The sequence below is a fragment of the Ectopseudomonas chengduensis genome (assembly GCF_900102635.1).
Lineage (GTDB): Bacteria > Pseudomonadota > Gammaproteobacteria > Pseudomonadales > Pseudomonadaceae > Aquipseudomonas > Aquipseudomonas chengduensis.
This window is the reverse complement of sequence record NZ_FMZQ01000001.1, coordinates 911554-969224: the sequence shown is the minus strand read 5'-3', so window position 1 is coordinate 969224 and position 57671 is coordinate 911554. Positions and strand designations below refer to the sequence as shown.

Below are 57671 nucleotides of genomic sequence, written 5' to 3'. Positions count from 1 at the left end.
TGAACAGCAGGAGCGTGATGTACATGCCCACCAGCCAGAAGCGAGCGAGCCCACCCTTCTCCACCAGACCGTGCACCAGGGCGATCCCGGCGAACAGCAGCGGCACACTGCACAGCGGCGTGAGCATGGCCAACTGCGGCCCCAGATTGGGACCTAGCATCATGCCCGCCAGCAGCAACAGCGCCTGCGGCAGCGACAGTCTCAGCGCGCGAAACTCGCGACCAAAACCGCCAGGGTTGTACAACACGGCCTGCCAGTAACGCCCAAGGATCAGGCTCAGCAAGCTCAGAATCTGCAGCAAGGCTGCCAGCAGTCCGGTCAGCACCGGTGCGATCAGTGCCTCGAGACGCTCGCGTTCACCCACCGACAATTGCTGGTGAGCCCCATCGAACATGGTTGGCAGCAGCTTCTGCAGCTCACCAGCCATGGCCGCGATGGGTTCGCGGAACACTGCCCCAAGGACAAATCCATACACCAGACCCAGTGCCACACTGCTCAGCAGTATGCGGTTCCAGGTCCAGTTGGCGCGCAACAACAACGCCAACCCCAGCGCGCCGACCAGCACCAGCAAGGTGCGCGGTTCGCCGAAATACCACCAGGCAATCGCCGGTAGCATGGCCCAGGCCAGGATGCCGATGGCATCACTGGCTCCACGCCGCAACAGCACCAGGCTGCCAGCGGCGGCACTCAACCAGAACAACAGCGGCATCGCTGCCGATCCCACCACCACGAGGGTGGCCTGCATACGGCCGCGCATGATGTATTCAGCCAGGGCGCGCATGCGATCTATTCCTTAACTCTTGTCGACTGTCCGGTCTCAGCGGCCGTGGCTGTCGGTGTAGGGCAGCAGGGCCAGGAAGCGGGCGCGCTTGATAGCGGTGGCCAGCTGACGCTGATAACGAGCCTTGGTACCGGTGATACGGCTAGGAACGATCTTGCCGGTTTCCGAGATGTAGGCTTTCAGGGTGTTGAGATCTTTGAAATCGATCTCTTTCACGTCTTCAGCGGTGAAGCGGCAGAATTTACGACGACGGAAGAAACGTGCCATGTGATTGGCTCCTCAATAGATCCGTGGATTACTCGTCAGCGTTGTCGCTGTCGTTGCTGTCGCTGTCATCGCCGTCGTTGGATTCGGCGTTTTCAGGACGTTCACGACGCTCGCGGCGCTCACTGCGGTTTTCTTCGGCCTTCAGCATCTCGGACTGGCCAGTGACGGCCTCGTCGCGACGGATGACCAGGTTACGGATCACGGCGTCGTTGTAGCGGAAGTTGTCTTCCAGCTCGGCCAGGGCCTTGCCGGTGCACTCTACGTTGAGCATCACGTAGTGGGCTTTGTGGACGTTGTTGATGGCGTAAGCCAGCTGACGACGGCCCCAGTCTTCCAGGCGGTGAATCTTGCCACCGTCTTCTTCGATCAGCTTGGTGTAACGCTCGACCATGCCGCCGACTTGCTCGCTCTGGTCCGGGTGAACCAGAAAGATGATTTCGTAATGACGCATAAATGCTCCTTACGGGTTGTAGCCTGCCAACTAAGGTGGTCAGGCAAGGAGTGGGTTTTCTCGTGATGAGCTTGCCAGGCGGTAGGCGCGAAAAGGCCTGCCGTCACGGCAAGGGGCGCCATTCTAGAGAAGCCCCCTGCCGCACGCAAGACGAATTGGCGATTATTTGAGCAGTCAGCCCTTGCGCTGGGCCTGACGCTGGCGCACCGCCTCGAACAGGCAGACACCGGTAGCAACCGAGACGTTGAGACTGCTGACACTGCCGCCCATGGGCAGCTTGACCAGGTAATCGCAATGCTCGCGGGTCAACCGGCGCATGCCCTTGCCCTCGGCCCCCATGACCAGCACCGTTGGCCCGGTCATGTCCTGCTGATAGACCTCCAGCTCGGCCTCACCGGCCGTACCAACCACCCACAGGCCACGCTGCTGCAACTTCTCCAGACTGCGCGCCAGGTTGGTCACCGCCACCAGCGGAATCACCTCGGCAGCACCGCAGGCCACCTTGCGTACCGTGGCGTTGAGGGTGGCCGATTTGTCCTTGGGCACGATCACCGCCAACGCGCCGGCGGCATCTGCCGTGCGCAGACAAGCCCCCAGGTTGTGCGGGTCGGTCACGCCATCGAGCACCAGCAGCAAAGGCGGGCCTTCGCAGCGATCGAGCAACTCTTCGAGCATCGCCTCGCCCCAGACCTGACTGGGACTGACATCGGCAACCACACCCTGGTGCACACCCTCGACCCAGGCATCCATCTCACGGCGCTCGCACTGACCCACTTTCACGCGAGACTGCGCAGCCAGCTCCAGCAAGGGCTGCACCCGAGGATCACTGCGACCATCGGCCAGCCAGACCTGCTTCACCCGTTTGGGGTGATGACGCAGCATGGCCTCTACGGCATGTACGCCGTAGATCTTTTCCAGATCACTCATGACTTGGCCTTACGCTTGCGCGGTTTACCGGCAGCTGGCGGGGCACTTTCACCACGCCCGGAACCTTTGCGCGCACCGCCGGCCGGCTTGCTCGCCGACTTGCCGGCAGCACCTTTGCCACTCGCACCCTTGCCAGCCTTGGCGCCAGCCAACAGCGCCTTCTTCACGTCCCGGCTTTTCTGCACGTCGGTATTGCCCATGCCGCTCGGTTTGCCGCCGCGACGCGCATCATCACCCTTGCCGGCCTTGTCCTGGCTCAGCTCGAAGTCGATCTTGCGCTCATCCAGATCGACGCGCATCACCTTGACCTCGACGCTATCGCCAAGACGGAAGCTGCGGCCGCTGCGCTCGCCGGAGAGGCGATGGTGAACCGGGTCGAAGTGGTAGTAGTCGGCCGGCAGCGCGGTCACATGCACCAGACCCTCGACGTAGATGTCGCGCAGCTCGACGAAAATGCCGAAACCGGTCACGGCAGTGATCACACCGGCGAACGTCTCACCGACACGATCCTGCATGAACTCGCACTTGAGCCAGTTGACCACGTCGCGCGTCGCTTCGTCGGCGCGGCGCTCGGTCATCGAGCACTGCTCGCCGAGCTTTTCCAGAGTCGCTTCGTCGTACGGATAGATACGCGCCTTGGGCATGACCGCCGCACCAGCACGCTCCACGTGCTTGGTGTCGCGCTTGGAGCGGACCACGCTGCGAATGGCACGGTGCACCAGCAGGTCGGGGTAACGACGGATCGGCGAGGTGAAGTGGGTATACGCCTCATAATTGAGGCCGAAGTGCCCTTCGTTCTGCGCGCTGTACACCGCCTGACTCAGCGAACGCAGCATCACGGTCTGGATCAGGTGATAGTCCGGACGCTCACGGATGCTTTCCAGCAGGCGCTGATAGTCCTTGGGTGACGGACCATCCTTCGACTTGCCACGCTGCAGCGACAGCCCCAGCTCACCGAGGAAGGCCTTGAGCTTCTCCAGGCGCTCCGGCGGCGGGCCATCGTGCACGCGATACAGCGACGGGATCTCGTGATCCTGCATGAAGCGCGCGGTGGCCACGTTGGCGGCCAGCATGCACTCCTCGATCAGCTTGTGCGCATCGTTGCGCTGGGTCGGACGGATCTCGTCGATCTTGCGATCGGTGCCGAAGATGATTCGCGTCTCCTGCGTCTCGAAGTCGATGGCGCCACGCTCGTGACGAGCGGCCACCAGTACCTGATACAGCGCGTAGAGCTGATTGAGGTGCGGCAGGACTTCCTTGTACTCGCTGCGCAGGGACTTGCCCTCGCTGCTCTTGGGATCTTCCAGCATCAGGCTGACCTTGTTGTAGGTCAGGCGCGCATGGGAATGGATCACTGCCTCGTAGAACTTGTAGTCGACCATCTGGCCGCTCTTGGACATGGTCATTTCGCAGACCATGGCCAGGCGATCGACATGCGGGTTGAGCGAGCACAGGCCGTTGGATAGCTCCTCCGGCAGCATCGGCACGACGCGCTCGGGGAAATACACCGAGTTGCCGCGCTCGACCGCCTCGGCATCCAGGGCGGAGCCGACCTTGACGTAGTGCGAGACGTCGGCGATGGCCACGTAGAGCTTCCAGCCACCGGAGAACAACTTCCAGCGACTGCTGTTCTTCTCGCAGTAGACCGCATCGTCGAAGTCGCGGGCGTCTTCACCATCGATGGTGACGAAAGGCAGATGGCGCAGGTCGATGCGCTTCTCCTTGTCCTTCTCCTCCACCTCAGGCTTGAGCTTGCGCGCTTCCTTGACTACCGCCTCGGGCCAAACGTGCGGGATGTCGTAGCTGCGCAGCGCCACGTCGATCTCCATGCCCGGCGCCATGTAGTTGCCGATCACCTCGACGATGTCGCCCTGCGGCTGGAAGCGCTGCGTAGGCCAGTGGGTGATCTTGATCTCGACGAACTGGCCGATGCGCGCACCGGCAGTGCGGCCCGGGGTGACCAGTACTTCCTGCTGGATCTTGGGATTGTCGGCGACGACGAAGCCGATGCCGTTCTCTTCGTAGTAGCGGCCGACGATGCTCTCGTGCGCGCGCTCGATCACCTCGACGATGCCGCCTTCACGACGGCCACGGCGATCGAAACCTGCCACCCGCACCAACGCCCGATCACGATCGAACACCAGGCGCATCTGCGCCGGGCTGAGGAACAGGTCGTCACTGCCGTCATCCGGCACGAGGAAGCCGAAGCCATCACGATGGCCACTGATGCGACCGCAGATCAGGTCGAGCTTGTCCACCGGGGCATAGGTGCCACGACGGGTATAGATGAGCTGACCGTCGCGCTCCATGGCGCGCAGTCGGCGTCGCAGTGCCTCGAGCTGATCGTCGGTATGCAAACCGAACTCTTCGACCAGTTGTTCACGACTGGCAGGCGCGCCGCGCTCGGCCAGATGCGAAAGGATCAGCTCACGGCTGGGGATGGGGTTGTCGTATTTTTCCGCCTCGCGGGCGGCCTCGGGATCGAGGGATTGCCAATCGGCCATGTAAGGAGGATTACCTGTGCTTATCTATAAAGGTGTATGCCATCTGCCTATTGAAGCGCGAAAACGTCATTCAAGGCAGCTTTTCCGGCGACAATAATTTTTTTGGGGTCAGGGGTTTACAAGGTAAATGCCCGCCCGTATAGTTCGCGCCCACAGCGTCGAGCAGACGTTGTAACACGAAGCAGATGATGATTCATCGGTTTCTGTGCCCAGGTGGCGGAATTGGTAGACGCGCTGGTTTCAGGTATCAGTGACTTAACGGTCGTGGAAGTTCGAGTCTTCTCCTGGGCACCAAATTTCGTGAAGTGGTTTGATAGCCCACTTTGCAAATAAACGGATGCAACGCTCCGTGTCGGCAACGACGAACATTGCTGTAGTGCCCAGGTGGCGGAATTGGTAGACGCGCTGGTTTCAGGTATCAGTGACTTAACGGTCGTGGAAGTTCGAGTCTTCTCCTGGGCACCAAATTTCAAAAAACCGAGCCAATGGCTCGGTTTTTTATTGCCCACGAAAAAGCGCGCCACCTCGCAGGGTGCGCCGCTGCGCGCACCCGCCAAGACCTTAGAGCAGCGAGGTGCGCACAGCCCTCTACACCTTGAACTGCCCCAGACTGGCCTTGAGCTGCGCTGCCAACTCATCCAGCGCTCGCGCGTTGCCGGCAATTGCCGCCACCGCCTCGGCCGCACGCTGCGCTTCGGCATGGATGGTTTCGACACGCCCGCGTACCGCTCCAGCTCCGTCCGCCTGATGTGCCGCCGCCTGAGTCGCTGCATTGATGGCGCCATGCACTTCATCCACCGACTGCTGCACCGACTGCTGTAGACGCGCACTGTCACGCAGCACCTGCAGACCTTCACTACCTTGCGCGCCCGCCTGGGCGATGGCGGCAACCGCCTCCTGCGCACCCCGCTGCAGAGCAGCGATATGGGTCTGGATATCGCCGGTTGACTGCTGAGTCTTGCTCGCCAGCGCACGCACCTCGTCAGCCACCACGGCAAACCCACGCCCACTCTCGCCAGCGCGCGCGGCCTCGATGGCGGCATTGAGCGCCAGCAGGTTGGTCTGCTCGGCGATGGACTGAATCACCGTCAGCACCACCTCGATCTGCTCGCTCTGCTTGGCCAGCCGCTCGATCACCGCCGAACCATCGGCCACCCGTGCCACCAAGCCCTCGATCAGCGTGGACAGACGCTGAGCGATAGCCGCGTTCTCGTGCGCCGCCTGGCGGATGGTGTCGACGCGCTGCAACGCGTCCTGCATGGCCTGGCTTTCCGCCTGCGCCTCGTCGGCCATCTGCTCCAACGCCTGCAGACTGCCCGCCACCTCATCGCGCTGCCGGCCGGCCGCGGCCTCGGCCGCCACGCCGCGCTGAGTCAGGCTGCGAATCTGCTCACCAGTGCGCAACGCCACCTCACCCGACTCACGCACGATGGGTTGCAGCTTGGCGATGAAGCGATTGACTGCATCGGCCATCTCGCCGACCTCGTCCTGACTGTCGATGCTCACGCGCCGCGTCAGATCGCCCTCGCCCGCCGCCAGATCATTAAGCGCCGCACTAAGCAGGCGCAAGCGACTCAGCACTCGCCAGCCCAACACAAGGGCGACCACTAGCATTGCCAGCGCCCCGACGATCAATAGGCCGAGGGCGATGTTCCAACGCAGTGAATCCGCCGCCACGCGTACCGACTCACCACCGTTGCGCGCCATTTCCTGGGTGTAGCGCTCGGCCGACTGCAGGCGCTCACGTAGCGCACCGGTCGCCTCTTCGGAAGCACCTGCCAGGCTGCTATCGACCAACTCACCGGCACCATTGACCAACGACGCAAAGCGGCCGTCGAGCGCGGCCAGCTCCTTTTCCACCACATCCAGTGACAGGCCCATCTGCACCTTGCCGATACGCGAGCCCATTGGATTGATATCAGCCTCGACCACATAAACACGCGGATCGCGCGAAGCCGCATCCACCAGTTTCTCCAGCGGCGAGTCACCCTGCCCGGCAGCGACGAGTTCACGCACCTGCGCGTTACTGCGATTGAAGTTGCGCGTCAGGCGCTGACCATCGGCGTCATAGATGATGGCGAACAGCACCGCCGGATCCTGCTGGGCGATTCGGGTAAGTGCAGTGAGCGCAGGAATATCCAGATCCCAGATCGACTTTGGCGCCACCCCGGCCAGCAATTGCGCCAGCGCCTGGCCGGACTGCTTGAGATTGCCCTCAAGCACCACACGCAGTTGCGCCTGCTCACTCTTCAACTGGCCAGAAAGCCCTTCGCCCAGGCGAGTGCGGGTACTGCTCGCCAACGCCGCAAGGCCCTGGCTCATCTCGCGCTCAGCCATGTTCAGTTCTTCGCCAAGACGGCGACTCTCACCACCCAGGCGCTGCGCCAGATCCTCGACCATGCCATCGACCGAGGCGCGCATCAGCCAAACAGCCAAACCGACCTGCACCAACATGGCCAGGCCAAGCGCGACGAACACCGGGCGCAACAAACGGCTACGCAACATGGAAACGATGGCGAACACTGGGGACACTCCTCAACAACCGTAATAGCTATAACGGCGACTTCCGGGATTTATTGAATATAAGCAAAGCGCATGCCCAGCTCCCCTGCAGGAGCACCCCTAAGGACGGGCACAAAAAAGCCGCCCGAAGGCGGCTCCTGTGCGACTCGAGAGCATCTCGATCAGGCAAACGGATGACGCAGTACGATGGTCTCGTTGCGATCCGGCCCGGTAGAGATGATATCGATCGGCGCACCAACCAGCTCTTCCACACGCTTGATGTAGGCACGCGCAGCGGCCGGCAGGTCTTCCAGGGTCTTGGCGCCCAAGGTGGATTCGCTCCAGCCGGGCATTTCCTCGTAGACCGGCTGCAGGCCGATGTAGCTGTCGGCGTCAGTCGGTGCATCGATCAGCACCTGACCGTTGGCGTCCTTGTAGCCGGTACAGATACGGATGGTTTCCAGACCGTCGAGTACGTCCAGCTTGGTCAGGCACAGGCCGGAGATGCTGTTGATCTCGATGGCGCGACGCAGGATCACCGCATCGAACCAGCCGCAACGACGCGCACGACCAGTGGTGGCGCCGAACTCGTGACCACGCTTGGCGAGGAAGGCACCGACATCATCGAACAGCTCGGTCGGGAACGGGCCGGAACCGACACGGGTAGTGTAGGCCTTGGTGATACCGAGGATGTAGTCCAGGTACAGCGGACCGAAACCGGAGCCGGTAGCAATACCGCCAGCAGTGGTGTTGGAGCTGGTCACGTAGGGGTAAGTACCGTGGTCGATATCCAGCAGCGAACCCTGGGCACCTTCGAACATGATGTCCTTGCCCTCACGACGCAGGTCATGCAGCACGGCAGTGACGTCAGCCATCATCGGCTTGAGCAGCTCGGCGTATTCCATGCATTCATCCAGGGTTTTCTGGAAGTCGATGGCCGGCTCTTTGTAGAAATTGACCAGCTGGAAATTATGGTAATCCAGCAGCTCGCCCAGCTTGGCGGCGAAACGCTCGCGGTGGAACAGGTCACCGACGCGCAGACCGCGACGCGCGACCTTGTCTTCGTAGGCCGGGCCGATACCGCGACCGGTGGTGCCGATCTTGGCATCGCCACGGGCCTTCTCGCGCGCCTGATCCAGCGCCACGTGATAGGACAGGATCAGCGGGCAGGCCGGGCTGATACGCAGGCGCTCACGCACCGGTACACCCTTCTCTTCCAGCTTGGTGATTTCGCGCATCAGAGCATCGGGAGCGACGACCACACCGTTGCCGATCAGGCACTCGACGCCAGCACGCAGGATACCGGACGGAATCAGGTGCAGGACGGTCTTCTCACCGTTGATCACCAGGGTGTGGCCAGCGTTGTGACCGCCCTGATAACGCACGACTGCAGCGGCCTGCTCGGTGAGCAGGTCGACGATCTTGCCCTTGCCCTCATCACCCCATTGGGTGCCCAGGACGACGACATTCTTACCCATAAACTTGTCCTCTTCGCGCAAGCTTCGATGCCGGCCGCGGGCCGGCGAAAATGAATTCAGGACGCCAGGGGCGCCACCTGCCAACGTCCATCGCGCAGCGTCAGCAGGCGATCACAGCCTGCTTCGCGCGCATCCGCCTCGCTCTGCCCGGGCAGCGCCTGTACCACGCGCTCGCCCTCACCACGCAGACGACGAACGGCCTGCCACAGATAGAGGTCATGATTGTCCGGCGCCCAGACACCGCTGACCGCCTCATCCACACGCATGTCACCCAGGGTTACCAGGGTCTTCAGGTCGGTGGAGAAGCCAGTAGCCGGGCGCGCACGACCGAATACCGCGCCGGTATCGTCATAACGACCACCCTGAGCGATGGCACCGCCCTCACCCGGCACAAAGGCCGCGAACACCGCACCGGTGTGATAGTTGTAGCCGCGCAACTCGCCCAGGTCGAAGTACAGCGGCAGCTCCGGATAACGCAGCTCCAGCGCATCGGCGATGGCCACCAGCTCATCGAGCGCAGCGTGCACCGCATCCGGCGCCTCGACCAGAACGGCCTGGGCCAAATCCAGCACTTCCCGGCCGCCACACAGCTCGGCGAGCGAACGCAGCATGCTGCCCAGGCCCGCCGGCAACGCGGCGGTCAGGCTCTCGATCTCATCCATGGCCTTGCGCTGCAGCGCATCGAACAGTTGCTGCTCGGCCTCACCGGACAGACCGGCGGCACGCACCAGACCACGGTAGATGCCGACATGACCGAGATCCATGTGCACGTCCGGCACCGCAGCCAGCTCGAGGGTCTCGACCAGCAGGCTGATCACCTCGATATCGCTGGCCGGACTGGCGTCGCCATAGAGCTCGGCACCCAGCTGGATCGGGCTACGCGAGGTAGTCAGTGCACGCGGCTGCGCATGCAACACGCTGCCGGCATAGCACAGACGGCTCGGCCCCTCACGGCGCATGGTGTGCGCATCGATGCGCGCCACCTGCGGGGTGATGTCGGCACGAAAGCCCATCTGCCGACCGGACAGCGGATCGGTGACCTTGAAGGTACGCAGGTCGAGATCCTGGCCGGCGCCAGTCAGCAGGGATTCCAGGTACTCGATATGAGGGGTGACGACGAACTCGTAACCCCAACGTTGGAACAGATCCAGCACCTGACGGCGTGCCGCCTCGATGCGTGCCGCTTCCGGCGGCAGTACTTCTTCGATGCCATCTGGCAGCAGCCAGCGGTCTACCGTTGCCATTTCGCCATTCCCCTCTCGATCCGGGCGGCACAAGCCTTCAGTGAAGCAGATATAGAAGGGCCGTACCCAGCAGCATGCTGGCCAGCCCCATAAGGCGCAGTCGGCGGTCGGGCAGACGAGCTGCCTGCATGACCGCTCCGCGCCAATGGCGCGGATAGAGGAAGGGCAGGATGCCTTCCAGCACCAATACCAGACACAGTGCGATGCCGAGTTCCTGCCACATGATTCCCACAGACGCAAAAAAGCCGGGATTTTCCCGGCTGCCGCATGATACCACGTTTTACCTTGCGGTCACCCTGGCGACGCATCGCGCCGCCAGGGTTGCCGATCAAGGCCTGGATTTTTCCAGGTAGCGGAAGAAATCGCTGCCCGGGTCCAGCACCAGCACATCACGCTTGTCAGCGAAGCTTTCGCGGTAAGCCTGCAGACTACGGTAGAAGGAGTAGAACTCCTGATCCTGACCGAAGGCGTTGGCGTAGATGGACGCAGCCTGGGCATCACCGTCACCGCGCAGCTCTTCAGCTTCACGATAGGCTTCAGCCAGCAGTACGCGGCGCTGACGATCGGCGTCGGCGCGAATACCTTCGGCCAGCTCACGACCCTTGGCGCGGTGCTCGCGCGCTTCACGCTCACGCTCGGTGCTCATCCGCTCGAACACGCTGCGGTTCACTTCGCGCGGCAGGTCGATGGCCTTGACCCGCACGTCGACCACTTCGATACCCAACTCACGCTCGGCGGCGCGGTTGAGGGTCGCAGTCACGTCGGCCATCAGCGCATCACGCTCACCGGATACCGATTCGTGCAGGGTGCGCTTACCGAACTGGTCACGCAGCGATGCTTCCAGACGACGCGCCAGACGCTCATCAGCGACCTGCTTCATGCCCGAGGTGGACTGATAGAAGCGCTCGGCATCCTTCACTCGCCACTTGGCATAGGCATCGACCATCAGCGCCTTCTTCTCCAGGGTCAGGAAGCGCGAGGACGTCGAATCCAGCGTCAACAGACGACCATCGAAGATACGCACCTGGTTGACGTAGGGGATCTTCACATGCAGGCCGGGCTGCACATCAGGCTGAACCACTCGCCCGAACTGCAACAGCACCGCACGCTCGGTCTGCGCCACGATATAGAAGCTGTTCCACGCCACCAGGGCCACAACCACGGCCACGATCAGGCCGATCAGGGACTTGTTGTTCATCAACGGCCCTCCCGGGTACGCAGGTTACGCTGCGACATATCGCTGCTCAGCGGCACGGCCGGATCACGCGCTGTCGAATTGCTGCTGTTGGCAGAGCTGGAGGAAGAAGCACCACCACGGCTGTCGATCATCTTGTCCAGCGGCAGATAGAGCAGGTTGTTCTGCCCCTTGTCACCGGTGACCAGAACCTTGCTGGTGTTGCTCATCACTTCCTGCATGGTGTCGATGTACAGACGCTCGCGAGTGATCTCGGGCGCCTTGCGGTACTCGGCGACCAGCTTGGTGAAACGATCAGCCTCACCCTGGGCGCGAGCGATGACTTCATCACGGTAACCGTTGGCCTCTTCCAGCAGACGCTGGGCCTGACCACGCGCTTCCGGAATCACGCCGTTGGCGTAGGACTCGGCCTGGTTCTTCTCGCGCTGCTCGTCTTCACGGGCACGGATCACGTCGTCGAAGGCTTCCTGAACCTCACGCGGCGCCGCAGCGCTCTGGATGTTCACCTGAGTGATGGTGATACCGGTGCGGTAGTTGTCGAGGAAACGCTGCAGGCGCTCACGCACCTCGCTGGCCATCAGTTCACGACCTTCGGTCAGCACCTGATCCATCTCGGTGGAACCCACCACATGGCGCACGGCACTGTCGGTAGCGTGCTGCAGGCTGACTTCCGGCTGCTCGACGTTGAGCACGAAGTCCTGCAGGTTGCTCACCCGATACTGCACGGTCAGCGGCACTTCGATGATGTTCTCGTCTTCGGTCAGCATGGCGCCCTGCTTGCTGTAGGCGCGCTCACGAGTGACGTTTTCCTGGAACTTGCGATCAATTGGCGGGAAATAGATATTCAGGCCCGGACCAACGGTCTCGTGGTACTTACCGAAGCGCAGCACCACGGCCTGCTCCTGTTCGTCCACCACGTAGATCGCGCTGTACAGCCATACCACCGCCAACAGGCCGAGGCCGACGAACAGCAGGCCGAAGCCACCGCCGCCACTGCGACCAGAGTCGTCGTCACCACGTTTCTTGCCACCGCCAAACAGCCCGTTGAGGCTTTCTTGCAGCTTGCGGAACGCTTCGTCGAGATCCGGCGGCCCCTGCCGGCCACCGCCTTTGCGGCCGCCCCAAGGGTCTTGATTGTTCGAGTTGCCACCCGGCTCATTCCAAGCCATAGCGTTCTCCGTACTAATAAAGCGAAGGCGCGCCCACGGCGCGCCGGCCAATGCTACCCAAAGCCCTATGGTGACAGCAAAGCCACCGTCCCAGGCTTTATTGCAAAGTATGTTGCTCGATGAAGGTTTGAGGCTCCAAACCTTCGCGACTCACCAGGCGATTGAGCTCGACTCGCGGCAAACGTACCGCCAGTAAGCTGCGCCCCAACTCGTCATGTTCTTCGCTCTGCACCGCCCCCAACGCGAAGAACTGCGCACGCAGTCGCCCCAAGCGTTGCGGCAGCTGCAGCGTGGCGACGAACAAATCTTCGCCCAACAACTCCGCCACTGCTTGACGCAACAGCTCAAGACCACGCCCCTCACGGGCCGACAGCCAGACACGCAGCGGCTTGCCATCAGCATCGCGCTGGATCTGCGGCTCGACACCATCCAACAAATCCAGCTTGTTGTATACCTCGAGCATCGGCAACTCGTGTGCGCCGATCTCCTTGAGCACGTTCTGTACCTGCTCGATCTGCGCCATACGCTCGGGCTCATGGGCATCGATCACGTGCAACAGCAGATCGGAGTTGCTCGACTCTTCCAACGTGGCGCGGAAGGCCTCGACCAGCTTGTGCGGCAGGTGGCGAATGAAACCCACGGTGTCGGCCAGCACGATCGGACCCAGGTCGTCGAGCTGCAGACGCCGCAAGGTCGGGTCGAGCGTGGCGAACAGCTGGTCAGCCGCATAGACCTCGGAGGTGGTGAGCGCATTGAACAGCGTGGACTTGCCGGCGTTGGTGTAACCCACCAGGGAAACCGAAGGGATATCCGCGCGCCTACGCCCACGGCGCGCCTGCTCGCGCTGACTGCGCACCTTCTCGAGCTTCTGCTTGATCTGGCGAATACGCACGCGCAACAAGCGGCGGTCGGTTTCCAGCTGGGTTTCACCCGGCCCACGCAGGCCGATGCCCCCCTTCTGCCGCTCGAGGTGGGTCCAGCCACGCACCAGGCGCGTACTCATGTGATCGAGCTGAGCCAACTCGACCTGCAGCTTGCCTTCATGAGTGCGCGCACGCTGGGCGAAGATATCGAGGATCAACCCGGTACGATCGAGCACACGACACTCGAAGGCGCGCTCGAGGTTGCGCTCCTGGCTCGGTGTCAGGGTGTGATTGAAGATGACCAGATCGGCCTCGACGGCCTTGACCTGGTCGCGCAGCTCCTCGACCTTGCCGCTGCCGATAAGGAACTTGGCAGTCAGACGACTGCTGGGCACGCTAAAGAAAGCGACCATGTCGGCGCCTGCCGACATGGCCAATTCCTGGAACTCCTGGGGGTCTTCGCTCGCCTCGGAGTCTTGGCCTTCCAGATGAACCAGGATGGCCCGCTCACCGCCCTCATGACGCTCGAAGAACAATGCAGCCCCCTATCAGGCGTTACCTGGCTCACCATCGGCCTGCTCTGCATCGCCAGCACTCGGCAGGCGCACCGGACGGCTGGGTACGACGGTGGAAATGGCGTGTTTGTAGACCATCTGGCTGACAGTGTTCTTCAGCAGGATGACGAACTGGTCGAAGGATTCGATCTGGCCCTGCAGCTTGATGCCGTTGACCAGATAGATGGAAACAGGGACGCGTTCCTTACGCAGGGTATTCAGGTAAGGGTCTTGTAGCGAATGCCCTTTTGACATGTGCCGCACTCCTTTCGAGGATCAATTTCAATAATTTTAGTAGGTAAACAATGGCTTCAGGCCGCCCCACCCCCAAGGATAGACGACCAGCGGCAAGGTCTCATTTCAATATGGAGACGCTTTCCAGGTATTTCAAGGCGCGAGACAGATTGTCGCAGGCCAGGCTATCGAGCCAATGCAAGTTCTCCCAACCGCGTAGCCAGGTGAACTGACGCTTGGCCAATTGCCGAGTGGCGATGATGCCCCGCTCGACCATATCGTCCCGGGACAGCTCGCCATCGAGGTATTCCCATACCTGGCGATAACCCACCGCCCGTATAGACGGCAATCCCGCGTGCAAGTCACTTCGTCTACGCAGGGCTTCGACCTCTTCCACGAAACCCTGTTCCAACATCACCCGAAATCGTTGAGCGATGCGGTCATGCAAAACCTGACGCTGCGCTGGTGCGATAGCAAGCTGAGCAACAGTATAGGGTAATTGCCCAGTGCCTGATGTGCCCGCATCGGGATTTCCTGCAGCCTGGCGCAGGCGATGCTCGGTCATGCTCAGGCCGCTCACGCGATAGACCTCAAGCGCCCGGGTCAGACGCTGCGGATCGTTGGGATGGATGCGCGCGGCGGACTCTGGATCGACCTCAGCCAGCTCCCGATGCAGCGCCTCCCAACCTTCGGCTGCAGCCCTTGCTTCCAGCTCGGCGCGGATGGCCGGGTCGGCGCTGGGCATATCGGCCAAGCCCTCCAACAGCGCCTTGTAATAGAGCATGGTGCCGCCCACCAGCAGCGGAATACGCCCACGTGCGGCGCTCTCGGCCATGGCAGCCAGGGCATCGGCGCGAAATTCCGCCGCCGAATAACTCTCGACCGGATCGCGAATATCGATCAACGCATGGGGAAATTCGTCCAGAACGACTCGCTCGGGCTTGGCCGTGCCGATGTCCATGCCGCGATAGACCAGCGCCGAATCGACGCTGATCAGGTCACACGGCAATACGCGCGCCAGCTCCAGGGCCAGATCGGTCTTGCCGGCGGCAGTCGGGCCCATCAGGAAGATTGCAGGAGGAAGCGAAGACATCAATATGGCTCGAAACACGAAGACGGGCGCCCCTGACTCAGGGCTTCATTCAATTACTGACCACGCATGAACAACTTGTCTAGCTGATCCATGCTCAACTGCGTCCAGGTCGGACGCCCGTGGTTGCACTGGCCGCTGCGCTCGGTCTGTTCCATATCACGCAGCAGGGCGTTCATCTCGGGAATGGTCAGGCGCCGGTTGGCGCGCACCGCACCATGGCAGGCCATGGTCGCCAGCAGCTCGTTGAGATGTGCCTGGATGCGGTCGCTGGTGCCGTACTCGAGCAAATCGGCCAGCACGTCACGCACCAACTGGGTGGCCTCAGCCTGTTTGAGCAACGCCGGAATCTGGCGAATCGCCACGGTTTCCTCACCCAGGCGCTGCAGCTCGAAGCCCAGGCGCTGGAACCACTCGCCATGCTCCTCGGCGCAATCGGCTTCGCGCTGGCTGAGGGCGATGGACTCCGGCACCAGCAAGGGCTGACCACGCAAGCCTTCACTGGCCATGGCGTGCTTGAGCCGCTCGTAAGTGATGCGCTCGTGCGCGGCGTGCATGTCCACCACCACCAGGCCCTGAGCGTTTTCGGCGAGAATGTAAACGCCTTTGAGCTGCGCCACTGCGTAACCGAGTGGCGGAATATCGCCCTGCTCCTGCGGCATCGACTGAGCCTGAGCGCTCGGCAGCGGCGAGAAGTACTCGCGATACGCTGCCTGGGCTTCGCCAGCGGATACGCCGGGATTAACTGCAGGCTGCTGGTACCCGGCACCACTGCCGCGCCAGGCCGGCTGCAGGCTGGGAGCCGGGGTTTCAAGAATGCTGGCAGCCAGACCCATTTCGCCCTGCGGGCCAAATTCTCCGGCAGCCAGGCCGCTCGGGCGCGCCATGGGTGAGATGGCTGCCGGAGCCGCCACCTGATCTTCCGGGCGCACATCGGCCAGGGCGCGATGCAGGGTGCCGTAGAGGAAGTCATGGACCATGCGGCTGTCACGAAAACGCACTTCATGCTTGGTTGGGTGAACGTTGACGTCCACCGTCGACGGATCGATTTCCAGAAACAGCACGAAGGTCGGGTGCCGGCCATTGAACAGCACGTCGCGATAGGCCTGGCGCACCGCATGGGCCACCAGCTTGTCGCGCACCATGCGGCCGTTGACGTAGAAATACTGCAGATCCGCCTGGCTGCGGGAGAAGGTCGGCAAGCCGACCCAACCCCACAAACGCAGGCCACCACGCTCGATCTCGATGGGCAGCGCCTGCTCCAGAAAAGCCGGTCCGCAGACAGAAGCGACGCGGCGCGCACGGCTGATTTCGTCGCCAGCCTCGTGCAGGGCGAACACGGTCTTGCCGTTGTGACGCAGATGGAAAGCCACATCGAACCGCGCCAGCGCCAGGCGCTTGATCACCTCCTGCAGGTGATCGAACTCGGTCTTCTCGGCACGCAGGAACTTGCGCCGCGCCGGGGTATTGAAAAACAGGTCACGCACTTCCACCGAGGTACCCACCGGGTGCGCAGCAGGCTGCACGCGTGGCTCCATGTCGCGGCCTTCGGTTTCCACCTGCCAGGCTTGGTCGGCGTCGGCGATACGCGAGGTCAGGGTCAGGCGCGATACCGAGCTGATCGACGCCAGCGCCTCGCCACGAAAGCCCATGCTGAGCACGGCCTCGAGATCTTCCAGCTCACGAATCTTGCTGGTGGCATGGCGCGCCAACGCCAGCGGCAGGTCGTCCGGGGCGATACCGCCACCATCGTCGCGCACCTTGAGCAGTTTGACACCGCCCTGCTCGACTTCGACATCGATACGCCGCGCACCGGAGTCCAGGCTGTTTTCCAGCAGTTCCTTGGCGACCGAAGCCGGACGCTCGACCACCTCGCCCGCAGCGATCTGGTTGGCCAGGCGCGGGCTAAGCAAATGAATACGGGACATGACACTCACTACTGGGCTGCCAGCGCTGTGGCGGGTATCTGCAATGTCTGGCCGACCTTGATCACGTCACCATTGAGCTTGTTGGCACTACGCAGGGACGCCAGGCTGATCTGGTAGCGCTGGGCGATCAGCGCCAGGCTCTCGCCGCGTGCCACCACATGCTCACGCGGACCCGCAGCGATCTTGCCTTCATCACGCAGCCAGGCAACGTAGGTGCCAGGCGGCGGGTTCTCATGGAAGAACTGCTTGACCCCGGTGGTGATCGAACGCGCCAGCGCCTGCTGATGGCTGGCGGTATGCAGTTTCTTGGCTTCGTTGGGGTTGGAGATGAAACCGGTCTCAACCAGAATCGAAGGAATATCCGGCGATTTCAGCACCATGAAGCCTGCCTGCTCGACGCGCCGTTTGTGCAGCGGGGTGATGCCGCCCATGTTCGACAGCACCTTCTGCCCGACATTGAGACTGGAGGACAGCGAAGCGGTCATCGACAGATCCAGCAACACGCCGGCGAGCATCTTGTCCTTGTCGTCGAGACTGACATTGCCGGCGCCACCGATCAGGTCGGACTGGTTCTCGGCGTCGGCCAGCCAGCGCGCCGTCTCGGACGTGGCACCCCGCTCGGACAGGGCATAGACCGAAGCGCCGAACGCCGAAGCCCGCGGCGCCGCGTCGGCATGAATGGACACGAACAGGTCTGCGCCTTTCTTGCGCGCGATCTCGGTGCGTTTACGCAGCGGAATGAAATAGTCACCGGTGCGCACCAGTTCGGCACGGAAGCCCTTTTCGGCATTGATCTGCCGCTGCAACTCTCTGGAGATGGCCAGGGTCACGTTCTTTTCGTACTGCCCCTTGACCGGCGACAGCGCACCCGGGTCCTCGCCACCATGGCCGGCATCAATGGCGACGACGATATCGCGCTTGCCATTAGGCACAGGCGTCAACTTCGGTGGTGGCTGGGTTGGCGTGACCGGCACAGGAGGTGCGCTGGCGGCAATGCTGGGCGTCTGCGTGGCGGGGGGCGCACTGCCCTGATCGAACAAATCGACCACCAGGCGATGGCCATATTGCTGATTAGGCGCGAGGGTAAAGCTCTTTGGCGACACCGGTGCCGACAAATCGATGACCACTCGCAGGTCATCGGCGCTGCGCTGGGCCGAGCGCACACCGGTGATCGGGGTATTGGCCAGCGAAAGTTGCTCGAGACTGGTAGCCAATTTGGCGCCACTGACGTCGATAACGATGCGATCAGGTGCGGCAAGGGTGAACACGCTGTGCTGTACCGGGCCAGACAGATCGAAGACCAGACGGGTATTGTCCGGGGCACGCCACAGACGCACGCTCCGTATATCGGAGGCAGCCAGGGCCTCGGCAGCCAGGGCCGCCAACAACACCCCCACAGCTGTAACCAGCGCGCCTATGCGCATAACCAACCCCATCGTTTCTTATTCATTCCTTGCTGCTCAGGGCATTGCACCAGGCCTCCCCTCGAGCCCCATGCCCCTGCAGCAACAGCGAACGGCCGCTCGCTTGAGGGCTAATGGTAATGTCCAGGTCGGGCTTTGGCAAAACGCCCGCGCCACGCTGCGGCCATTCGATCAGGCACAAGGCATCCCCCTCGAAGTAATCGCGGATGCCGAGAAACTCCAATTCCTCAGGATCGACCAGACGATAAAGATCGAAATGAAAGGCGCGCATGTCGCCAATTTCGTAGGGTTCGACCAGGGTAAAGGTCGGACTCTTGACCGCACCAGCATGGCCCAGGCCGCGCAGAATGCCGCGTGAAAGGGTGGTTTTGCCGGCGCCCAGATCACCATGCAGATAGATGATGCCCTGCCCCCCACTGATCTCGGCGATCCGCGCCCCCAGAGTCAGCATTGCGGCTTCGTCGGCCGCTTCGAGTTTCACTTCACACAAGGACACAACTCCTCCAATAACTGACGAATGGTGCAGGGCAGATCACCGGCAGCCAGCCCGCGCCCCTGCGCAGCCAGCACCTCACCGGCCCGCGCATGCAGCCATACCGCCAGGCAGGCCGCATCATACGCTGCCATGCCCTGCGCCAGCAGCGCACCGATCAATCCTGCCAGAACATCACCCAAGCCGGCTCCCGCCATCGCCGGATGGCCGCGATCACACAGCGCCAGACGCCCATCCGGTGCTGCGACCAGGCTGCCTGCGCCCTTGAGCACCACCACCAGACCAAAACGTTGCGCCAGGGCCCGCACGGCAACCGGCCGATCAGCCTGCACGCTTGCGGTATCGATACCCAGCAAACGCGCCGCTTCGCCCGGATGCGGCGTGAGCACGCCCTGATCAGGCGCGGCGACCTGGCCGGCAGCCAGCAGATTGAGCGCATCGGCATCCCAGACCTGAGGCATATCGAGACCACAGACGCCAGACAGCAAACTGCGCGACCAGGCCCCCTGACCCAGGCCAGGCCCCACCACGCAGACATCGGCGCGCTCGGTGAGTGCCAACAGCTGATTGGCCGACGCCACCGCCGCACACATGATTTCAGGCCGTCGCACCAAAGCGGCCGCGACATGCTCGCCTCGTGTCGCCAGTGACACCAGGCCAGCGCCGACACGCAGGGCACTGTCGGCACAGAGCAGCGCAGCGCCGCCCATTCCCAGATCGCCACCGATCACCAGCAGGTGACCGAAGTGGCCCTTGTGCGCCACCGGCGACCGAGCCGCAAGGCGCGGCAGATTGGCCGGATCGAGACGCTGCGCCACGCTGGGCGCCTGGGCCAATAGCCGGGCATCGCCTTGCAGATCGTCGAACTGCAGCTCGCCGCACAGCTCCGGGCCAACGCCCGTCAGCAGGCCGAGCTTGAGGGCGATGAAGGTCACGGTCAGATCGGCGCGCACGGCCACACCAAGACGCGCGCCGCTATCGGCGTGCAAACCAGAAGGAATATCCACCGCCAGCACCGGCAAGCCACTCTGGTTGAGCATGCGCATCGCCTGGGCATAAGGCTCACGCACCGCACCAGCCAGCCCCGTGCCGAGCAACGCATCGACCACGATGCCAGCCAGTGGTGCGCATTCGCTCCAGGGCAGCACATCGACGCCCGCCCTTCGCGCCTCGGCGCAGGCCTGCTCAGCATCGCCACTCAGAGCAGCGGGCTCACCCACCGCCAGCACGCGCACGCGCCAACCGGCACGCTGAGCCAGAGCGGCAATCAGGTAGCCGTCACCGGCATTGTTACCACGCCCGGCCAGCACGGTGATTTCGCCAGCATCCGGCCAGCGTCTGCGCAAGGCGCGCCAGGCTGCGTGGGCGGCGCGCTGCATCAACTCGAAACCGGGCGTGCCGGCGGCGATCAACTGCGCATCCAGCGCACGCACCTGTTCGGCACTGTGCAGGCTCAACGGTAAAGAGGCTGGTAGTAGATGCATGGCTCGCTCACCACGGATGTCTGGCAGAATTATACCTACGTCCATCGCCTGCGCCCGCCCATGTCCGATCAAACCCTCGACCTCAACGCTCTGGCCCTGTCCATCAAGGACTGGGGACGTGAGCTGGGCTTTCAGCAGGTCGGCATCACCGATGTCGAGCTGGGCGAACACGAGGCGCACCTGCAACGCTGGCTGGCAGCCGGCTATCAGGGCGAGATGGAGTACATGGCCGCCCACGGCAGCAAGCGCTCACACCCGGACGAACTGGTACCTGGCACCCTGCGCGTGGTGTCGCTGCGCATGGACTATCTGCCCGGCGACACGCAGATGGCCCAGCGCCTCAAAGAGTCGGAGCAGGCCTACGTATCGCGCTACGCTCTGGGCCGCGACTACCACAAACTGATCCGCAAGCGCCTGCAACAGCTGGCCGAACGCATCCAGCAGCAGATCGGTCCGTTCGGCTACCGTGCCTTCGTCGACAGCGCCCCGGTGCTGGAAAAGGCCATCGCCGAAAAAGCCGGTCTCGGCTGGATCGGCAAGAACACTCTGGTGCTCAACCGCAAGGCCGGCAGCTATTTCTTTCTCGGCGAACTGTTCGTCGACCTACCGCTGCCGGTGGACGCCCCACACGCCAGCGAGCATTGCGGACGCTGCACCGCGTGCATGGATATCTGCCCTACTGCGGCCTTCGCCGGGCCCTACGTGCTGGATGCCCGGCGCTGCATCTCCTACCTGACCATCGAGCTGAAAGGCTCGATCCCCGAAGAGCTGCGTGCGCCCATCGGCAACCGCGTGTTCGGCTGCGACGACTGCCAGATCGTCTGCCCCTGGAATCGCTTCGCTCGCCCCACCGAGCAGGGCGACTTCCAGCCGCGCCACGGCCTGGACAACAGCGGCCTGGCCGAGCTGTTCATGTGGACGGAAGAGGAGTTTCTCAGTCGCACCGAGGGTTCGCCGCTACGCCGCGCCGGCTACGAGCGCTGGCTGCGTAACCTGGCGGTCGGCCTGGGCAACGCGCCCTCCACCATCCCGGTACTACAGGCTCTGCAGGCGCGCCGCGAACACCCGTCGGAGCTAGTGCGCGAGCATGTCGAGTGGGCACTGGCGCGACACGGTGCTCTGTAGCCCGGATGAAATCCGGGAATGGCGCCGCCCGCTTCCCCGGATTGCATCCGCGCTACGCTACTCGCACGGCACGCGGGACGCGCCGGAGTGGCTCATTTACACCTTGAGGAAATGCTCACGGTAGTGGCGCAGCTCGGCAATGGACTCGCGAATGTCATCCAGCGCCTGGTGGGTGGCGGTTTTCTGAAAGCTGTCCTTGACCGCTGGCGCCCACATGCCAGCGAGGATCTTCAGCGTCGACACGTCCAGGTAGCGGTAGTGGAAGTAGGCTTCCAGGGCCGGCATGTACTTGTAGAGAAAGCGGCGATCCTGGCCGATGCTGTTGCCGCAGATGGGTGACTTGCCCTTGGGCACCCACTGTTCGAGGAAGGCGATGGTCTGTGCTTCGGCCGCCGCCGTGTCGATCTTGCTTTCGCGTACGCGCTGGGTCAGGCCGCTCTGGCCATGGGTGCGGGTGTTCCATTCGTCCATGCCGGCCAGAGCTTCGTCGCTCTGGTGGACGGCGATCACCGGGCCCTCGGCCAACACGTTCAGCTCGCTGTCGGTGACGATGGTGGCCATCTCGATGATCACATCGCGTTCCGGCTCCAGCCCGGTCATTTCCAGGTCGATCCAGATCAGGTTGTTGGGGTTTTGCATGGTTAGGCTCCTTGGCTCAGGCGCCAAGTCTAGCTGATCTCGGCACCCTTCATGTGCCAGAGAAACAGGGACGTTTGCCGCCCCTCGTTGATCTCGAGCTCGCGATCAGCCGGCACGCCCGGAATCTCGAAGGTGTTGCTGATCAGCCAGCTATGGGCGTGCATCTCGACTTGCGCCTTGGCCCACAGACGCGGCATCGGCACGGGCGAGAGAAAGCAGTAGACGACATCGAAGTCGCCGAGCTCGACCTGCCACAGACTCCGATAACGAATGCTGCAGTTCTCCTGCAGCAGGCAGCGTAGCCAGGCGAAAACGAAGAGCAGCGGCGCCGTCTCGACACCGACGAACTGCCCGCGCGGAAACCGTCTGGCCAGCTGTAGCACCGTGCCAGCAGTACCACAGCCCAGGTCGACGAAGCGCAGCGGCGGCTCGCGTTCGCTCAAGCACTGCTGCAGACGCTGCTGCGCCTTGCGCCCACTCAGGTAGAGCGGCACCTGTTCGCGCAGACTGTTCCAGTTGACCAGTAGCAGCAGGACGAAACCCAGCAGGAACAACCAGGCCGGTAAATCGGCGCGCTGCATCACCAGCAGCGCGGGCAGAAACGCCAGATTGATCCACAACCACCAGCGTGACAGACCCAGGCGCCAGCCGATCCCGGCGGCCACAACACCTTGCAGCAGCGCCACCGAAAACAACGACATGCGCCAGGGCAGCAACGCCAGCAGATAGACCAGCACCACCACCAGCGCCAAGGCCAGACCTTGCGCCAAAAGAGCGCGCAATAACGGTAGCCGCAGCACCGTTCGTTCCTCGCCTGCCGTCATTCCCGACCTCTGTTCCTGACAGCCGAATGGCCGCCGAGCGCTCATGCTAAACTCGCCGCGATCAACACTCCACTATCCGGATGCTCCATGGCCAAACGCCAACTCAACCGCCGCCAGAACTGGCGGATCGAAAAGATTCAAGGCGAGCGCGCCGCCCGCGCCGCCAAGCGTGAATCACGGGCAATGGAAGCACTGGAAGGCGGTGACCTCGGCCCGGAACAGACCGGACTGGTAATCGCCCATTTCGGCGTACAGGTGGAAATCGAAGGTTTGCAGGGCGAGATGGCCGGCCAGGTGTTTCGCTGCCACCTGCGCGCCAACCTGCCGGCACTGGTCACTGGTGACCAGGTAGTCTGGCGCCCCGGCAATCAGGGTGACGGCGTCATCGTCGCGCAACTGCCGAGAAACAGCGAACTGTGCCGCCCCGACATCCGCGGCCAACTCAAGCCGGTGGCGGCCAACGTCGACCAGATCGTCATCGTCTTCGCGCCGCTGCCCGAGCCGCACGCCAACCTGATCGACCGTTATCTGGTTGCCGCCGAGCACGCGGGCATTCGCCCGCTGTTGCTGCTGAACAAGGCCGATCTGATCGATGAGCAGAACCAGGTAGCGCTGGACGCGCTGCTCAAGGTCTATCGTGAGCTCGAGTACCCGCTGCTGGAAGTCTCGGCCCATCAGGGCGATGGCATGGAGCAGCTGAAACATCGCCTGAACGGAAACGTCAGCGTATTCGTCGGCCAATCTGGCGTAGGCAAATCATCCTTGGTCAACAGCCTGCTGCCCGGTGTAGATACGCGTGTCGGCGCGCTGTCGGAGTTGACCGGCAAGGGGACGCACACCACCACCACCGCACGGCTTTTCCACTTTCCCGGTGGCGGTCAACTGATCGACTCCCCAGGCATTCGCGAATTCGGCCTCGGCCATGTCAGCCGCGATGACGTGGAAGCGGGCTTCATCGAATTCCACGACCTGCTCGGGCGCTGCCGCTTCCGTGACTGCAAGCATGATCGCGAACCCGGGTGTGCGCTTTTGCAGGCCCTGGAAGACGGCCGCGTGCAGCCGCAGCGCATGGCCAGCTACCGGCACATCATCGCCAGCCTGCCGGAAGACGATTACTGATTATTAAGTTGATCGAACTGCAAGGCGCCTTCTTCGAAGATATTCAGGCGCTGCTGCAGTTGCTCTGGCGCTAGCGGTTCACTCGCCGCATCCGCCGGAGCCTCGCCTGGCGCGGGCGCAGTGCCTTCCTCGACGCCTTGTTCGCCCTCGATGGCGCGCTGCGCCTTCTTGGTCAGCACGACGATATCGATGCGCCGATTGACCGGGTTGAACGGATCCTCACGATCGAACAGCGCCGACGAGGCATAGCCGACCACCCGCGCCACCTGCTCGTCCGGGTACCCGCCCGCCACCAATGTGCGCCTCGCGGCGTTGGCACGGTTGGATGACAGCTCCCAGTTGCCGAAATCGCCGCGCCCTACGAACGGTTTGGCATCAGTGTGACCGCTGATGCTGATCTTGTTCGGCACCGCGCGAATGGTGTCGGCCATGGCCAGCAGGATGTCTTCGAAATAGGGCTGAAGGTTGGCACTGCCGAGGGCGAACATCGGTCGATTCTCGGCGTCCATGATCTGGATGCGCAGGCCATCCTGGGTGATTTCGAACAGTATCTGGTCCTTGAAACGCTGCAGCTCGGGATTCTCTTCGACCTTGTTCTGCAGCTCCTGCAACAGCAGTTCCAGACGCTCCTGCTCCATCTTTTCAGCCAGGGTTTCGATCTGATCGGTGCTGACGCCGGACTCATCCGGTTGACTCTCCGGCGTCTCGGAGATGTCAGGATTAAGGGTGCGCTCGGGCGCTGGCGTAGGCGTGCCGCCCAGGTCGATGGCGTATGGACTGGCACTCTCGGTGAAACCGATCGGGTCCTGGAAATAGCCGGAAATGGCTTTCTTCTGTTCCGGAGTGGCCGATGTCATCAGCCACATGACCAGGAAGAACGCCATCATGGCGGTTGCGAAGTCGGCAAAAGCGATCTTCCAGGCACCGCCATGGTGTCCGCCAGCGGTCTTCTTGACCCGCTTGACGATGATAGGTTGGTTATTTTCCATGGCTTAGCTGCCGCGCATGGCCTGTTCGAGCTCGCTGAAGCTCGGACGATGCGCCGGATACAACACCTTGCGCCCGAACTCTACGGCCAGGGTCGGCGGCATGCCCGAGGCAGACGCGACCAGGGTCGCCTTGATCGCTTCGTAAAGGTTCAGCTCTTCCTTGGCGTCATGCTCCAGCGCGTTCGACAGTGGGCCGAAAAAACCGTAGGAAGCGAGAATGCCGAGGAAGGTACCGACCAGAGCAGTACCCACCTTCTCACCGATCTGCGCGTTGTCCGCTTCTGCCAGGATCGACATGGTGATCACGATGCCCAGCACGGCCGCGACGATACCCATGGCCGGCATGCCGTCGGCGACCTTGGCCACGGCGTGCGCCGGGTGCTCAACTTCCTCCTTGAGGCTGGCCAGTTCCATGTCGAACAGGCCTTCGAGTTCGTGCGGCGCCATGTTGCCGGAAGACATGATGCGCAGGTAATCGCAGATGAACGCAGTCATCCGCGCATCCTTGAGCACACCGGGATACTTGCTGAAGATCGGACTGGCGTTGGGATCTTCGACGTCTGCCTCGATGGCCATCATGCCCTCGCGGCGACTCTTGTTGAGGATCTCGTACAGCAGTTTGAGCACTTCGAGGTAATAAGCGTGGGTAAAGCGACTGCCAAACATGCTCAGCGATTTCTTGAAAACCTGCATGAACATGCTGCCGGGGTTGGCCTGGAGGAATGCACCCAGCGCCGCGCCGCCAATAATCAGAACCTCGAAGGGGTGGACCAATGCCATGAACTTCCCGCCCGAGAGTATGAACCCGCCGAGCACACAGCCAAAGACGACAATGATGCCTAAGATTTTTACCATGGAGTAAACGCTTGTAGTGCCTAGTGGACGGGTTATTAAAAACAACCCTTCTAATTATCGGAGCTTATACGCCAGACTATAGCCAGTTATGGTCAAAAGCCAGTTCGACTCGAGCCAATATGCCGACGTCAAAGTCTCTGCCACGCACTCTGGACGCCTGGGTACAACATCTGGGCAAGTTGCCACTGCCTATCGAGCAGCAGCAGCATTTGCGCCTGCGTCGCATCCTGGGAGACAGTCGCCGGACCTGGCGCGAAATTGCCGAGGCGATAGAGTCCAGCCCCTCTTTCGCCCTGCAGGTACTGCGCGAGGCAAACCAATCGAGCAACAGCCTCAGCGATCCAGCCGAGAGCGTCGAAACTGCGCTGTCGCGCCTGGGCCTGAGCCGCTGCGAAGCCCTGCTCAGCCAGGCGCCTGCCCTGCCAGAAAGTGACATCCCTCTAGCATTCAAGCAGATTTTGCTGATCAGTCAGCATGCCAGCCAACAGGCTCGTGGCCTGTTCGGTGCTCGCCTGGCGCGTCTGTGGAATGAACTGCACGGCTGCAGCCTGCTGTTTCTCTCACCCATCTGGCCATTGCTGTGCGCCCATCCGCAGCTGTTCGAGGCCTGGGAGCAACGCGTGCTGCTCAAGGGCGAACGGCCCGCTGCTGTCGAGAAAGAGCTGCTCGGCGTCACCTTGATCCAGCTGTGCGTCAAACTGGCCGAGCGCTGGCGACTGCCAGAATGGATCGTGCGCGGCTACCGCCTGCTCGAGCGTGATCGTCGCCAACTGGTCCGGGCGCTGCACATCGCTCGCGACAACGAGCATCCGCTGCATCAACAGCAGATGCTCGACGCCGACATCCCCCTGCGCCACTGGCTCACCCATCCGAGCAACTGCGTGCTGCTGGCCAACGGCTTAGCAGTATCCGCCCACCACGCCTGGGATACCGCGCACAGCCTACGCTGGCAACGCCTTACCGGACTTTACCTGCAGATTCCTCTGAATGAGCTGCAACAGGAAGTGCACCAGCACGCCGTGAGCAGCGCACGCCTGATTCACGATCACGCACTCTGGCACCCGGCCCAGGCACTGATCTGGCCGTGGGACGCCCATCGCCTGAAGCCAGCCGTCAGCGCCGCAGCGCCACCCAAGCGCGATGACCTTGCCATCTGGCGCCAGCACTGTGCACGCCTGCTCGCCGAACCCAGCACCTTTGCCAACGTGCCGCAGCTGACTGCCTGCGCCCGCGACGCCTTGCAGGCCTGCGGCCTGAAGCGCGTGCTGCTGCTTCTTGCTGATCGCCAGCACACCCGCCTGCTAACCCAGCAACAGGCGGGGCTCAATGCCAGCGCGGCCACCCTCAGCCTCGACCCGGCACAAAGTCAGGTATTGAAACGCCTGCTCAGCGCGCCAGGACAACTGCGCCTGACGCCCAGCAACGTGGCGCAGTTTTCGGCACTGCTGCCGGGCAACCTCAAGGCCCTGTTTCCCAGCGAGCATCTGCTGCTGCGCTCTGTGGCCAATAACGGTCGGGTGGTGATGCTGGTCGTGGCCGACCAGGGCGGCCAACCGCTCAATGACGTCTGCCTGCAGGCGTTCGGCAAGACCGTGCAGTGCATCGAGCGCGCGCTGGGCAGCTTTTCCAGGCGCGGGCGCTGAAGCGCTCTGTTTCCGCTACAATCGACCTCTTTTCATTCAAGGAGGCCGTCATGTCCGCCTTCGACAACTTGCCACTGGTGATCGAGCCAGCCCAACTGGCCAAACGCCTGGATGCAGCCGACCTGATCCTGCTCGATCTGAGCAGCGCAGCGCGCTACGCCGCCGGCCACATCCCAGGTGCGCGCTGGGTGGATGCCAAGCGCACGCAACTGGGCCTGCCGCCCGCCCCCGGCCTGCTACCCGAGCGAGCGCAGCTCGAAGCGCTGTTCGCCGATATCGGTCATCACGCGAATGCCGTTTATGTGGTCTACGACGATGAGGGCGGCCCCTGGGCCGGTCGCTTCATCTGGCTGCTCGACGTGATCGGTCATCAGCGTTACCACTTCCTCAATGGAGGTCTGCAGGCCTGGATCAGCGATGGCCTCGAGCTGAGCCAGGAGGAGCCCGCAGTAACCCGCACCGAGGTATCACTGACGCTGAGCGATGCCCCCACCGCCACCCGCGAGTACCTGCAGTCGCGCCTGGATGCCGCCGACCTGGCCATCTGGGACGTGCGCGGCGCAGACGAATACCGCGGCGAAAAACTGAGTTCAGCGCGTGGCGGGCATATCCCCGGCGCCACCCATTTCGAGTGGACCGCCGGCATGGACCTGCAACGCGGTATGCGCATTCGCACGGATATCGCCGAAGTCCTGCAAGGTCTGGGCATCACGCCCGACAAGGAAGTGATCACTCACTGCCAGACTCACCGTCGCTCTGGCTTCAGCTACGTGGTGGCCAAGGCACTCGGCTATCCACGCGTGAAGGCCTATGCCGGCTCCTGGTCCGAGTGGGGCAACCTGCCCGACACGCCCATCGAACGCTGAGTCCGTCGACCATTCAGTTGCACCCGGCCTGGCCACGCCAGTGTCGGTTCAGAACCTTCAAGGAAACACGATGAAACAACGTCTTTTTATCCTCAGCCAGTACCTGCTGCCTCATCACCTGCTGTCGCGCCTGATCGGCTGCATTGCCGAATGCCGTATTGGCTGGCTGAAGAATCCGCTGATCTCGTGGTTCGCCAAGCAGTACCAGGTCAACATGAGCGAAGCGCAAGTCGAGGACCTGCGTGCTTACGAACATTTCAACGCGTTCTTCACCCGCGCCCTGAAAGACGGCGCGCGCCCGCTGGACGAAACCCTCGGCGCCATTCTCAGCCCGGCCGACGGGGCGATCAGCCAACTCGGCGCCATCGAGCACGGCCGCATCTTCCAGGCCAAGGGCCACAGTTTCAGCGCTGTCGAACTCCTCGGTGGCGACGCCGAACGCGCAGCGCCGTTCATGGGTGGCCAGTTCGCCACCGTGTACCTCTCACCGAAGGATTACCACCGCGTCCATATGCCGCTGGGCGGCACGCTGAAAGAGATGGTCTACGTGCCGGGCCGCCTGTTCTCGGTCAACCAGACCACCGCAGAAAACGTGCCGGAACTGTTTGCCCGCAACGAGCGCGTGGTCTGCCTGTTCGACACCGAACGCGGGCCGATGGCCGTGGTACTGGTGGGCGCGATGATCGTGGCCAGCGTGGAAACCGTATGGGCTGGCCTGGTCACGCCCCCCAAGCGCGAGCTGAAGAGCACACGCTATGACGCGCAGGCACGCGGGCCGATAGAACTGGCCAAGGGCGCAGAAATGGGCCGCTTCAAACTGGGCTCTACTGCCATCGTCCTGTTCGGCCCGAATCAGGTGCAATGGGCTCAAGAGCTGGGCGCCGGCAGCGCGGTGCGCATGGGCCAACTGATGGGCACCGCTCAGGACTGAACCGTTGAGAAAAGGAACCCGCATCTCGACCGTTCGGTCATAGATCCGTACTCTGGCGAGGCAGGCCGTCCGCGCGGATGGGCTGCCAGCACAGGCAGATACTGCTAGAGTTCGCAAGACTATTACTAGAGCCGCTTGGTATTGCGTGGCCGGAGTATCCGAGTTTGATGGATAGACAGAGTACCCACCTTCAACTGTTGCGCGTTCCCACGCCGAGCAAGCAGAGCCTCAGTTTCTGCGACGGCAGCCCCCGTGATCTGAAACGCTGGATCGCAGGCCTGCCCAAGGCGAACATCGGTGAAACTGCACGTCAGTTGTATCAGAGCCTGGTGGAACTCAATCAATTCCTCACCCCTTCGGAAAATCGTCTGCAGTTGCTCGAGTTGCTGCGCCCGGAAGTCAGCTTCGTCTGCCAACACTTGGAGCGTCACTTTCTCAACCAGGCCATCGTTCTCGACGAGCGCCCGCGCAAGGTGGCCAACCTGTGCCAGGCGCTGCAGAACCACCTGGCTGTCGGCTACAAGCTGATCATTTCCCGCGTGATCGCCCGCAGCGGCAAGGATCGCGACCAGCTGCTCGCCGTCTCCCTGCAGCGCGCCAGCCACAGCCTGTGCAGCCCGCTGATCCGTGCCAGTCAGCTCTACTGCCCGGTTCCGGAAGGGCTCTGGCTGGAGCTGCACCAGCTCTATCAGATTGCCTGCGAGCAGCGCCTGCAGCGCCAGGTCATTCGCGACCCGCTGGCACGCCATACTCAGGGCCTGAGCACCGAGCAGACCTACGTGACCGCACTGCTACTCGGCTGCGCGCGCACCAACCAGATGCGCCAGAACGGCATCGCCCGCCTGGCGGAAGCACTGGAGCCCTGGAGCGCGCAGGTCAAGCTGCAGCCAGGCGACCATGCCGACAGCCTGTTCGTACTGGCGCCGCAGATCGACGGCCCGCCACGCTACAAGTCCTTGTACCAGAGCAGCGAATTGCACAACCTGCTGGGCATCGATACGCAACCGCTGGTCGATGCCATCAAGGAGTATCTGGAACTCCCGGAAGAAGAGCGCAGCAAATCGCGCCTGATGATTCCGGAAGGCATCACCCTCGATCTGCTGCAGCATGTTGCCGCAGCCTGGGGCGACATCGCCGAGCGCACCTTCCAGCGCACGCCGGGGCAAGGCAGCCTGACCCTGTGCATCGGTATGACCGCGCTGCATTTCTTCCTCTCCGGATGCTGCTCGTTCGCTGAAGTACTCAAACGTCCGGTCGAGCTGGGCGCTGCGGTATTCAAGCCTTCCACGGGCGAGCCTGATGTCTGGTCCAACGCCTTCGATGCCCAGCGCAATGCGGCTGACGAAATCCACTTCGAAGAGATTCAGTACACCAAGGTAACCCCCGGTGAACAGGCGCAGCCTGAGAACAACGGCGAGAGTTACCCGACCTTCCCCCTGCCCATCGTCAATCACAGCCCAGGTGGCTATTGCCTGTCCTGGCCCAAGGACGTCCCCAGCCAGCTGCAGGCCGGTGAACTGCTGGGCGTACAAGACAACCCCAGTCAGGGCTGGAGCGTGGCCATCGTGCGCTGGATTCGCCAGGTGCGCGGCGGCGGCACGCAGATGGGTATCGAGCTGATCGCGCCGCACGCACGCCCCTGCGGCCTGCAACTGCTACGCAAAGCCGAGCAGAACAGCCAGTACCTGCGCGCCCTGCTGCTACCGGAAATCAGCGCCATTTCTCGTCCCGCCAGCCTGATCACCCCACGCCTGCCATTCCAGGAGGGCAGCAAGGTCCTGATCAACGACCACGGCGAAGAACACCGCGCGCTGCTGACCCGCAGACAGGTCAGCACCGGCAGCTTCAGCCAGTTCGAGTATCGCCGCGTAGGCGAAGAGGAAGGTGCGCCCGGGACACCGGTCACAGCCTCGCAAAGCCAGAAGCCTGCGGGGGAGGAAGATTTTGACTCGCTCTGGAAGTCGCTGTAGGCTCCGGCGAACTCACCATTTGTCGCCTTTTCGCGTCCGTTCGGCGCGGTAATGACCCCTCTATGGCCATCGAAAAAAAAACCATCCGCCTGCTGATTCTCGAAGATTCGCAGAACGAAGCAGAGCGCCTAGTCAGTCTGTTCCGCAACGCCGGGCATGCCACTCGTGTGCATCGTCTGACCTCCAGCGAAGACCTGGCAGAGACACTGCAACAGACCTGGGACCTGCTGATCTGCGCAGCGAGCAGCGAGCATCTCGATCCTGGCGAGGCGATCAGTGCCATCCGCCGTCAGGCCAAGGACATCCCCGTCATCCAGCTGGTCGAGGAGAATGACTCCGAGATCATCACCGAAGCCCTGTTGTTCGGCGCGCAAGACGCCCTGCCGCAAGGCGAGGACGAGCGCCTGGTGCTGGTGGCCAAGCGCGAGCTGGCCAACCTCGAGGAACGTCGCGCCCGCCGTGCCGCCGAAGTGGCCTTGCGCGAAGCGGAGAAGCGCTGCCAGCTGCTGCTGGAAAGCTCGGTAGACGCCATCACCTATGTCCACGACGGCATGCACATCTACGCCAACCGCGCGTACCTGGAGCTGTTCCGCTACGAAGATGGCGAAGAGCTCGAAGGCATGCCGATGATCGACCTGATCGCCAGCGCCGATCACGCTGCGTTCAAGGATTTCCTGAAGAACTACCAGAGCGCCGAAGGCAATGCCGAGCTCAATTGCCAGGGCGTACGCGCCGATGGCAGCAGCTTCGCCGCGCAAATGACCTTCTCCCCTGCCACCTATGATGGCGAACCGTGCATTCAGGTGGTGATCCGCGCGGAAACCTCCAATGCCGAACTGGAAGAAAAACTGCGCGAGATCAGCAGCCAGGATCTGGTCACCGGCCTGTTCAACCGCAACCACTTCCTCGAGCTGATGGACAACGCCGCCGAGCGCGCCGTCAACACCGGTCAACCCTCGACCCTGGCGTACATCCGTGTCGACCGCTATGCCAGCATGCAGGGCGAGATCGGCCTGGCCGGCATCGACCTGCTGCTGACCGACCTGGCCGGCCTGCTGCGCGCACATTTCCCGGCGGATACCCAACTGGCCCGCTTCGGTGACGACGTGTTCGCCGCCCTGCTCCCGGGCCAGACGCCCGAGCAGTGCCAAGCCAGCCTGGCGCCCCTGCTGAAGAAGGTCGAAGCCCACCTGTTCGACGTCAGCGGCCGCACCGCGCAGACCACGCTGTCGGTTGGCGTTGCCGGCCTTAGCGAGAAAACCGCCAAGGCGCAGGAAGTCCTTGATCGCGCGCACCGCTGCGCCGACGAGCTCAGTGACGGCAATGCCATCAAAGTGTTCAACCCGGCCGATGAACTCGCCGCAGCAGCCAACCGCGGCAGCCTGCTGGCGATGGTGCAGCAGGCACTGGAGAACAACAGCTTCCGACTGCTGTTCCAGCCGATCATCAGCCTGCGTGGCGATGCTCACGAACACTACGAAGTGCTACTGCGCCTTCTCAATCCGCAGGGCGCAGAGGTGCCGCCAATGGAATTCCTCGCCGCCGCCAAGGATGCCGGCCTCGGCGAGAAGATCGACCGCTGGGTAATCCTCAACTCGATCAAGCTACTGGCCGATCACCGCTCCAGAGGCCATAACACCCGTCTGTTCGTACACCTGTCCAGCGCCAGCCTGCAGGACCAGACGCTGCTGCCCTGGCTCAGCGTGGCACTCAAAGCCGCGCGCCTGCCGTCGGACTCGCTGGTGTTCCAGTTCAGCGAACCGGACGCCATCGCCTACCTGAAACAGGCCAAGGCGCTGACCCAGGGCCTGGCGGAACTGCATTGCAAGGTGGCCTTGAGCCAGTTCGGCTGCGCGCTGAACCCATTCAACACGCTCAAGCACCTGCAAGTGGACTTCGTCAAAGTCGATGGCTCGTTCTCCCAGGACCTGAGCAATGCAGAGAACCAGGAAGCGCTGAAAACCTTGCTCAGCAGCCTGCATGCCCAGGCCAAGCTGACCATCGTGCCCTTCGTCGAAAGTGCCAGCGTACTGGCCACGCTGTGGCAGGCCGGGGTCAACTTCATTCAAGGCTACTACTTGCAGGGCCCGAGCCAGTCGATGGACTACGACTTCTCGGCTGGCGACGAATAAATCCCACGGACGAAAAAGCCGCCTGAACAGGCGGCTTTTTTATATCCGACGCAACACCGGGGCTTATTCCTGCCCCTCACGGTCGCGAAAGCCGAGCAGATAAAGAACGCCGTCCAGCCCCAGGGTGGAGATTGCCTGCTTGGCCGATTGCTTGACCAGCGGCTTGGCGCGGAAGGCCACGCCGAGACCGGCCAGCCCGAGCATCGGCAGGTCGTTGGCGCCATCGCCGACGGCGATGGTCTGCTCCAGCTGCAAGCCTTCCTTCTGCGCCAGCTCACGCAACAGATCGGCCTTGCGCTGCGCGTCGACGATGGGCTCGACGGCCACGCCGGTGACCTTGCCGTTCTCGATCTGCAGCTCATTGGCGAACACGTAGTCGATGCCCAGCTTGGCCTGCAGCTGCTTGGCAAAGTAGGTGAAGCCGCCGGAGAGAATCGCGGTCTTGTAGCCCAGGCGCTTGAGTTCGGCGAACAGCACCTCGGCGCCTTCGGTCAAACGCAGGGACGCCCCGATCTCTTCCAGCACGTCTTCCGACAGGCCCTGCAGCAAGCCCAGACGCTCCTTGAAGCTGGCGCGGAAATCCAGCTCGCCACGCATCGCGCGCTCGGTGATCTCGGCCACCTGCTCGCCAACACCGACAGCCTTGGCCAGCTCGTCGATCACCTCGGCCTCGATCAGCGTCGAATCCATGTCGAACACCGCCAGGCGGCGGTTACGGCGGAACACCGAGTCGCGCTGGAAGGCGATATCGACGTTGAGCTCCTGCGCCACACTGAGGAACTCGGCGCGCAACGCCGCCGGGTCGGCCGGTTCGCCGCGCACGGAAAACTCGATGCAGCCCTTGCCCTGTTCGGCCGGCATATCCAGCGGCATGCGCCCGGAAAGGCGGTCGATGTGATCGATGTTCAGACCGTACTTGGCGGTGATCGCGCTGACGCGCTGCAACTGCTCGGCGCTGACCTTGCGCGTCAACAGCGTCACGATATGGCGGGCCTTGCCCTGGCCACCGACCCACTGGCGATAGTCGTCTTCGGAGACCGGGGTGAAACGTACCTGCTGATCGAGCTCATAAGCGGTGAACAGCAGGTCCTTGAGCACCGACTGGGAGCGGCCGTTGTCAGGAATCTCGATGAGGATGCCGAACGACAGGGTGTCGTGGATTACCGCCTGGCCGATATCGAGGATGTTCACCCCGCCCTGAGCCAGCACGCCGGTAATAGCTGCGGTAAGTCCGGGGCGATCCTCGCCGGTGATATTGATCAGGACGATTTCGCGCAAGACGCACCCTCCAAGGCAAACGATTGAGGCAGGCAAGCGGCGAATTGGCCACTGACCGACGAAAAGGCGCACATTCTACCCAGTTTCCCGCCAATCCGGGCAGCCATGCGCTTTGCCCGCCCCAGGGCGCTCGCTATACTGCGCGGCAACTTCAGTCGACAAGAGCCGTGCTCTGTGAACCGGCCCGCGCCCGTCAAACCCGATAACTTCTTCATCCTGATCTTCCACGCGCTGCGTCAGCGGCGGGTGCCTCTGGTGCTGCGCATCGCCAGCCACAGCCTGCTGCTGGTGGCCTTGGCGATGGTCATCTATGCATGGGTCATGGGCATGCAGTTCAAGCAGGCCATGCAGCAGCAGGCCGATGCACTGGGTCAGGCGCTGATCACCCAGACGGCGGCCTCGGCCACCGAACTGCTGGTGTCCAACGACATCCTCAGCCTCAACGTGCTGCTGAACAACCTGGCGAAGAACCCGCTGGTGGCCCATGCGGCCATCTACAGCGTGGACAGTCGCATCCTCGCCGAAGCCGGCGCGCGCCCGACACGCAGCGTGCTGGGTGAAACCGAAGGTTTGTACTCCACCTCCATCACCTTCCAGGAAGTGATGGCCGGGCAGTTGCGCATCAGCCTGGACATGAGCCAGTTCCAGCAACCGATGACCATCAGCCTGCAGAGCATGGGTATTCTCAGCCTGATTCTGCTAGCCCTGACCCTGTCGCTGAGCATGCGCCTCGGCCGGCATATTTCCACCCCACTGCTGCAGATGCGCCTGTGGTTGCGCGACCCGGACGACCCTGCGCCAGGCGCCGGACGCAACGACGAGATCGGTGACCTGGCGCGTCAGCTGCAGGCGCGCCTGGTTCCGGAAAAACCGGAGCCCGAGCCGGAACTGGATGACGAACAGCTGCTTGATGACAGCGAAGACTATCTGCACGAAGAAGACGACGAGCGCTTCGACGAGCAGGAGGAGATCGCGGCCGAGCATGCTGCCTTAGATGAAGCGGACATCAGCGATGAGTATGGCGATGACGAGCCGCTCAAGCCCTGGCCTGACACGATAGAGCCGGATGACCCATTTGCCGACCTGCGTGACGAGTCCGAGGCGCCTGCACCGGTCGCCAAGGCTCCGCGCCCATCGCAGGCCAGCGCCGTACTGGCCATTCAACTCGGCGCCCAGGAGCAGCTGCGCCGTCTGCCGCGCACGCGCCTGCTGGACCTGCTGGATCGTTATCGGGGTTGCCTGGAACAGGCTGCTGCGCTCTATCAGGGTCAACTTCATACACTCAAGGACGGCAGCAGCCTGATGCTGTTCCACGAGCGCGAGTGCAGCGAGGATTACCTGACCCACGCGATCTGCTGTGGCGAGCTGATGCGCGCTCTCGGCCATGCCCTGCAGATCGAGGTCGCCGACAGCGGCATCACCCTGCAACTGCAGCTCGGCCTGACCCTGGGCAGTGATCTGGAAGAGCTGGGTCAAGCCGACCTGCTGCTCAGCGACAGCGCCCTGGACGCCCTGGCCTTGTCGCAACACAGCCGCAATCTGCTGCTGGTCGAGCAACGCGTCGCGCAGGATGCCCTGGCCCGCCAGCGCGCCCGCATCCGCCCAATTGCCAGCCCGGAAGGGGCCAGCTGCGTGGAGCGCCTGCTCGATCCTTATCCCGCCCTGCTGGAGCGGCAACTGACGCGCATGCGCGACAGCCGAGTGTGAAAACGGCGCAGCCCATGTAGGGCGGCTGCAACCCGCCAGACGGCCAACGGCGGGTTACACCCGCCCTACGCGCTGGCCAATGCGCGCCGCTGCGGGGGTTTCACACCGTAGCGCTGCAGCCAGTCTTTCCAGCGAATCCGCTCGTCCCGCACCAGCCAGCCATCCTGTTCGGCAAAGCTCTCCGACAACCATACCCCTCGGGTGCTGGCAGGCAGCAGCTCGCCCTTGCGCAGAGTGAACAGCCCACCGCTGGGCACGCCGCGCTGCAATGCCAGCAGATAGATATCCGGCCGGCGACGCTCCAGACGCGCCACCAGGCGGCCGTCTTCCAAGCATTCATCGACGTGGAACAGACTCAGCTGACGGGCATCACGTGGCAGCTCCAGGCTCAGGTCATACACCAGCTGCAAGGATGCGGTAGGCAGATGCACGTAGGCGCGCGGGCGCTCGAGCAAGGTCAGGTTGCCGCACTGCACGGGCCGCGCGGCGCCGGACAGCGGGCTGAGGCGAAAGTGACTCGACTCGCGATAACGCAGCGCGCCCTGATAGGGCGTGGGCAACCAGGTATCGGCGAAACGCCCGCTCAGCCAGCCATCGGCGCTTTCCAGCAGGCACTCCTCGGCGACTTCCTGAATGGCGGTGAGCAGCGGCAGATTCAACTCGTGCGCCGGTACATAGCCGGAAATCAGCTTGAGCACGGTATCGCCACGATCCGGCCGCCGCTGACGCACTAGCAACCAGTAATCACGGCCATGCAGGCGCAGGGTCAGACGCACCGAGACGCCGAGGTTGGCCAGCTCGACGGAAAACCGCGAGCTGTCCGCCACCTCGACCGGGCGGCGGCGTTCGAGCATCTGCTGGAAATTCAGCGGCTGCCCGAGGCTCTGGTAGCTCAGGCCATCAGGGCCGGCTTCGACGAACAGCGGCAGGGTCTTGAAGTTACTCGGGTCCTTGCGGATCAGCGTACGCGGCATCTCGACTCCTTGTTCCGGCTGGGCGTGAGGCGGCTCGGCAGCCAGCGCTCACGCGAGGGTCAGGTTGAAGCAAAAACCGCTCAAGGCTGCCCCAAGCCGACCACCCAGTACAACCCAAGGCTGTAAGAGGACGTGACCGGGGACCTCAGCGGATGCCCTGTAAAACCGCCGCCACAGTCGCGACATTGGCCGCCAGGTGCGCGGGCGTGATGGTGCCGACGATGGCGCTGCTGACGCCCGGATGCGCGAAGATCAGCTCGAAGCTGGCGCGCACCGGGTCGACACCATCGGCCAGGCAGGCATGCCCGCTGGCCAGCGCCTTCTTGATCAGGATGCCCTTGGCGTGACTGGCAGCGTAGTCCAATACCGGCTTCTCGCCCTGCTCACTCAGGTTATAGGTGACCATGGCGCAGTCGCCTTGTTCCAGCGCCAGCAGCCCGCCCTCGACGGTCTTGCCGGAAACCCCGTAGGCAAGGATCTTACCCTCACGCTTGAGCTCGGCCAGCGTCTCGTACACCCCTGTTTCACGCAGCACGGCAAGATCGTTGCCGTCGGAGTGCACCAGCAGCAGATCGATACGGTCGGTCTCCAGGCGCTTGAGGCTGCGCTCGACCGAGAGGCGAGTATGCGCGGGGGAGAAATCGAAGTGCGATCGGCCCTGCTCGAACTCCTCACCGGTCTTGCTGACGATCACCCACTCATCACGCTGGCCACGCAGCAGCGGGCCGAGGCGCTGCTCGCTGATGCCGTAGGCCGGCGCGGTATCGATCAGGTTGATGCCCAGCTCGCGGGCCTGCTGCAACAAGGCCAGTGCCTGTGCATCGTCGGGAATGGTGAAGCCGTTGGGGTACTTGACGCCCTGGTCGCGGCCCAGCTTGACCGTGCCCAGACCCAGCGGCGAAACCTGAAAGCCAGTGGAGCCCAGCGGACGATGCAGCTCGTGCAATGTACTCATGGCAGTAACGCGTCCCACACCGGTTGCCCCAAGGCTGGGCGCGGCAATTCGGGCAATGGCATATCAGCGGACGGCTGCAGATTATCGCGCTGCAGCGTGGCCAGTACGCGATCAGCGAAATCCGGCGCCAGCGCCAGCTTGGTCGGCCAGCCCACCAGCAGGCGCTGTTGCTCGGCGAGAAAGGCATTGTCCGGACGCACCAGGCCCGACTGCGCGGGCTCGGCGCGATCCACACGTAATGTGGCCCAGCGAGTCTGACTCTGGTCGACCCAGGGCAGCAGCGAGGCCATCTCCTTTTTCGCGGCCTCAATCTGCGCCGCCTCGTCGCGGGCGACGCCATCGGCTTCGGCCAGATCGCCGCCGAGGTACCAGACCCATTGGCCATCGGCCGCCGGATGGGTGGTGACGGTGACCCGAGGCTTCGGCCCGCCACCAAGGCAATGGGCGTACAACGGTTTCAGCGCCGGCCCCTTGGCCAGCACCATATGCAGCGGGCGCAACTGCTGCGCGGGCTGCTCGACGCCCAGGGCGGCGAGCAGATCGGCATTGCCGGCACCGGCACTGAGCACCACACGCTGCGCACGAATCTCGCGACCATCGACGATCAGCCCGCACAGCTCAGCGTTTCCCTGCAGCGGTTCGATACGCTCGGCGGCCAGCAGGCTGTCACCCGCCAGCTCGGCCAGGCGTGCGATCAGGCTCGGCACATCGAGCACCAGCTCGGCGAGGCGATAGACCTTGCCCTTGAACTTCGGATGCTGCAGCGCCGGCGGCAATTGCTCGCCCTTGACCTGATCGACGCGGCCGCGAACGGCCTTGCTGGCGAAGAAGCTGGTGAGGTTGCCGGCCAGGGTGCCGGGCGACCACAGGTAATGCGCGTCGGAAAGAATGCGCACACCGGACAGATCCAGCTCGCCGTTACCGGCCAGCGCCTCGCGCCAGCGGCGCGGCATGTCGGCGATGGCCTCGGAGGCACCGGTCAGCGCGCCATGCAGGGCGTATTTGGCGCCACCATGGATGATGCCCTGCGACTTCAGGCTCTGCCCGCCGCCCAGGCTGCCGCGCTCCACCAGAACGGTGGCGAAACCCTGCTGACGCAGGCGCGCATTGAGCCAGAGGCCGGCGATACCGCCGCCGACGATCAGGACATCGGTGCTGAGAGACTGGGACATGAACGGGCCTCGGCGAAAAACAGGCGCGCAGTATAACCCGCCAGCTCCCTCACCCGCGGCCCATCAGTGCCCGGTCGATTGCGAGAACAGCTGAATCACCACCACGCCACTGACGATCAGCCCCATGCCGAGCACGGCCGGCAGATCGAGCTTTTGCTGGTAGATGAACATCGCCGCGATGCTGACGAGAACGATGCCCAACCCCGCCCAGATGGCGTAGGCGATGCCCACCGGGATGGTGCGCACCACCAGAATCAGCATCCAGAAAGCGATCGCGTAACCGCCGATCACCAGCAGCAGCGGCAAGGGTTTGTTGAAGCCGTCGATAGCCTTCATCGAGGTGGTGGCAACCACTTCGGCCGCGATGGCAATGGCGAGATAGAGATATCCGGGCATGATGGCGACTCCTGAAAGATGAGCGCAATTCTAAGTTCTTCCATGATGGGATAAAGTCATTACCTATCTGTATTTGAGATAGGTCAGCCATGAACTGGAATCTCGATCAACTGCAACTATTCGTCCGTACCGCCGAGAGCCGATCCTTTTCTGCTGCAGCTCGGCAGACCGGACGCGCGCAATCGGCGGTCAGCACCGCCATCGCCCTGCTCGAAAGCGATCTCGGCGTCACCCTCTTCGAACGCAGCAGCGGTCGCCAGCCAGAGCTGACCGAGGCAGGCGCGGCGCTGCTGGAGCAGGCCCGCAGCGTGTTGCAGCAGTGCGAGCGCCTCGATGGTCGCGCGCTGGGCCTGGCACGTGGCGAGGAGGCGCGCCTGCGTCTGGCGCAGGACGAGGCCATGCCTTACCAGCCGGTGCTGGCCAGCCTGGAAGCCCTGGCGGCTGCCTTTCCCCTGCTTGAAGTGCAGCTTTCCAGCGGCGCCCAGGGCGACGTGGCGCGCAAGCTGCTGCAGCATCAGGCCGATCTTGGCCTGCTGTTTCATCACGAACAGATGCCACGCGCGCTGGAAAGCCAGCGCCTGGGCACCATCGAGATGGTCACGGTGTGCAGCCCGCACCACCCGCTGGCCGAACTCGACAGCGTGGAACGTCGCGACCTGGCCGAACATCGCCAACTGCTGATGACGCCGCAGGACAGCCAATACCCCGGCGGCGAGCAGATCAGTCCGCTGGTATGGCGCGCCGACAGCTTCTACGTGATGGCCGAGCTGGTGATACGTGGCGTTGGCTGGGCCTGGCTACCCCGCCATGTAGCGCAGTACCCGACCTACCAGGGTCACCTGCAGGAACTGCGCAGCGACTGGGCGCCACTACCACTGGTAGTGGAGCTGGTCTGCCGTCGCGACGGCGCGCTCGGTCCTGCTGCCAACTGGCTGGCCGACTGCCTGGCGCGTGAACTGCTGCGCCCGCAGGCATGATCACGCTTCCAGAGGATGACCGGCGGCGATAAGCTGCGCCCCCATGAACAGACTCCTCTACACCCTGCTGCTGCACCTGGCCCTGCCCCTGATTGCCCTGCGTCTGGCCCTGCGCGCACGCAAGGCGCCGGCTTATGCCCGGCGTATCAATGAACGCTTCTCCCTCGGCCTGCCGGCAATGAAACCTGGCGGCATCTGGGTACACGCGGTATCGGTCGGGGAAAGCATTGCCGCCGCGCCGATGATTCGCGCATTTCAGGCACGCTATCCCGAACTGCCGATCACCGTGACCTGCATGACACCGACCGGCTCCGAGCGCATCCAGGCGCTGTTCGGTGAAAGCGTGCAGCACTGCTACCTGCCCTATGACCTGCCCTGGGCTGCCGCGCGTTTTCTCGATCGCGTACAACCACGTCTAGCCGTGGTGATGGAAACCGAGCTGTGGCCGAACCACATCCATCAGTGCGCCAAGCGCAACATTCCCGTAGCCCTGGCCAATGCGCGCCTTTCCGAGCGCTCGGCACGCGGCTATGCGCGCTTTGGCAAACTCACCGCACCAATGCTCGGCGAACTGTCGCTGATCGCCGTGCAGACCCAGACCGAGGCGCAGCGTTTTCTCGATCTCGGCGCTCGCCCTGGCTGCGTGGAAGTCACCGGTTCGATCAAATTCGACCTGAAGATCGACGCCGAACTGCTGCAACGCGCAGATGCGTTGCGCCAGCAATGGCAGGCAACGACTCGACCTGTCTGGATCGCTGCCAGCACCCATGCCGGCGAAGACGAGATCGTCCTCGCCGCCCATCGCCAGTTGCTGGAGACGCGACCGGATGCACTGCTGATTCTGGTGCCACGTCACCCCGAACGCTTCAACTCGGTCCATGAACTGTGCATCAGTGAAAGGCTGACCACTCGCCGCCGCTCCACGGCTGAAGCCGTGCAAACCAGCGACCAGGTGCTGCTCGGCGACACCATGGGTGAGCTGCTGTTTCTCTACGCGCTGGCGGATATCGCCTTCGTCGGCGGCAGCCTGGTGGCCAATGGCGGCCATAACCTGCTGGAGCCGGCAGCACTGGGCAAGCCGGTGCTGAGCGGCCCGCATCTGTTCAACTTCCTGGAAATCGCCGCACAGTTGCGTGAAGCCGGCGCCATGAGCGAAGTGGAAAACGCCATGCAGTTGGCGGACAAGGTTGCGGCGCTGCTGAACGAACCGAGCGAGATGCTGCGCATGAGCCAGGCCGGCCTTAGCGTGCTCAAGGCCAACCAGGGCGCGCTGGAGCGCTTGCTGGAGGGCTTGCAGCGTCTTCTGTAGCCCGGATGCAATCCGGGACAAGCATCACGCAGGCAATTCCCCGAATTGCATCCGGGCTACGACTGATTTAGCTCGGCTCAAACACGGGTAGCGCACCGCCAACCAGATCGGTGCACGCAGCGCGCTACGTGGTACATCGCCGAAATGAAAAGCCCGACGCGAGTCGGGCTTTCTGTTTGCTGCGAACGCCTCAGAAATCCTGATTGTTCTGCAGGCGATCTTCGGCGGCAGAGGCCAGATCTGGCGGCAGGAAGTCCTTGTCCGGGTTGTAGTCCGGCTTGAGGAAACTGCCCAGCGCTTCCAGGTCAGCTGGGCTGAGGGTGCCGGCCGCCTGCTTCAGGCGCAGGTTGTTGAGGATGTAGTCGTAGCGCGCGTCGTTGTAGTTGCGCACGGCGCTGTACAGCTGACGCTGGGCGTCGAGCACGTCGACGATGTTGCGGGTACCTACCTGATAGCCGATCTCGGTGGCCTCCAGCGCGCTCTGGTTGGAGATGATCGACTGGCGACGCGCCTGCACGGTTTCCACGTCGGTGTTTACCGCGCGGAACAGGTTGCGGGTGTTCTGCACCACCTGGCGACGCAGGCTCTCGCGCAGTTGCTCGGTCTGGCCCAGGCGCTGATAAGCCTCACGCACCTGCGAGCTGGTCAGACCGCCGCTGTACAGCGGGATGTTCAATTGCAGACCGATGGAACGCTGCGACACGTCACCGCTGTAACGCGGCGCACCAAAGGAGCCGGAATTGGTGAACCCCAGGCTGTCGTTATCACCCTGCTGATAGCTGGCCACGGCATCCAGGGTCGGCGCATGACCGGCCTTGCGCTGGCGCAGGTTCTCTTCGGCAGCCGTCACAGCGTAAAGGCTGGCCTGCAGGTTGAGATTCTGCGCCGCGGCGGTGTCGACCCAGGCCTTGGCATCATTCGGCGTCGGCGCCAGCACCGGCAGGGTGTGGACGATCCCCTCGACGGCCAGATAATCGCGGTTGGTCAGGGTCACAAGGGCTTCGAAGGCGTCATCCACTGCGCGCTCGGCGAGCAGGCGATTGGCGCGGGCGGTGTCGAAACCGGCCTGGGCCTCGAGCACATCGGTCTTGTCGGACAGACCGACATCGAAACGCTCGTTGGCCTGGTCCAGCTGACGCTTGAATGCCGCCTCTTCGGCCTTGGTCGAAGCCAGGGTGTCCTGCGCACGCAGCACGGCGAAGTAGGTTTCGGCACTCTGCAGAATCAAATTCTGCTCAGTGGCAGACAACTCCAGCGAAGCCTGCTCGCTGGTGGCCTCGGCAGCCTGCAACTGGAACCAGCGGTCGGCACGGAACAGCGGCTGACTGAGGTTGGCCTGATAGACCAGGCCACTGCGCGAGAGGGTCACGCTGGGCGAATCGACCTCGGTACGCGTGTCGCCGTAATTGGCACCAGCGGACAGGTTGGGCAGCAACCCTGCACGCGCCTGCGGTACGACTTCGCGGCGCGCCTGATAATCGGCGCGCGCGGCGGCGATATCGGCATTGTTCTTCGCCGCTTCCTGATACACGGTGACCAGGTCGGTCTTGCTCGACAGCGAGGCCTCTTCGGCCTGAACCAGAGCCACCGAAGCGGCGGCCACGGCGATTGCCAGGGATAGTCTGCGCAACATGATGGATGTCGATCCTTGAATAGGCGGTAATCGGCAAGGCTACGGGTCGCCACAGTCGGGGGTCAAGCGCGCCATGGACGGCATCAGTCTAGCTGGCGGCAAGCTATGTTGCTCGTCGGGAACAATCCGCCACCAGTAGCGCGAGCAGTCGCTTTCCGACGCACGGGTCGATATTTATTGACCGCCGAGTTGGTTTTCTCCCACCAGCTTGTTTAGACTGCCCGAGTTCTTGTCGGGGTGCCCCAAATGCGGGGCTGAGATTGGCAGCTGCCGGATCCCGTTGAACCTGATCAGGTTAAGGCCTGCGTAGGGAACAAGATGTCCTCGCCAGCGTACCGGCGAGTCCTCTCGGCACCGCCCACGGTGTATCTCGCGCCCTTCGTCCGCTCAGGTTCCAACTCCGACATCTATCCCGGAGAGAGCCTTGATGAGCACACAACAACAAAAGAACCTGAGCGAAAGCGCCCAGGTCGACCAGCAGTCGGTACAACCCTTCCCCCGTTCGCAGAAAGTCTACGTACAAGGCACACGAGCGGACATCCGCGTGCCGATGCGCGAGATCAGCCTGGACGTGACGCCGACCGACTTCGGTGGCGAGATCAACGCCCCGGTCACCGTCTACGACACCTCCGGCCCCTACACCGACCCGAACGTCAGCATCGACGTGCGCAAGGGCCTGGCCGACGTGCGCAGCGCCTGGATCGAAGACCGCGGTGACACCGAGAAACTGCCGGGCCTGTCCTCCGAGTTCGGCCAGCGCCGCCTGAACGATGCCGAGCTGACCAAGATGCGCTTCGCCCACGTGCGCAACCCGCGCCGAGCCAAGGCTGGGCACAACGTCAGCCAGATGCATTACGCCAAGCAGGGCATCATCACGCCCGAGATGGAATACGTCGCCATCCGCGAAAACATGAAGCTGGCCGAGGCGCGTGAAGCCGGTCTGCTCAACGAACAGCACGCAGGGCACAGCTTCGGCGCTGCCATCCCGAAAGAGATCACCCCCGAGTTCGTGCGCAGCGAAGTGGCTCGTGGCCGCGCCATCATTCCGGCCAACATCAACCACGTGGAGCTGGAGCCGATGATCATCGGCCGCAACTTCCTGGTGAAGATCAACGGCAATATCGGCAACTCGGCGCTCGGCTCGTCCATCGAAGAAGAAGTGGCCAAGCTGACCTGGGGCATCCGCTGGGGTTCGGACACGGTGATGGACCTGTCCACCGGCAAGCACATCCACGAAACCCGCGAGTGGATCATCCGCAACTCGCCGGTACCAATCGGCACCGTGCCGATCTATCAGGCGCTGGAAAAAGTCGGCGGCATTGCCGAAGACCTGACCTGGGAGCTGTTCCGCGACACCCTGATCGAACAGGCCGAACAGGGCGTGGACTACTTCACCATCCACGCCGGCGTACTGCTGCGCTATGTGCCAATGACTGCCAAGCGCGTTACCGGCATCGTTTCGCGCGGCGGCTCGATCATGGCCAAGTGGTGCCTGGCGCACCATAAAGAGAACTTCCTCTACACCCATTTCGAAGACATATGCGAAATCATGAAGGCCTACGATGTCAGCTTCTCGCTGGGCGATGGCCTGCGTCCGGGCTCGATTGCCGACGCCAACGACGAAGCGCAGTTCGGTGAACTGGAAACCCTCGGCGAACTGACCAAGATCGCCTGGAAGCACGATGTGCAGTGCATGATCGAAGGCCCTGGCCACGTGCCGATGCAACTGATCAAGGAGAATATGGACAAGCAGCTGGAATGCTGCGACGAGGCTCCGTTCTATACCCTCGGCCCGCTGACCACCGACATCGCACCGGGCTACGACCACATCACCAGCGGCATCGGCGCAGCGATGATCGGCTGGTTCGGCTGCGCCATGCTCTGCTACGTCACGCCCAAGGAGCACCTGGGCCTGCCGAACAAGGATGACGTGAAGACCGGCATCATCACTTACAAGATCGCCGCGCATGCCGCCGACCTGGCCAAGGGTCATCCGGGCGCGCAGATCCGTGACAATGCCCTGAGCAAGGCGCGCTTCGAGTTCCGCTGGGAAGACCAGTTCAACCTCGGCCTGGATCCTGACACCGCCCGCGCCTTCCACGACGAGACGCTGCCGAAGGATTCGGCCAAGGTGGCACACTTCTGCTCCATGTGCGGGCCGAAGTTCTGCTCGATGAAGATCACCCAGGAAGTGCGCGAGTACGCCAAGGAGCAGCGCATCGACGCCGTCGATCTGGATGCCGAGCAAGGCATGCAGGCCAAGGCCGAGGAATTCAAGGCGCAAGGCAGCCAACTCTACCAACGCGTGTAGCAGGCAGTCATGGAAGCTTGATCTGGCAGCGCTATGCTCGCTAGTGTGACAGGTAACGGGCCGCATCAGGCCGTGTGAAAACGTAGCGTGCGAAGCTCAGGCAAGGCATAGAACGGCGAAAAGCGCAGTTTACGAGTTGTAAATGAGCATTTTGAGCCGTTTTTTAACGCAGCATGAGCGAGCGCAGTAGTTTTCACACAGTCTGAGCTTGGCCCGTTACGACTATCTGGGGAGTTGCCATGGGCAAAGACGACATCGACATCATCGAGCGCGAGAACTGCTTTCGCGGCTTCTACCGCCTCGACCGGATCAAGCTGCGCCATCGCCAGTTCGCCGGCAACATGGGCCCGCAGCTGACCCGCGAGCTGTTCGTGCGTCACGACGCCGTGTGCGTGCTGCCTTACGATCCGCAGCGCGACGAAGTGGTGCTGATCGAGCAGTTTCGCGTCGGTGCCATGGACAAGAGCGCCAACCCCTGGCTGCTGGAGCTGGTCGCAGGTCTGATCGACAAGGACGAGGAGCCCGAGGAGGTCGCGCGTCGCGAAGCCATCGAGGAAGCCGATCTGCCCCTGACGTCGCTGTGGCCGATCACCCAGTACTACCCTTCGCCGGGTGGCTCGGACGAGCGCGTGCATCTGTTCGTTGGTCGCTGCAGCAGTGAGGGTGCCGGCGGTGTGCATGGCCTGCCTGAGGAAGGCGAGGACATCCGGGTACAGGTGATGCCCCTGGAGGATGCCCTGGCCGCTGTGCGCGACGGGCGTATCGACAACGCCGCCAGCATCATCGCCCTGCAATGGCTGGCGCTGAACCGCGACGAAGTGCGGGGGATGTGGTCGTGAATCTGCTACGCGAGCGCTATCGGGTCGACCTGGTCGAGCTGCAAGCGGCTTGCGAGGCCAACTACGCGCGCCTGATGCGCCTGCTGCCGAACATGCGTGAGCACACGGAAAGCCGCCGCGTGGCGCTGAGCCAGGGTGAGCATCTGCTCGGCGTGCTGGCGCTGGACGTGTTGGAAAGTTGCCCCTACACCACCACCCTGTGCGTGCGCCAGGAACACAGCCTGCCCTGGCTACCGGTGCCGCAGCTGGAAGTGCGGGTCTATCACGACGCGCGCATGGCCGAGGTCGTCAGCGCAGAGAACGCACGTCGCCTGCATATTCGCTACCCCTACCCCAACGCGGCGATGCATCAACCGGACGAAAAGAGTCAGCTCAACCTGTTCCTCGGCGAATGGCTGAGCCATTGCCTGGCCTGCGGGCATGAACCGCAGCCGGTGATGTAAGGCGGCGATCAAGCTTTTCGATGCCTGGCCGATAGCGCGGCGTCGTATTGTTTGGGCGGCCCGCCCTGCCTGACGACTGTCGCGAACGATGGCAAAAAGCGCTTCTGGCGTTTTTTCTGTGACCTGCGTCCGCTTCCCGGGTTTTCCCTTTGCTGCGGCAACCACCATAATTCACCCGATTGCGCCCTAGGAGATGGTCTTGCCGAGCCTGCCCACCCAATCCACTGATTCCTCGGTACTGCTGGTGCAGTTGTCCGACAGTCACCTGTTCGCCGAAGCGGACGGCAAGCTGCTGGGCATGGATACTTGCGACAGCCTGCAGCGGGTGATCGAACGGGTCCTGCAGGAACAGCCGCAGATCGACCTGATTCTGGCTACAGGAGATCTTTCGCAGGATGGCAGCGAAGCGTCGTATCAGCGTTTTCGCCAACTCACCTCAGCCATCGACGCACCAACCCGCTGGCTGGCCGGCAACCATGACGAAATCCCTCCCATGCAGGCCGCCTGCCAGGGCAGCGAGCTGCTGGAGCCGGTGATCGACCTTGGTGCCTGGCGCATCGTCATGCTCGATTCATCGATCCCCGGCGCGGTGCCCGGTTTTCTTGCCGACAGTCAACTCGAACTGCTCGAACGCGCCCTCAGCGAAGCGCCGCAGCGCCATCACCTGATCTGCCTGCACCACCATCCGGTCTCCATCGGCTGCAAGTGGATGGAACCCATCGGCCTGCGCAACCCCGACGCCCTGTTCGCCGTGCTCGACCGCTACCCGCAGGCACGCACCGTGCTCTGGGGGCATATCCATCAGGAGTTCGACCAGCAGCGCGGTAATCTGCGCCTGCTCGCCTCGCCTTCGACCTGCGTGCAGTTCGCGCCGGGCAGCGAGGTGTTTCAGGTGGACAGCGAAGCCCCCGGCTATCGCTGGCTGCGCCTGCATGCCGACGGCAGGCTGGACACCGGTGTATCGCGCGTCACCGGCATCCACTTCGAAGTGGACTACAGCGTCAAGGGTTACTGACATACCCCCAATCAGCTTGAAGCTTGCAGCTTGAGGCCCCGGACGAGTAGCCTCCCGCTCCATGACCGCATCCATCCTCTATATACACGGCCTGAACAGCTCGCCAGCCTCGCACAAGGCCAGCCAGTTGAGCCGCGCCATGGCCCACCTGGGCCTGGAAAACCAGTTGCGCGTACCTGCCCTGCATCATCATCCGCGCCAGGCCATCGCCCAGTTGCAGGCGCTGATCAGCGAACTCGGGGCGCCGGTGCTGGTGGGCAGCTCCCTGGGTGGCTACTACGCCACTTACCTGGCCGAACAGCATGGACTCAAGGCGCTGCTGATCAACCCGGCCGTGCAGCCGCACCTGCGTTTCGACGGCTACCTGGGCCCACAGAAGAATTACTACAGCGACGAGACCTGGGACCTCACCGAGGATCACGTCCACGCGCTGGCCGAACTCGACGTTGCAGCGCCGAACGACCCGGCGCGTTACCAGATCTGGCTACAGACCGGCGACGAAACCCTCGACTACCGTGACGCCGAGCGTTACTACCGCGCCTGCGCCCTGCGCATCCAGGCCGGGGGCGACCACGGCTTCCAGGGCTTCGCCGAACGCCTGCCGACACTCTTCGCTTTTGCCGGCATTAACGCCACACTTTGGCGCGATACCGACTTTTCCGCATTCAATTGACGACCAAGAGACCCTATGGCCCAGCAGAACGCCTATAACGCAGACGCCATCGAAGTCCTTTCCGGCCTCGACCCGGTGCGCAAGCGCCCGGGCATGTACACCGACACCACACGCCCCAACCACCTGGCCCAAGAAGTCATCGACAACAGCGTCGACGAAGCCCTGGCCGGGCACGCCAAGTCGATCCAGGTGATCCTCCACGAGGATAATTCGCTGGAAGTGCTCGACGATGGCCGTGGCATGCCGGTGGATATCCACCCGGAAGAAGGCGTACCGGGCGTCGAGCTGATCCTTACCAAGCTGCATGCCGGCGGCAAGTTCAGCAACAAGAACTACCAGTTCTCCGGTGGTCTGCATGGCGTCGGCATCAGCGTCGTCAATGCCCTGTCGACCCGCGTGGTGGTCACCGTCAAGCGTGACGGCAACGAATACCAGATGAGCTTTGCCGACGGCTTCAAGGCCAGCGAGCTGGAAGTCATCGGCAGCGTCGGCAAGCGCAACACCGGCACCAGCGTGCATTTCTGGCCGGACGCCAAGTACTTCGACTCCTTCAAGTTCTCCATCAGCCGCCTCAAGCATGTGCTCAAGGCCAAGGCCGTACTCTGCCCGGGCCTGAACGTCAGCTTCGAAGACAAAGCCTCGGGCGAGAAGGTCGAGTGGCATTACGAGGACGGCCTGCGCTCCTATCTGGTCGATGCCGTCAGCGAATTCGAGCGGCTGCCGGCCGAGCCCTTCGTCGGCAGCCTGGCTGGCAACAAGGAAGCCGTGGACTGGGCCCTGCTGTGGCTGCCTGAAGGCGGCGACGCGGTGCAGGAAAGCTACGTCAACCTGATCCCCACCGCGCAGGGCGGCACCCACGTCAACGGCCTGCGCCAGGGCCTGCTCGATGCCATGCGCGAGTTCTGCGAGTTCCGCAACCTGCTGCCGCGTGGCGTGAAACTGGCCCCGGAAGATGTCTGGGAACGCATTGCCTTCGTTCTCTCGATGAAGATGCAGGACGCGCAATTCTCCGGCCAGACCAAGGAGCGCCTGTCCTCGCGCGAAGCCGCCGCCTTCGTCTCCGGTGTGGTCAAGGATGCCTTCAGCCTGTGGCTCAATGCCCATCCGGAAACCGGCCTGGCGCTGGCCGAACTGGCCATCAGCAACGCCGGCCGCCGCCTCAAGGCCGGCAAGAAGGTCGAGCGCAAGAAGATCACTCAAGGCCCGGCTCTGCCCGGCAAGCTGGCCGACTGCGCGGGGCAGAACCCGCTGCGTTGCGAGCTGTTCCTGGTCGAGGGTGACTCCGCCGGCGGCAGCGCCAAGCAGGCACGCGACAAGGAGTTCCAGGCCATCATGCCGCTGCGCGGCAAGATCCTGAACACCTGGGAAGTGGACGGCAGCGAAGTCCTGGCCTCACAGGAAGTACACGATATCGCCGTGGCCGTCGGTATCGATCCCGGCTCCAGCGACCTGAGCGGGCTGCGCTACGGCAAGATCTGCATCCTTGCCGACGCCGACTCCGACGGCCTGCACATCGCCACCCTGCTCTGCGCCCTGTTCGTGCGTCACTTCCGCCCGCTGGTGGATGCCGGTCACGTCTACGTGGCCATGCCGCCGCTGTACCGCATCGATCTGGGCAAGGAGATCTTCTACGCCCTCGACGACGCCGAGCGCGACGGCATCCTCGACCGCCTGGTGGCCGAGAAACGTCGCGGCAAGCCACAGGTCACCCGCTTCAAGGGCCTCGGCGAGATGAACCCGCCGCAGCTGCGCGAAACCACCATGGACCCCAACACCCGACGTCTGGTGCAACTGACCCTGGATGATTTCGAAGGCACCCGCGAAGTGATGGACATGCTGCTGGCGAAAAAACGCGCCGGTGATCGCAAGAGCTGGCTGGAAACCAAGGGCAACCTGGCCGAGGTACTGGCCTGATGCGTAATCACCTCCTTGCACTCGGTCTGTTGGCCGGCGTCGCGAACGCCGAGCCAGTGGTGCTGGAAGAGCTCAAGCTGGAGGCCGAATACCCGGTGACGGAAATGCCGGGCGGCAACCTGTCCGGCCTGGCCCTGTGCGGCGAAACGCTGTGGGCGGTTTCCGACCGTGACGACGACCGCCTCTATCAACTGCACAGAGAGGAAGGGCTGCTGCGCGCCGAAGCAGAAACCTTCGTCGCCCCCGAACCGCCCGAGAGCGCCCTGCCCTGGGGCCTGCGCATGCGCAACTGGGTGGCCGGCCTGGTACGCGGTGGCGCACTGGATTTCGAGGGCCTGGCGTGCGACGCACAAGGCAACCGTTACCTGATCAGCGAAACCCGCGCCGCCGTGCTGCAGGTGAGCAGCAACGGCAATGCGCAGTGGCTCAACCTGCCCAGCGGACTGGTGCGCCAGGCTCGCGCCAGCGGCATGCTGCTGCACTTCAACCAGGGTTTCGAAGGCATCGCCATCGATCCGGCCGGTGATCGCCTGTGGCTGGCTGCCGAACAGCGCCGCCGCGGCCTCACTGTACTGCATCGTCGCGGCAGCGGCTGGCGCTGTACCGGCGGCTGCGTGCTGACCAGCGAAAGCGGTGACGAAGCGTCGCCCGAAGCGCTCGGCGGCCATATGGCACCACGCGACTTCTCCGGCCTGGCCTATTTCGGTGAAAAGCTCTTTACCCTTGAGCGTCAGGCCCACCGTATCTGCCGGCGCACACTGAGCGACGGTGTCGCGGAGATCTGCTGGTCCTTCGCCAGCGAAGCCCTGAGCGAACCACGCCGCTACGCACCGGACTACGGCATGGCCGAAGCGCTGTGGATCGACAAGGATGGCGCCTGGATCGGCGTCGACAACGGCAGCCAGACCCGCGCCGATGGCGAAGAGCGTCCCATCGTCTGGCGTTTTGCCGCGCCCAAGGGCGGCTGGAGCCGGCGCCCGTGAGCGAACAGACGCCGGGCCGTCGTGCCGGACGAGTGATGTTGGTGCTCGCCTGGGGCGCCGGCCTGCTGCTGGCCACGCACTTCTTCGGTAACTGGGAAGATCGCCAGCGCAACCCCAACCAGACACCGCAGTCGGTGCATGGCGATGGTTTCGTCGAGGTGAGCCTGGCCAGCAGTCGTCAGGGTCACTACCTGGTCAATGGCCAGATCGATGGGAATGACGTGACCTTCCTGCTCGACACCGGCGCCACCCAGGTGGCAATACCCAGCGCGGTGGCCGAGCGTCTTGGCCTGCAACGCGGCGCGCCGATCATCATCAGCACGGCCAACGGCCGTGCCACCGGGCATCGCACACGTCTGGACAGACTGCGCCTGGGCGATATCGAACTGCGTGACGTCGCCGCACTGATCGCCCCAGGCATGGACGGCGACGAAGTGCTGCTGGGCATGAGCGCCCTGAAACAACTCGAATTCAATCAGAAGGGCGGCACCCTGGTGCTGCGCCAATCAACCTTGCAATGAGGCCCGCATGAGCGAATCCCTCGATTTGAGCCTGGAAGGCGTTGAACGCCGGTCCCTCGCCGATTTCACCGAGCAGGCTTATCTCAACTACTCCATGTACGTGATCATGGATCGCGCCCTGCCGCACATCGGCGACGGTCTGAAGCCGGTGCAGCGGCGCATCGTCTACGCCATGAGCGAGTTGGGCCTGGACGCCGACTCCAAGCACAAGAAATCCGCGCGTACCGTCGGTGACGTGCTCGGTAAGTTCCACCCGCACGGCGACAGCGCCTGCTATGAAGCCATGGTGCTGATGGCGCAGCCGTTCAGCTATCGCTACACCCTGGTGGACGGTCAGGGCAACTGGGGTGCACCGGACGATCCCAAGTCCTTCGCCGCCATGCGCTACACCGAAGCGCGCCTGTCGCGCTATTCGGAAGTGCTGCTCTCGGAACTCGGCCAGGGCACCGTCGACTGGGTACCCAACTTCGACGGCACCATGAACGAGCCGGCGACGCTGCCGGCGCGCCTGCCCAATCTGCTGCTCAACGGCACCACCGGCATCGCCGTGGGCATGGCCACCGACGTGCCGCCGCACAACCTGCGCGAGGTAGCGGCCGCCTGCGTACGCCTGCTGGACGAGCCGGGCGCCACGGTCGAGCAGCTGTGCGAACACATTCAGGGGCCGGACTTCCCCACCGAAGCCGAAGTCATCACGCCCAAGGCCGATCTGCTGAAGATCTACGAGACCGGCCGCGGCTCGGTACGCATGCGCGCCGTCTATCGCATCGAGGACGGCGATATCGTCGTCACCGCCCTGCCGCACCAGGTGTCCGGGGCCAAGGTACTGGAGCAGATCGCCGCGCAGATGCAGGCCAAGAAGCTGCCGATGGTCGCCGACCTGCGTGACGAATCCGACCATGAGAACCCCACGCGCATCGTCATCATCCCGCGCTCCAACCGCGTCGATGCCGACGAACTGATGACCCACCTGTTCGCCACCACCGATCTGGAATCGAGCTACCGGGTCAACACCAACGTCATCGGCCTCGACGGCAAGCCGCAGGTCAAGGACCTGCGCACCCTGCTGACCGAGTGGCTGGTGTACCGCGTCGGCACCGTGCGCCGTCGCCTGCAGTTCCACCTGGACAAGGTGGAAAAGCGCCTGCACCTGTTGGAAGGTTTGCTGATCGCCTTTCTCAACCTCGACGAGGTGATCCGCATCATCCGCACCGAGGACCAGCCCAAGCCGGTGCTGATGGAGCGCTTCGGCCTCACCGACGTGCAAGCCGACTACATCCTCGACACCCGCCTGCGCCAACTGGCGCGCCTGGAAGAGATGAAGATCCGCGGCGAGCAGGACGAACTGGCCAAGGAACGCGAGAAACTGCTGGCCCTGCTCGGCAGCGAAGCCAAGCTGAAGAAGCTGGTACGCAAGGAAATCATCGAGGACGCCGAGAAGTACGGCGATGACCGCCGCTCGCCGATCGTCGCCCGCGCCGAGGCCAAGGCCCTCTCGGAAACCGAGCTGATGCCGACCGAGCCGGTTACCGTGGTGCTCTCGGAAAAAGGCTGGGTGCGCTGCGCCAAGGGTCACGACATCGACGCCACCGGCCTGTCCTACAAGGCTGGCGACGGCTTCAAGGCCGCCGCGCCGGGGCGCTCGAACCAGTACGCGGTGTTTATCGACTCCACAGGCAGGAGCTATTCGCTCGCCGCCCACAGCCTGCCGTCGGCACGCGGCCAGGGCGAACCACTGACCGGTCGTCTGACGCCACCACCAGGGGCGACCTTCGAATGCGTGATGCTGCCGGAAGACAGCGCCCTGTACGTCATCGCCTCCGACGCTGGCTACGGCTTCGTGGTCAAGGGTGAGGATCTGCAGGCCAAGAACAAGGCGGGCAAGGCGCTGCTGACTCTACCCAACGGTGCCAAGGTGGTCGCACCCAAGCCAGTCAGTAACCTGGAAGACGACTGGTTGGCCGCGGTGACTACCGAAGGTCGCCTGCTGCTGTTCAAGGTCACCGATCTGCCGCAACTGGGTAAAGGCAAGGGCAACAAGATCATCGGCATTCCCGGCGAGCGCGTAGCCTCGCGTGAGGAATATCTGACCGATCTGGCCGTGCTGCCCAGCGGCGCCAGTTTGGTTTTGCAGGCCGGGAAGCGTACCCTGACACTCAAAGCCGACGACCTCGAGCATTACAAGGGCGAGCGCGGCCGCCGCGGCAACAAGCTGCCGCGAGGATTCCAACGCGTCGACCAACTGCTGGTGGAATAGCGTCGGTAACACGCCCCGTTCGTCCGGGATATCCGCGCTACCAGCCAGCAGGCAAGGCTGGAGTCGTAGCGCGGTTTGACGGATGATACGCGCCCCGGGTCATGCACAAATGACCCCACAGCATGATATGGGATCGATATGCAGCTGCCCCAGAAGCGGCTGCCTGGAATTAATGATGACTGTAGTACGCCCTATGGCGCTGCTTCTGACCACGCTGCTCGCATTGAGTGGTTGCAGTCTGCTGCAGCAGAAGCCGGTTCCCCTTTACCAACTTGACAGCGGCCAGGCCGTGACGCCGACCAAGGACAATGGCGTGACCGTGCTGGTCGGCCCGATCAGCGTGGCCGACTACCTGCGCCAGCAGAATCTGCTGCAGCGTCAGGCCGACGGCAGCCTGGTCGCAGCTCAGGACGCTCGCTGGGCCAGCGGCCTGGCCAATGACATCGACCAGCAGATGCTGCGCCAGCTGGCCTGGCGCCTGGACAGCCAGCGCCTGGTTCTGGCGCCGGCGGCACCAGGCTTCAGTGCCGATGCACAGGTCATGCTGACCATCACCCGCCTGGACTCCGGGCCAACCCAGCCGGCCGTACTGGAGGCGCAATGGCGCCTGCTCGACCGCCGCGGGCAGCTACGCGACAGCCGTCTGATCCGCCTGGAAGAGCCGCACAACGGCCCTCTGGCCGAACAGGTCAAGGCGCAGAGCACCCTGCTGCAGCGCCTGGCCGCTGAACTGGCGGTGGCCATTCAACCCATCGCTGCAGCCGAGCCTACCCCCGAGCCGCCGCGCAAGAAGCCTCCAGTGGCCAAAGCCAAACCGCAGGACCCAGCCGCTGCCGGGCCGAAGATTCCGGTGGCGGAACCGATCAAGATCGATACGGAAGTCTTCCGCTTCTAAGAGAAAGCCCGCAGATGCGGGCTTTCTCTTGTAGGGTGCACCACGTGCACCAAGCTCGCGGCGGATTGGATTACCTTGATTACTTGAGCTCGCTGGAACTCTTGCCCAGCAGGCGCCGGGCGACGATCAGCAACTGAATCTGCTGGGTGCCTTCGAAGATATCGAGAATCTTCGAGTCGCGCGCCCACTTCTCCAGCAACTCATCCTCACCGTAGCCCAGCGCACCGGCCAGCTCCACGCACTTGAGCGTCACCTCGCTGGCCACACGCCCGGCCTTGGCCTTGGCAATCGAGGCCTCTTTCGAATTGGGCAACTTGTTGTCAGCCATCCAGGCAGCCTTCAACGTCAACAGACGCGCGGCCTCCCATTCCGCCTCCAGGCGATACAATGTGGCCTCGGCATGGGTAACGCTCAGCAGTGGCTTGGCGTAATCAAAGCGGCAACCGGCCTTGCTCAGCAATTCACGGGTACGCTCCAGCGCCGCGCGCGCCACGCCGACCGCCATGCCAGCAACCAGCGGCCGGGTGTTGTCGAAGGTTTCCATGACCCCGGCAAAGCCCTTTTGCACGTCGATCTCGGCGTTGCCCAGCAGGTTGGCCGCCGGCACCCGACAATCGCTGAGGCTGATCGAAGCCGTATCGGATGCCTTTATCCCCAGCTTCTTCTCCAGACGTGTAATCGTCATCCCCGGCGTGCCCTTCTCCACTACAAAGGACTTGATCGCCGCACGCCCCAGACTTCTGTCCAGCGTGGCCCAAACCACCACGGCATCGGCGCGCCCGCCGGAGGTGACGAAGATCTTCTCGCCGTTGAGGATGTAGTGGTCGCCATCCTTTACCGCCGTGGTGCGAATCGCCGCCGAATCCGAACCACAGCCCGGCTCGGTAATGGCCATGGCCGCCCAGGTCTTGCCGAACCGCGCCTGTTGCTCGTCATTGGCCACCGCAGCAATGGCCGCGTTGCCCAGCCCCTGACGCGGCATGGCCAGCAGCAGGCCGACATCGCCCCAGCACAGCTCAATCACGCCGAGCAGCGCAGCCATGTTGCCACCATTCTTGATGCCTGCCTGCTGCTCACGTGCTGCCCCACGCTTGCTGGCCGAGCCGGCACCGACGGCGTCGGGCGAGCCCTCGTTCATGCCGTCGAGCAGCGCGGCGAGCAGGTCCAGCTCCTTGGGATAGGCGTGCTCGACCTGGTCGTACTTGCGCGAGATCGGCCGGAAATAGTGCTTGGCCACCTGCTGCGCCTGCTGCTGCAGGCCGCGGAATTTCTTCGGGGTTTCCAGATTCATGGTTGCCTGCCTGTTCAGAGATGAAGGCCGCCAGCGAGCACCGCCAAGCTGCGCAGGTCGCGATACCAGCGCTCGACCGGGTGCTCCTGGGTAAAACCATGGCCACCGAGCAGCTGCACCGCGTCGGAGCCGATCTTCATCGCCTTATCCACGCAGAGCAGGCGTGCCAGGTACGCCTCACGGCGAAACGGCAGACCAGACTCTGCACGGGCGCAGGCACGCCAGAGCAGCAGGCGCATGGCGTCCAGCTCGATGGCGATGTCGGCCACCATGAAGGCCACCCCCTGGCGATGACTGATCGGCTCGCCGAACGCCTGGCGCTCGTTGCAGTAGGTCGTCACGTAGTCCAGTGCCGCCTGCGCCGTACCGACTGCAAGGGCACAGAATGCCAAGGCCGAATAATCGAGAAAGGCCGGAAAGTCGAAGCCATCAGCTGCCAGACGGCAA

Annotated in this window: 50 protein-coding genes, 2 tRNA genes and 1 riboswitch (2 of these 53 only partly in view); of the genes, 22 read left to right on the top strand and 30 right to left on the bottom strand. The window is 63.3% G+C overall.

Translation table 11 applies throughout. The annotated features are described in order from the left end of the window. The 5 genes from BLS08_RS04395 to rnr all read right to left on the bottom strand — a co-directional run. Positions 1-781: the 5' portion of a YybS family protein gene (locus tag BLS08_RS04395; RefSeq protein ID WP_004423255.1), read on the bottom strand. It extends 113 nt beyond the left edge of the window; 781 of the gene's 894 nt are visible here — the first part of the coding sequence; the start codon lies at positions 779-781; its stop codon lies beyond the left edge, outside the window. Between the two features lie 36 nt (positions 782-817). Further along, the gene (gene rpsR, locus BLS08_RS04390; RefSeq protein ID WP_003246847.1) at positions 818-1048 is read right to left on the bottom strand and encodes a 30S ribosomal protein S18; all 231 of its coding nucleotides are present in this window, start codon (positions 1046-1048) and stop codon (positions 818-820) included. Between the two features lie 28 nt (positions 1049-1076). Further along, a complete protein-coding gene (rpsF, locus tag BLS08_RS04385) occupies positions 1077-1499 on the bottom strand; it encodes a 30S ribosomal protein S6 (protein ID WP_003246846.1) in 423 nt (140 codons plus the stop codon). A gap of 174 nt (positions 1500-1673) precedes the next feature. Further along, positions 1674-2426, bottom strand: coding sequence for a 23S rRNA (guanosine(2251)-2'-O)-methyltransferase RlmB (rlmB, locus tag BLS08_RS04380; protein WP_017678672.1), 753 nt, complete (start codon positions 2424-2426; stop codon positions 1674-1676). Next, the gene (gene rnr, locus BLS08_RS04375) at positions 2423-4930 is read right to left on the bottom strand and encodes a ribonuclease R (RefSeq protein ID WP_055984205.1); all 2508 of its coding nucleotides are present in this window, start codon (positions 4928-4930) and stop codon (positions 2423-2425) included. The genes rlmB and rnr overlap by 4 nt, the downstream gene beginning before the upstream one ends. 207 nt (positions 4931-5137) lie before the next feature. On the opposite strand from rnr, the gene BLS08_RS04370 reads away from it, so the two are divergent. Together BLS08_RS04370 and BLS08_RS04365 are read left to right on the top strand one after the other, a co-directional pair. Continuing rightward, positions 5138-5224, top strand: a tRNA-Leu gene (locus tag BLS08_RS04370). An 84-nt stretch (positions 5225-5308) separates the two neighbouring features. Then, positions 5309-5395, top strand: a tRNA-Leu gene (locus BLS08_RS04365). Positions 5396-5518: 123 nt separating this feature from the next. Here BLS08_RS04365 and BLS08_RS04360 read toward each other — a convergent pair. The 13 genes from BLS08_RS04360 to BLS08_RS04300 form a co-directional block, all read right to left on the bottom strand. Continuing rightward, the gene (locus BLS08_RS04360) at positions 5519-7453 is read right to left on the bottom strand and encodes a methyl-accepting chemotaxis protein (protein WP_055984208.1); all 1935 of its coding nucleotides are present in this window, start codon (positions 7451-7453) and stop codon (positions 5519-5521) included. 161 nt (positions 7454-7614) lie between these two features. Further along, positions 7615-8910, bottom strand: a complete 1296-nt coding sequence (locus BLS08_RS04355) for an adenylosuccinate synthase (RefSeq protein WP_017678669.1) — start codon at positions 8908-8910, stop codon at positions 7615-7617. Positions 8911-8966: 56 nt separating this feature from the next. Next, positions 8967-10154 (bottom strand): ATP phosphoribosyltransferase regulatory subunit, encoded by a 1188-nt coding sequence (locus tag BLS08_RS04350; protein WP_055984211.1) that lies wholly within the window; start codon positions 10152-10154, stop codon positions 8967-8969. Between the two features lie 37 nt (positions 10155-10191). Next, the gene (locus BLS08_RS04345; protein WP_003459207.1) at positions 10192-10377 is read right to left on the bottom strand and encodes a DUF2065 domain-containing protein; all 186 of its coding nucleotides are present in this window, start codon (positions 10375-10377) and stop codon (positions 10192-10194) included. Positions 10378-10482: 105 nt separating this feature from the next. Beyond that, entirely contained in the window at positions 10483-11352 is an 870-nt protein-coding gene (gene hflC, locus BLS08_RS04340) for a protease modulator HflC (RefSeq protein ID WP_017678667.1), read from the bottom strand. After that, the gene (gene hflK, locus BLS08_RS04335) at positions 11352-12518 is read right to left on the bottom strand and encodes an FtsH protease activity modulator HflK (protein WP_017678666.1); all 1167 of its coding nucleotides are present in this window, start codon (positions 12516-12518) and stop codon (positions 11352-11354) included. Before hflK ends, hflC begins: the two co-directional genes overlap by 1 nt. Before the next feature lie 97 nt (positions 12519-12615). Then, positions 12616-13917, bottom strand: coding sequence for a ribosome rescue GTPase HflX (gene hflX / locus BLS08_RS04330; RefSeq protein WP_055984213.1), 1302 nt, complete (start codon positions 13915-13917; stop codon positions 12616-12618). 12 nt (positions 13918-13929) lie between these two features. Continuing rightward, the gene (gene hfq / locus BLS08_RS04325) at positions 13930-14190 is read right to left on the bottom strand and encodes an RNA chaperone Hfq (RefSeq protein WP_003459200.1); all 261 of its coding nucleotides are present in this window, start codon (positions 14188-14190) and stop codon (positions 13930-13932) included. A 100-nt stretch (positions 14191-14290) separates the two neighbouring features. Next, entirely contained in the window at positions 14291-15262 is a 972-nt protein-coding gene (gene miaA, locus BLS08_RS04320) for a tRNA (adenosine(37)-N6)-dimethylallyltransferase MiaA (protein WP_055984217.1), read from the bottom strand. 53 nt (positions 15263-15315) lie between these two features. Next, complete coding sequence (mutL, locus tag BLS08_RS04315; protein ID WP_055984220.1) at positions 15316-17187, bottom strand: DNA mismatch repair endonuclease MutL; 1872 nt, start codon at positions 17185-17187, stop codon at positions 15316-15318. Positions 17188-17195: 8 nt separating this feature from the next. Then, positions 17196-18623, bottom strand: a complete 1428-nt coding sequence (locus BLS08_RS04310) for an N-acetylmuramoyl-L-alanine amidase (RefSeq protein WP_201784331.1) — start codon at positions 18621-18623, stop codon at positions 17196-17198. Between the two features lie 10 nt (positions 18624-18633). Continuing rightward, positions 18634-19101 carry a tRNA (adenosine(37)-N6)-threonylcarbamoyltransferase complex ATPase subunit type 1 TsaE gene (gene tsaE, locus BLS08_RS04305; protein WP_055984222.1) on the bottom strand — a complete coding sequence of 156 codons (468 nt, stop codon included), beginning with the start codon at positions 19099-19101 and terminating at the stop codon, positions 18634-18636. Continuing rightward, a complete protein-coding gene (locus BLS08_RS04300; RefSeq protein ID WP_055984225.1) occupies positions 19089-20588 on the bottom strand; it encodes a bifunctional ADP-dependent NAD(P)H-hydrate dehydratase/NAD(P)H-hydrate epimerase in 1500 nt (499 codons plus the stop codon). The genes tsaE and BLS08_RS04300 overlap by 13 nt, the downstream gene beginning before the upstream one ends. 60 nt (positions 20589-20648) lie before the next feature. Here BLS08_RS04300 and queG point away from each other — a divergent pair, with 60 nt between their 5' ends. Continuing rightward, positions 20649-21713: a tRNA epoxyqueuosine(34) reductase QueG gene (gene queG / locus BLS08_RS04295; protein ID WP_055984741.1), complete on the top strand. Its 1065-nt coding sequence runs from the start codon at positions 20649-20651 to the stop codon at positions 21711-21713. 96 nt (positions 21714-21809) lie between these two features. On the opposite strand, the gene orn is transcribed toward queG, so the two are convergent. Then, positions 21810-22352: an oligoribonuclease gene (orn, locus tag BLS08_RS04290; protein ID WP_017678658.1), complete on the bottom strand. Its 543-nt coding sequence runs from the start codon at positions 22350-22352 to the stop codon at positions 21810-21812. Between the two features lie 29 nt (positions 22353-22381). After that, positions 22382-23176, bottom strand: coding sequence for a class I SAM-dependent methyltransferase (locus tag BLS08_RS04285; RefSeq protein WP_055984230.1), 795 nt, complete (start codon positions 23174-23176; stop codon positions 22382-22384). Positions 23177-23263: 87 nt separating this feature from the next. On the opposite strand from BLS08_RS04285, the gene rsgA reads away from it, so the two are divergent. Continuing rightward, entirely contained in the window at positions 23264-24295 is a 1032-nt protein-coding gene (rsgA, locus tag BLS08_RS04280) for a small ribosomal subunit biogenesis GTPase RsgA (RefSeq protein ID WP_055984232.1), read from the top strand. Here the strand turns inward: rsgA and motB are convergent. Then, on the bottom strand, positions 24289-25284 hold the full coding sequence (motB, locus tag BLS08_RS04275) for a flagellar motor protein MotB (protein ID WP_017678655.1): 996 nt from the start codon (positions 25282-25284) through the stop codon (positions 24289-24291). The genes rsgA and motB overlap by 7 nt on opposite strands. 3 nt (positions 25285-25287) lie before the next feature. After that, positions 25288-26139 carry a flagellar motor stator protein MotA gene (motA, locus tag BLS08_RS04270; RefSeq protein ID WP_021487864.1) on the bottom strand — a complete coding sequence of 284 codons (852 nt, stop codon included), beginning with the start codon at positions 26137-26139 and terminating at the stop codon, positions 25288-25290. Positions 26140-26258: 119 nt separating this feature from the next. Between motA and BLS08_RS04265 the strand changes: the two genes are divergently transcribed. The 5 genes from BLS08_RS04265 to BLS08_RS04245 all read left to right on the top strand — a co-directional run bounded on the left by BLS08_RS04265 (position 26259) and on the right by BLS08_RS04245 (position 33681). Next, entirely contained in the window at positions 26259-27782 is a 1524-nt protein-coding gene (locus BLS08_RS04265) for an HDOD domain-containing protein (protein ID WP_090336076.1), read from the top strand. A 50-nt stretch (positions 27783-27832) separates the two neighbouring features. Then, positions 27833-28648, top strand: coding sequence for a rhodanese-like domain-containing protein (locus BLS08_RS04260; RefSeq protein ID WP_045733941.1), 816 nt, complete (start codon positions 27833-27835; stop codon positions 28646-28648). A 70-nt stretch (positions 28649-28718) separates the two neighbouring features. Next, positions 28719-29579, top strand: coding sequence for an archaetidylserine decarboxylase (asd, locus tag BLS08_RS04255; RefSeq protein ID WP_017678651.1), 861 nt, complete (start codon positions 28719-28721; stop codon positions 29577-29579). Between the two features lie 167 nt (positions 29580-29746). Beyond that, positions 29747-31549: a hypothetical protein gene (locus tag BLS08_RS04250; protein ID WP_017678650.1), complete on the top strand. Its 1803-nt coding sequence runs from the start codon at positions 29747-29749 to the stop codon at positions 31547-31549. Between the two features lie 62 nt (positions 31550-31611). Beyond that, positions 31612-33681, top strand: coding sequence for an EAL domain-containing protein (locus BLS08_RS04245; protein WP_090336074.1), 2070 nt, complete (start codon positions 31612-31614; stop codon positions 33679-33681). A 63-nt stretch (positions 33682-33744) separates the two neighbouring features. Here the strand turns inward: BLS08_RS04245 and serB are convergent, their stop codons facing one another. Beyond that, positions 33745-34959, bottom strand: a complete 1215-nt coding sequence (serB, locus tag BLS08_RS04240; RefSeq protein ID WP_090336072.1) for a phosphoserine phosphatase SerB — start codon at positions 34957-34959, stop codon at positions 33745-33747. 174 nt (positions 34960-35133) lie between these two features. Here serB and BLS08_RS04235 point away from each other — a divergent pair, with 174 nt between their 5' ends. Continuing rightward, a complete protein-coding gene (locus BLS08_RS04235) occupies positions 35134-36666 on the top strand; it encodes an AhpA/YtjB family protein (RefSeq protein ID WP_090336070.1) in 1533 nt (510 codons plus the stop codon). Positions 36667-36731: 65 nt separating this feature from the next. On the opposite strand, the gene BLS08_RS04230 is transcribed toward BLS08_RS04235, so the two are convergent. The 4 genes from BLS08_RS04230 to BLS08_RS04215 form a co-directional block, all read right to left on the bottom strand. Next, positions 36732-37640 (bottom strand): metal ABC transporter ATPase, encoded by a 909-nt coding sequence (locus tag BLS08_RS04230; protein ID WP_090336068.1) that lies wholly within the window; start codon positions 37638-37640, stop codon positions 36732-36734. A 145-nt stretch (positions 37641-37785) separates the two neighbouring features. Next, entirely contained in the window at positions 37786-38595 is an 810-nt protein-coding gene (locus BLS08_RS04225; RefSeq protein ID WP_090336066.1) for an aldo/keto reductase, read from the bottom strand. Then, positions 38592-39767, bottom strand: coding sequence for an NAD(P)/FAD-dependent oxidoreductase (locus BLS08_RS04220; RefSeq protein ID WP_090336064.1), 1176 nt, complete (start codon positions 39765-39767; stop codon positions 38592-38594). Before BLS08_RS04220 ends, BLS08_RS04225 begins: the two co-directional genes overlap by 4 nt. Positions 39768-39830: 63 nt before the next feature. Then, positions 39831-40163 (bottom strand): DMT family transporter, encoded by a 333-nt coding sequence (locus tag BLS08_RS04215; RefSeq protein WP_021487855.1) that lies wholly within the window; start codon positions 40161-40163, stop codon positions 39831-39833. An 89-nt stretch (positions 40164-40252) separates the two neighbouring features. Here BLS08_RS04215 and BLS08_RS04210 point away from each other — a divergent pair, with 89 nt between their 5' ends. Further along, entirely contained in the window at positions 40253-41140 is an 888-nt protein-coding gene (locus BLS08_RS04210; RefSeq protein ID WP_045733937.1) for a LysR family transcriptional regulator, read from the top strand. Positions 41141-41183: 43 nt separating this feature from the next. After that, positions 41184-42449, top strand: a complete 1266-nt coding sequence (gene waaA, locus BLS08_RS04205) for a lipid IV(A) 3-deoxy-D-manno-octulosonic acid transferase (RefSeq protein WP_090336062.1) — start codon at positions 41184-41186, stop codon at positions 42447-42449. Positions 42450-42639: 190 nt separating this feature from the next. On the opposite strand, the gene BLS08_RS04200 is transcribed toward waaA, so the two are convergent. Then, the gene (locus tag BLS08_RS04200; protein ID WP_090336060.1) at positions 42640-44082 is read right to left on the bottom strand and encodes a TolC family outer membrane protein; all 1443 of its coding nucleotides are present in this window, start codon (positions 44080-44082) and stop codon (positions 42640-42642) included. Positions 44083-44305: 223 nt separating this feature from the next. Then, positions 44306-44412, top strand: a riboswitch (TPP riboswitch). A 97-nt stretch (positions 44413-44509) separates the two neighbouring features. Here BLS08_RS04200 and thiC point away from each other — a divergent pair. The 10 genes from thiC to BLS08_RS04150 all read left to right on the top strand — a co-directional run bounded on the left by thiC (position 44510) and on the right by BLS08_RS04150 (position 55933). After that, positions 44510-46393: a phosphomethylpyrimidine synthase ThiC gene (gene thiC / locus BLS08_RS04195; RefSeq protein ID WP_090336059.1), complete on the top strand. Its 1884-nt coding sequence runs from the start codon at positions 44510-44512 to the stop codon at positions 46391-46393. A 239-nt stretch (positions 46394-46632) separates the two neighbouring features. After that, positions 46633-47232 (top strand): NUDIX domain-containing protein, encoded by a 600-nt coding sequence (locus BLS08_RS04190; protein WP_021487850.1) that lies wholly within the window; start codon positions 46633-46635, stop codon positions 47230-47232. Then, entirely contained in the window at positions 47223-47675 is a 453-nt protein-coding gene (locus BLS08_RS04185) for a DUF1249 domain-containing protein (protein ID WP_021487849.1), read from the top strand. The genes BLS08_RS04190 and BLS08_RS04185 overlap by 10 nt, the downstream gene beginning before the upstream one ends. A 193-nt stretch (positions 47676-47868) precedes the next feature. Beyond that, the gene (gene cpdA, locus BLS08_RS04180) at positions 47869-48690 is read left to right on the top strand and encodes a 3',5'-cyclic-AMP phosphodiesterase (protein ID WP_394327930.1); all 822 of its coding nucleotides are present in this window, start codon (positions 47869-47871) and stop codon (positions 48688-48690) included. A 61-nt stretch (positions 48691-48751) separates the two neighbouring features. Continuing rightward, entirely contained in the window at positions 48752-49363 is a 612-nt protein-coding gene (locus BLS08_RS04175; RefSeq protein ID WP_017678636.1) for a YqiA/YcfP family alpha/beta fold hydrolase, read from the top strand. Between the two features lie 15 nt (positions 49364-49378). After that, positions 49379-51277 carry a DNA topoisomerase IV subunit B gene (gene parE / locus BLS08_RS04170; protein ID WP_017678635.1) on the top strand — a complete coding sequence of 633 codons (1899 nt, stop codon included), beginning with the start codon at positions 49379-49381 and terminating at the stop codon, positions 51275-51277. Continuing rightward, positions 51277-52260: an esterase-like activity of phytase family protein gene (locus BLS08_RS04165; RefSeq protein WP_055984279.1), complete on the top strand. Its 984-nt coding sequence runs from the start codon at positions 51277-51279 to the stop codon at positions 52258-52260. The genes parE and BLS08_RS04165 overlap by 1 nt, the downstream gene beginning before the upstream one ends. A 35-nt stretch (positions 52261-52295) precedes the next feature. Continuing rightward, on the top strand, positions 52296-52781 hold the full coding sequence (locus BLS08_RS04160; RefSeq protein ID WP_186351334.1) for a retropepsin-like aspartic protease family protein: 486 nt from the start codon (positions 52296-52298) through the stop codon (positions 52779-52781). Between the two features lie 7 nt (positions 52782-52788). After that, positions 52789-55038: a DNA topoisomerase IV subunit A gene (parC, locus tag BLS08_RS04155; RefSeq protein WP_055984285.1), complete on the top strand. Its 2250-nt coding sequence runs from the start codon at positions 52789-52791 to the stop codon at positions 55036-55038. Between the two features lie 172 nt (positions 55039-55210). After that, complete coding sequence (locus BLS08_RS04150) at positions 55211-55933, top strand: PqiC family protein (RefSeq protein WP_055984288.1); 723 nt, start codon at positions 55211-55213, stop codon at positions 55931-55933. A 79-nt stretch (positions 55934-56012) separates the two neighbouring features. Here BLS08_RS04150 and BLS08_RS04145 read toward each other — a convergent pair whose 3' ends face one another. Both BLS08_RS04145 and BLS08_RS04140 read right to left on the bottom strand, forming a co-directional pair. Further along, the gene (locus BLS08_RS04145) at positions 56013-57224 is read right to left on the bottom strand and encodes an acyl-CoA dehydrogenase family protein (RefSeq protein WP_055984291.1); all 1212 of its coding nucleotides are present in this window, start codon (positions 57222-57224) and stop codon (positions 56013-56015) included. 14 nt (positions 57225-57238) lie between these two features. Further along, positions 57239-57671, bottom strand: the 3' portion of a protein-coding gene (locus BLS08_RS04140) for an acyl-CoA dehydrogenase family protein (protein WP_055984294.1). It continues 839 nt past the right edge of the window; 433 of the gene's 1272 nt are visible here — the last part of the coding sequence; its start codon lies off the right edge, out of view — the gene reads right to left on this strand; its stop codon occupies positions 57239-57241.

What these genes read in the sequence shown, in the direction of transcription:
- rpsR (WP_003246847.1), bottom strand. Translation starts at nt 1,048, where the DNA reads ATGGCACGTTTCTTCCGTCGTCGTAAATTCTGCCGCTTCACCGCTGAA.
- rpsF (WP_003246846.1), bottom strand. Translation starts at nt 1,499, where the DNA reads ATGCGTCATTACGAAATCATCTTTCTGGTTCACCCGGACCAGAGCGAG.
- rlmB (WP_017678672.1), bottom strand. Translation starts at nt 2,426, where the DNA reads ATGAGTGATCTGGAAAAGATCTACGGCGTACATGCCGTAGAGGCCATG.
- rnr (WP_055984205.1), bottom strand. Translation starts at nt 4,930, where the DNA reads ATGGCCGATTGGCAATCCCTCGATCCCGAGGCCGCCCGCGAGGCGGAA.
- BLS08_RS04355 (WP_017678669.1), bottom strand. Translation starts at nt 8,910, where the DNA reads ATGGGTAAGAATGTCGTCGTCCTGGGCACCCAATGGGGTGATGAGGGC.
- BLS08_RS04350 (WP_055984211.1), bottom strand. Translation starts at nt 10,154, where the DNA reads ATGGCAACGGTAGACCGCTGGCTGCTGCCAGATGGCATCGAAGAAGTA.
- BLS08_RS04345 (WP_003459207.1), bottom strand. Translation starts at nt 10,377, where the DNA reads ATGTGGCAGGAACTCGGCATCGCACTGTGTCTGGTATTGGTGCTGGAA.
- hflC (WP_017678667.1), bottom strand. Translation starts at nt 11,352, where the DNA reads ATGAACAACAAGTCCCTGATCGGCCTGATCGTGGCCGTGGTTGTGGCC.
- hflK (WP_017678666.1), bottom strand. Translation starts at nt 12,518, where the DNA reads ATGGCTTGGAATGAGCCGGGTGGCAACTCGAACAATCAAGACCCTTGG.
- hfq (WP_003459200.1), bottom strand. Translation starts at nt 14,190, where the DNA reads ATGTCAAAAGGGCATTCGCTACAAGACCCTTACCTGAATACCCTGCGT.
- miaA (WP_055984217.1), bottom strand. Translation starts at nt 15,262, where the DNA reads ATGTCTTCGCTTCCTCCTGCAATCTTCCTGATGGGCCCGACTGCCGCC.
- mutL (WP_055984220.1), bottom strand. Translation starts at nt 17,187, where the DNA reads ATGTCCCGTATTCATTTGCTTAGCCCGCGCCTGGCCAACCAGATCGCT.
- BLS08_RS04310 (WP_201784331.1), bottom strand. Translation starts at nt 18,623, where the DNA reads ATGGGGTTGGTTATGCGCATAGGCGCGCTGGTTACAGCTGTGGGGGTG.
- BLS08_RS04300 (WP_055984225.1), bottom strand. Translation starts at nt 20,588, where the DNA reads ATGCATCTACTACCAGCCTCTTTACCGTTGAGCCTGCACAGTGCCGAA.
- queG (WP_055984741.1), top strand. Translation starts at nt 20,649, where the DNA reads ATGTCCGATCAAACCCTCGACCTCAACGCTCTGGCCCTGTCCATCAAG.
- orn (WP_017678658.1), bottom strand. Translation starts at nt 22,352, where the DNA reads ATGCAAAACCCCAACAACCTGATCTGGATCGACCTGGAAATGACCGGG.
- BLS08_RS04285 (WP_055984230.1), bottom strand. Translation starts at nt 23,176, where the DNA reads ATGACGGCAGGCGAGGAACGAACGGTGCTGCGGCTACCGTTATTGCGC.
- rsgA (WP_055984232.1), top strand. Translation starts at nt 23,264, where the DNA reads ATGGCCAAACGCCAACTCAACCGCCGCCAGAACTGGCGGATCGAAAAG.
- motB (WP_017678655.1), bottom strand. Translation starts at nt 25,284, where the DNA reads ATGGAAAATAACCAACCTATCATCGTCAAGCGGGTCAAGAAGACCGCT.
- motA (WP_021487864.1), bottom strand. Translation starts at nt 26,139, where the DNA reads ATGGTAAAAATCTTAGGCATCATTGTCGTCTTTGGCTGTGTGCTCGGC.
- BLS08_RS04265 (WP_090336076.1), top strand. Translation starts at nt 26,259, where the DNA reads ATGCCGACGTCAAAGTCTCTGCCACGCACTCTGGACGCCTGGGTACAA.
- BLS08_RS04260 (WP_045733941.1), top strand. Translation starts at nt 27,833, where the DNA reads ATGTCCGCCTTCGACAACTTGCCACTGGTGATCGAGCCAGCCCAACTG.
- asd (WP_017678651.1), top strand. Translation starts at nt 28,719, where the DNA reads ATGAAACAACGTCTTTTTATCCTCAGCCAGTACCTGCTGCCTCATCAC.
- BLS08_RS04250 (WP_017678650.1), top strand. Translation starts at nt 29,747, where the DNA reads ATGGATAGACAGAGTACCCACCTTCAACTGTTGCGCGTTCCCACGCCG.
- BLS08_RS04245 (WP_090336074.1), top strand. Translation starts at nt 31,612, where the DNA reads ATGGCCATCGAAAAAAAAACCATCCGCCTGCTGATTCTCGAAGATTCG.
- BLS08_RS04230 (WP_090336068.1), bottom strand. Translation starts at nt 37,640, where the DNA reads ATGCCGCGTACGCTGATCCGCAAGGACCCGAGTAACTTCAAGACCCTG.
- BLS08_RS04225 (WP_090336066.1), bottom strand. Translation starts at nt 38,595, where the DNA reads ATGAGTACATTGCACGAGCTGCATCGTCCGCTGGGCTCCACTGGCTTT.
- BLS08_RS04220 (WP_090336064.1), bottom strand. Translation starts at nt 39,767, where the DNA reads ATGTCCCAGTCTCTCAGCACCGATGTCCTGATCGTCGGCGGCGGTATC.
- BLS08_RS04215 (WP_021487855.1), bottom strand. Translation starts at nt 40,163, where the DNA reads ATGCCCGGATATCTCTATCTCGCCATTGCCATCGCGGCCGAAGTGGTT.
- BLS08_RS04210 (WP_045733937.1), top strand. Translation starts at nt 40,253, where the DNA reads ATGAACTGGAATCTCGATCAACTGCAACTATTCGTCCGTACCGCCGAG.
- waaA (WP_090336062.1), top strand. Translation starts at nt 41,184, where the DNA reads ATGAACAGACTCCTCTACACCCTGCTGCTGCACCTGGCCCTGCCCCTG.
- BLS08_RS04200 (WP_090336060.1), bottom strand. Translation starts at nt 44,082, where the DNA reads ATGTTGCGCAGACTATCCCTGGCAATCGCCGTGGCCGCCGCTTCGGTG.
- thiC (WP_090336059.1), top strand. Translation starts at nt 44,510, where the DNA reads ATGAGCACACAACAACAAAAGAACCTGAGCGAAAGCGCCCAGGTCGAC.
- BLS08_RS04190 (WP_021487850.1), top strand. Translation starts at nt 46,633, where the DNA reads ATGGGCAAAGACGACATCGACATCATCGAGCGCGAGAACTGCTTTCGC.
- cpdA (WP_394327930.1), top strand. Translation starts at nt 47,869, where the DNA reads ATGGTCTTGCCGAGCCTGCCCACCCAATCCACTGATTCCTCGGTACTG.
- BLS08_RS04175 (WP_017678636.1), top strand. Translation starts at nt 48,752, where the DNA reads ATGACCGCATCCATCCTCTATATACACGGCCTGAACAGCTCGCCAGCC.
- parE (WP_017678635.1), top strand. Translation starts at nt 49,379, where the DNA reads ATGGCCCAGCAGAACGCCTATAACGCAGACGCCATCGAAGTCCTTTCC.
- BLS08_RS04165 (WP_055984279.1), top strand. Translation starts at nt 51,277, where the DNA reads ATGCGTAATCACCTCCTTGCACTCGGTCTGTTGGCCGGCGTCGCGAAC.
- BLS08_RS04160 (WP_186351334.1), top strand. Translation starts at nt 52,296, where the DNA reads ATGTTGGTGCTCGCCTGGGGCGCCGGCCTGCTGCTGGCCACGCACTTC.
- parC (WP_055984285.1), top strand. Translation starts at nt 52,789, where the DNA reads ATGAGCGAATCCCTCGATTTGAGCCTGGAAGGCGTTGAACGCCGGTCC.
- BLS08_RS04150 (WP_055984288.1), top strand. Translation starts at nt 55,211, where the DNA reads ATGATGACTGTAGTACGCCCTATGGCGCTGCTTCTGACCACGCTGCTC.
- BLS08_RS04145 (WP_055984291.1), bottom strand. Translation starts at nt 57,224, where the DNA reads ATGAATCTGGAAACCCCGAAGAAATTCCGCGGCCTGCAGCAGCAGGCG.